Genomic DNA, 57,489 nt, shown 5'->3' with positions numbered 1-57,489 from the left:
TTGCGCGGGTCAAAAGGGTCAGGGGGTCTTGAGGGAAGAGGCGGCGGTATAGGGGAGAGATAAGCAGGATGATGCCCAGCACAGAGGAGAAGGAGAGTTGAAAAGATGGATCCCAGAGGGAGGTGGGGGAGATGAGGAGGATGAGGAAGGCGGCGAAGGCCAGGGTGTTGAGGGGATTCCTATATCTGTCCAGGAGGATGGCCACCAGAAAGCAGCAGGCCACGATCCCCGCCCTGATGGTGGAGATGGGGAAACCTGTGATGAGGATATAGCAGAGCAGAGGGGGGAAGGTGGCCAGGGCGGCGACCTTTCTGGTGTCATACCGAAGGAGGACACGCTCCGATAATTTGAGGAGCCCCTGGGCGGATAAAAAGATCAGGGTAACGATGATGCCCAGGTGCAACCCCGAGATGGCGAGGATGTGGACTGCCCCGGCATCAATGAATGCCTCCCTGACCTCCTTAGGGATCTCCCCCCGCTCCCCGATGAGCAACGCCTTAAGCAATCCCCTGCCCGGAGGGAGGGTGTTTTCGTCCAAGAAGGCCTCTATCTCCTCCCGCCAGCGGTCGAACCGGCGCAAAAGAGGGTTTCCTCCCTTCTTGCTTAAGATCTGAACTTGGTCTCCACCCCGTACATATCCTGTGACCAATACCCCCCGGCGCCGCAGATACCCCTCATAGTCAAAGGACCCGGGGTTACGGAAGTTGCGGGGGTGATAGAGTTTGGCCTTTAAGCGTACCAGATAACCATACCTCAATTTTAAGGCAGGGTCTCTGATGGTGATCCTCACCTTTCCTGTGGATGGGGTACATTTATTCCCTTCGTAGATCCTCTCGACCAGTAGATAGATGACGATCTTTTCCCCCTTCCTCTGCGGGGGCCTGTAGATGGTCCCCGTCAACACCACTTTCTTCCCTTCGGGGATCTTCAAGATGTGATGGGGCACAAGGGTGGGGTACATCCTGAGATGAATTAGGAGGGCCCCCAGGGCGAGCAATGAGGCCAGGGCCAGCAACTTAGCTATCTTTTTGTTCTGGCGGCAGAGGAAAAGGAGCAGGGGGAGGGTTACCCCCAAAGATATAAGGGAGATGGACGTGGGGACCCATTCGCCCACCCAGATGCCAGCGATGAGGGCAAGGCTAATGGGGAGGAAGGGGGAGTTGAAACCTTTCCACCCCGATGGGATCATCACCAGACGCGGAAGTAGAGAGGTTCTTTAAGGTGATGATAATGATCCTCGATCACCCTGGGGACCGCCTCCTCGTCTACCCGCTGAACCAGGAAATGGTCGAATTCCTCAAACTGGGCGAGCCTTATCCCACTGGTAGTGGCCAGATCCAAGAAGCTCTGATCGATGACGAACTCTTCCATGGAGGTCTTTTGAAAGAAATCATCCTCCTTTATCTCAAAGAGGATAAAGGTGAAGGTGATGAGGGCATCTACAGGAAGGGTCCCTCTTTCCCTGTCCATGGGTCCCAAGCGGGTAAAGAATATCGCCTCCCCCAAGGCCGAGGCGACAAACTCCCGCAACCTGTAACACCTGATCTCCCCCTCTACCTTGATCTCTCCCGGTACCTTTTGGAGCTTGCGCACGGTGACCTCACGAAAGGGGATGATCAGCTCGCCCCGATAGGGGGATACCACCGATTGAAAGTTCACCTCATAGAGCTGCATCCCTTAATTGTCCTCCTTCCTGCAGGAGCCCCAGTTCCTCCAGTTTCTCGGCATTGGGGAAACCCGTCTCCGGGTCCCATCCCCTGGTGATAAAATACTTCATCAGGGTTTCCTTTACCTTCTCTTGATCCAAGACCCCCCTTCCTGTATCTTGCTGGTAGAAACGGTCGGGAAAGGTCCATCCTTCTATCTTTTCCCCTTCCCTCAGGTTGAACAGATGCTGCAAGTTCCAGATCCTCTCCCCTGCGCGCAAGACCTCCTCGGGGCTTAACTCGAGACCCAGGGTTGCGCGCAGTCCCTGACTGAACAGCTCAGGGCCAAAGGTCCTGAGCACCGGTGGCCTGATGCAGACCCCGGCGGCATTGATCAGGGTGATGAGCTCCTCGGCGTATTTGGCCATCTTGGGGATATCGACCTTGTGTGGTGGCTGACCGAATATCTCCTCCTTGAGCCCTGAGGGGATATCCATTCCCTCAATGAACTCCTCAGAGACCCCCAACTCCTCCTCCAGGTGGTTTCTGATTCCCCCTGGGAGATATTCGGCAGGGGACCTGGCACGGAGGTGATCCCCTCCCCTGACGTTGGTGAGGTAACCCAGGGACCATACATCCCATTTCGCCCTGGGGTCACGCACCGGTATCTCTCCCCCCTTGATGTGCAGGGCATATCCTTCACTCCCCCTTATCTTGGCCGACGCCCGGCGTACTCCCTCGGCCAGCAAGTCCCCAATACCCTCCCGGTGAGCGATCATCTTGATGAGCCGACGGATTCCTCGGACATCACCCCAGCCTACCTCCCCCCCTATCTCCTCTTTCCCCACCAACCCATTTTGGTAGCACTCGATCAAGAAAGAGATGACTCCGGCAGTTGATACCACATCCACACCGTACTGGCTACAGAGGTCAACACAGAGGACGATCTCGGGGATGGACTTGATCCCCAACTTCGCCCCGAACTCCATGTCATAGGTGATCTCCAAGCCGTGGAACTGATAGCCGAGGTGCTCCCCCTCCTTCACCCGGGACCAGTGGGTGCAGGCGATGGGGCAGGCGAAACAGGCAAGGTCTTTTTCCTTATACCTCTGGCCGAATGCCCGCCTCCCCCTAGTATCCTCCCAACCCTCTATAGAGCCTTGGGTGAAGTTGTAACCGGGCAGCGCCCCCAATTTATTATAGGGATCGGCGGCCACCATTGTGCCATACCTTCTGGTGTAGCCAAAGGAATCGTCCTTGGTGATCCTCCTGGTCGCCTCTTGGGCCATTCTGAGGGTCTCCTGGAGGTCAAAGACCTCCAGGGGGTGCTCTCCGCAGACCACTACCGCCTTCAGCATTTTGCTCCCCATGACCCCACCCAGCCCTGTCCTTCCCCAGGCGTGGTGGAGGTTGTTCTGGATGGAGGCAAAACGCACCATCTTCTCTCCCCCTTCCCCAACAGAGGCCACCTGGACGCCTTCCCCTTCCCTTTGGCGGAGGGCCTCCAACGTCCCCCATGTGCTCTTCCTCCAGAGGTGGGATGCATCCTTTATCTGAACCTCCCCATCCCTTATGAGGAGGTAGACAGGGGAGGGGGATCTGCCGAAGATAGCGATGTGGTCAAAACCAGCGTACCTCATCTGCGCCCCCCAATAGAGACCGGAGCTACTGGTCCCCAGCAGGTTGGTAAGGGGTGACTTGGCGGTGACCTCTGTCCGGCAGGCAGTGGGGATGTTTGTACCCACAAAGGGACCTACCCCGAAGATGAGGACGTTTTCCGCCCCAAATGAATCGGCCCCTCGGGGTATGAGATCGTAAGCAAGTCGAGCGTTGATCCCCACCCCACCGATATAGCCTCGACGCAGGGCCTCGATGTCCTCCCACCAGACCTTTTTAGAGGTGAGGTCAATGTTGAGTAGCCTGGCCATCCTCTCCCTCTTCCTGCAGAGACCCGGTGGGACACATCTTAACACAGGCCAGACACTTCTCGCACCCCTGATCTATGCTGATGGAGAAATGGGCCTCGTGTAGGTCTTCCTTTACGGTGATATATGCCTTGGCAGGCCAGAAGGATTTATAGTGGAGGGCGGAACAGATCAGGCTGCAGAGCATGCAGCCACAGCACAGTTCGGGATAGACCTGGATTTCTTTAGGCAAGGTCCCTGTCCCAGAATTTTCTCAGGAGGTCCCTGGCGATGATCACCCTTTGGATCTGATTGCTCCCCTCAAAGATCTGGGTGACCTTGGCATCCCGCATCATCCTCTCCACGGGGTAATCCTTGAGATATCCATAGCCGCCCAGGATCTGGACGGCATCGGTGGTCGCCCGCATGGCCACATCGGAGGCAAAACACTTGGCCATGGCCGAGAGTTTGTCCACCCCGATGGCGGACATCCGATCCCTCTCGTAGACCTTTTGGTTCAGCAAGGCCGAAGCCTTGTAAACCAAGGCCCTGGCGGCCTCGATTTGCATGGCCATGTCGGCCAGCATAAACTGTACCCCTTGGAAGTCGGCCAACTTTTGTCCGAATTGTACCCTATTGTTGGTATAGTCAATGGCGAAATCCAAGGCCCCTTGGGCGATTCCCACTGCCTGGGCACCGATGGCGGGTCGGGAGAGGTTGAGGGTCATCATGGTGATCTCCCATCCACCTCCCTCCTCTCCCAGGAGGTTCTCTTTGGGGACCACGGCGTTCTCAAAGATGAGGTCGGTGGTATCGGAACCCCTCATACCCAATTTGTCTTCTCTCTTGCCGATGGTGAGACCAAAGGTATCTTTTTCCACCATGAAGACTGAAATCCCCCGGGTCCTTTCCCCTGGTCTGGTGGTGACAAAGACGGCGTATAGATCGGCTGCTCCCCCGTTGGTCACAAAGCACTTCCTCCCGTTCAAGATGTAATAATCCCCTTCCAATACTGCGGTTGTCTTGATGGCAGAGGCATCAGAGCCCGCCTCGGGCTCTGTTAAGGCAAAAGCGGCCAGGGCATGGTCATTCGTCACCCGCTCGTAGAACCTCTTCTTCTGCTCTTCATTGCCGGCCACCATCAAAGGCATCAGGCCGACGGAGTGGGCCAGGATCATTAAGGAGCTGGAGCCACAGGCATAGGCAATCTCCTCTGCAATGATGCAGAAGGCGGTGATATCCCCGTCCATACCCCCGTAGCTCTCCGGAAGCATCACCGAGAGAAACCCCTGCTGGGCGAACAGTTCCGCCATATCCCACGGAAAGACCCCCGCCGCATCTATCTCTGCCGCCCTCCTGGCCACCTTAGTGGAGGCGATCTTCCTCACCGATTCCCTGAGCAGGCGATTGCGCTCCTCCTTCATCTCTAAGCTCACCACGTCCATGGCCCAATTTCCCTCGTTGTTTTGTATCTTATAGAAATAAAGTCTATAACACAAAAAGGGGCCCGTTAGCAAGGAAATTTTCCGCCAGCAAAAACCCCTTGCATTTTTGGTAAATGATCATAATAATAAAATTTGGTTCTCTTTCTACTTAGTTGGTAGAATTGAAAGAATTCAATAAGCTCTCAGCTACGAGCTACTTATGCGCATCTTGGTGGTAGAGGACGAGAAGAAGGTGGCCAGCTTTATCAAAAAGGGGTTGGAGGAGGAGTATTATGCCGTAGACTGCGCCTACGATGGGGAGGAGGCCCTCTACATGGTGGAGGTCAACGATTATGACCTAGTGATCCTGGACATTATGCTCCCCAAAATAGATGGTCTGGAGGTCTTGAAGAGGGTGAGGGATAATGGGTTAAGCCTTCCCATCCTGATGTTGACTGCCAAGGACTCCGTGGAGGATATCGTAAGGGGGCTTGATACTGGCGGTGACGACTACCTGACCAAGCCCTTTGCCTTCGCCGAATTGCTGGCCAGGGTGAGGGCCCTGCTCAGGAGGAAGGAACGGGAGCCCCTGGGTGAGCTGAGGGTGGCCGACCTGACGCTAGATCCCTTGACCCACAAGGTTAGCAGGGGTGGGAAGGAGATCGAGTTCACGGCCAAGGAGTATGCCCTCCTAGAATACCTGATGCGCCATGCCAACCGGGTAGTGACCAGGACTATGATCTCGGAACACGTCTGGGACTATCATTTTGACCCCATGACCAACGTCATTGATGTCTATGTAAATCACCTGCGTAAAAAGATAGATCTGAACTTCCCACACAAACTGATCCACACCATCAGGGGGGTGGGTTATATATTGAAGGGATAGAGGAGTATGTTTTTCAAGACCATAAAATTCAAACTCACCCTTTGGTATGTGGTGATCCTGGGGATCATCCTCTCCTCTTTTGGTCTATTCTTGTATTTTACCCTGGCCGATAGCCTCCACAGGGGATTGGACAACAAGATAAAGACCATGGCGGAGGTCATTGCCTCCTCTGTACGCAGCCCCCTGGGAGGAGGTCCTAACATCGCCGATATCGACCGGATCATGACAGAGCACTTCGGGATAAGGCCTTTGGGGAGGTTTGTCCAGGTATTGGACGAATCAGGGAGGGTCGGGGACAGATCGACCAACCTGAGGAATGTGAAGATCCCCATCAGCGTTCAGACCCTGAAGGAGGCGGCCCGGGGGAGGGTGACCTTTGAGACCATCAAGGTCATGGGAAAGTATCCCTTGCGGGTAGTGACCTTACCCATCATAGAGAACGGGAGGATGGTAGGGATTGTACAGGTGGGTAGTTCCCTGGAGGGGGTGGAGGAGGCCCTTCATCAACTCCTCCTCATCCTGCTGATCGCCTTCCCGGCCGCCTTGCTGGTCACCAGTGTCGGGGGGCTTTTTCTGGCCAATAAGGCCCTAAGACCAGTGGACGAGATCACCCAGATCGCCCGCCGGATCGGCTCCGGTGACCTCAGCCAAAGGATAAGGATAAAGAGGGTAAATGATGAAATAGGGAGGCTGGCCTCGACCTTCAACGAGATGATCGCCAAGTTGGAGGAATCTTTTCGCCAGGTAAAGCGCTTCACCGCCGATGCCTCTCATGAGCTCAAGACCCCTTTGACCATCCTCAGGGGGGAGGTGGAAGTAGGGCTAAAAAAGAAGAGGGACCTGGGGGAATATCGGCGGATATTGGCCAGCAACCTGGAGGAGATAGACCGCATGTCCCGTATTGTAGGGGACCTGCTCACCCTCTCCCGGGCGGACATGGGGGAATTCAAATTGGAGCGGGAGGAGGTGGATCTGTCTTACCTGGCCCGGGAGGTATGGGAAGACCTCCAGCTCCTGGCCCAGGAGAGGGGTGTCTTGCTGCAATGCATGGACGATGGCTTCACACAGGTAGAGGGGGACCCCCTGCTTCTGCGCCAACTCATCTTGAATTTGGTGGAGAACGGGGTAAAATATACCCCTTCCGGGGGCGAGGTAGAGTTGAGGGTGAAGGGGGACCGGGAAAAGGGGGTGGTCAAGATCCAGGTCACCGACACAGGGGTAGGGATCGACCAACAGGATCTAGAACGGGTCTTTGATCGCTTCTTCCGGGTGGATAAGGCGAGGTCACGGGACACTGGTGGGACAGGGTTGGGGTTGAGCATTTGCAAGTGGATTGCCCAATCCCATCAGGGCCAGATTGCGGCGGAGAGCGAGCTGGGAAAGGGGAGCACCTTCACGGTAACCATCCCCTTGAAAGATTAAAAAGATTTAATCTTTCTTTAATCGATTTTTAATCTTCCTTGGTTACAATAGAGGCAAAAAGATAGACCGAGGAAGAAGATGTTTTTCAAGTTTGTGATGGAAGGAGGTCATGTTGGGGCAGGAAAGAGTTACGAGATGGTGAGGTATTTTGAGGGGGATGACATCTTCAGCGTCCTTGCCAATGTACTCCGTATCCCTCGCTTGAAGAAGAGGGAGTTCGCCGGAGGTATCAAGCTTATCAAGGAGGTCTCCTGGAAGGAATATATCAAAGGCAAGAGGAGAGAGGAAAGGGACCCCTACCTAAACCGTCATTAACCTCTTTTCACCCCTTACTTCCTTCATTAATCTATCAAATAAAATTAATATAAAAGGAGCAAGGTTATGAGGTATTCTCCCAGGATAACGCTCATTGTATCTTTGATTGTTTCTCTAATCATCTTCCCCTCTCTTTCCCCTGGTAAGGAAATCACCCAACTGCCCTCTTTGGCCAACTTGGCCAAGGAGCTGAAGCCCACCGTGGTCAACATCAGCACCACCAAGTTGGTGAAAAGTCCTTTAGATGATTTCTTTAGAGGTTTTAGGGACTTCCACGATTTCTTCGGGGATGAGTTCTTTAAGAGGTTCTTCGGAGATAGATATCCGAGGGAGTTCAGACAGAAGAGCCTGGGCTCGGGCTTCATCATCGATAAGGAGGGATATATCCTCACCAACCATCACGTGGTAGAGAAGGCGGAGGAGATTAAGGTCAAACTCTCGGACAAAAAGATATATGACGCCCAGGTAATAGGGAAAGACCCCAAGACGGACCTGGCCCTGATCAAGATCGAGGCCGATGGAGACCTCCCTGTGGCCCGCTTGGGTGATTCGGACAGGCTGGAGGTGGGGGAGTGGGTCATCGCCATCGGGAACCCCTTCGGTCTGGAGCAGACCGTCACTGCCGGGATCATCAGCGCCAAGGGGAGGGTGATCGGGGCCGGCCCTTATGACGACTTTCTCCAGACCGACGCCTCCATCAACCCTGGCAACAGTGGCGGGCCTCTCTTTAATCTCAAGGGGGAGGTGGTGGGGATAAATACCGCCATTGTAGCTGGGGGGCAAGGGATAGGGTTTGCCATACCCATCAATATGGCCACGAGGCTGCTGCCCCAGCTCAAAAAGGGACGGGTGGTCTATGGTTATCTCGGGGTCTATATACAGGACCTGACCCCTGAACTGGCGCACTCCTTCGGTTTAAAGGAACCCAGAGGGGCGTTGATCTCCGAGGTGATCCCGGACACCCCTGCCGAGAAGGGGGGGCTCAAGAAGGCTGATGTCGTCCTGGAGTATGACGGAAAAGAGGTGAAAGATAGATATCAGTTCACCAAGATGGTGGGCAGGACCCCTATAGGCAAGAAGGTAAAGATCGTTGTCTTGCGAAAAGGAAAGCACAAGACCTTGTCGCTCACCATCGGTGAGCTAAAAGAAAAGCAGGTCGCCGCCACCAAGCCTGAGGAGATAGATCGGTGGGGTCTGAAGGTCCAAGATGTCACCCCTGAACTGGCCGCCCATTTGGGGCTTCCCGACGATGAAGGGGTGGTGATCACTGAGGTGGAGCCAGGTTCACCTACCCAGGAGGCCGGGTTAAGAGGTGGGGATGTGATCATCGAGGTGGAACACCACAGGATCAGGGATCTGGGTGAGTACCGAAAGTATATAGGGCGTTACAAAAAGAAGAGGACCCTCTTGCTCACCGTGAGGATGAAGGCGCATAACTATCATACCTTCTTTGTGGTCTTGAAGAAAAAGGGCTAGATGACCTTATTCAGGGGGTACTCTATAATCCCCACCGCCCCCTTTTTGAGCAGTTGTGGAATGAGATCCCGAGCCTCTTTTTCAGACATAACCGTCTCCACCGAGACCCAATCCTGATGATATAGATTTGCCACAGTGGGGGCGGTGATACTGGGCAGGACCGCCATTACTTCTCCAAGTTTCTCCTTGGGGACGTTCATCTTCAGGCCAACCATCCCCTCGGCGTCCAAAGCCCCCTTCAGAAGCCTGGCAATCTGTTCTATCTTCTCCCTTTTCCAGGGGTCCCCCCAGGCCTCTCTATTGGCGATGAGTTGGGGATAAGTAGTCATTAATTCCTCTACAATCCTGAGGCCATTGGCCCTGATGGTGCTTCCGGTCTCCGTCACCTCCACGATGGCGTCGGCCAGCCCTTCCACCACCTTGGCCTCTGTTGCCCCCCAGGAGAACTCCACATCTGCCTTGATACCCTTTTCGGCGAAGTACCTTCGGGTAAAGTTCACCACCTCGGTGAAAACCTTTTTCCCTTTGAGGTCCTCAATCCGCTTGACAGGGGAGGTCTCCGCTACCACCAACACCCATCGCGCGGGCCGCTGGGTGGCCTTGGAATAGACCAGATCCTGCACCACCACCACATCTGATTCGTTCTCCAAGATCCAATCCTTGCCGGTGAGGCCCACATCCAGGGTTCCAATCTCCACAAAACGGGACATCTCCTGGGCCCGCACCAAGGTGCACCGAATCTCAGGGTCGTCAATAGTGGGAAAGTAACTCCTGGAACTCAGTGTGATCTTCCAACCTGAACGGCGAAAGAGCTCGATAGTAGCCTTCTCCAGACTCCCCGTGGGTATCCCTAGCTTCAATAGCTTCACCGGTATACCTCCTCCGGATCGAACACCTTCTCACCCACCTCTTTCAGCTTGCCTCCCTCCAGCTTCCGATAGAAACAGCTCCGGTGGCCCGTATGGCAGGCGGCTCCTCCCCTCTGGATTACCTTTAGAAGGACGGTATCCTCATCACAGTCCACATAGATCTCCTTCACCTCCTGAAAGTTCCCCGAGGTTTCCCCCTTGACCCATAGTTGGTTCCTCGACCTACTCCAATAGGTGGCCTGGCGGGTCCTCAGGGTCTGGTCCCAGGCCTGGCTGTTCATGAAGGCCACCATCAAGACCTCCCCTGAGGTGTAGTCCTGTACTACCACCGGGACCAAACCACCCAACTTCCCGAAATTAAGCTCTAGCATCTCCTGTCTCCTATTTACTTCTTTAACATATTTAGTCAGTTATATCAACCACCCCCGACAGATATTCGATCTGTCCCTCTGGGGGCCCTGTACCCTGAAGTGAGGCCGAAGACAGCGTGGGAGCTGAAACATCCTTGAACGTCTCCTCTTGCCGTGATATTTTCACGGTAAAAGTTGTGCAAAAGGAGAAGGTTAAAAAATATGTCCCAGTTGGCCTTTTGGTAGGCAAGCTATGGAACCTAAAGAGAAGACCATATTCGGCTGGTGTATATATGACTGGGCAAACTCTGCCTTTGCCACGACCATCCTGGCAGCGGTACTTCCCATCTACTTTGTCTCTATTGTCCCTGAGGGGGGAGTGGATATCAACATCCTAGGGTTCAAGTTCCATACCTTCGCCACCCCCTTGTGGAGCTATAGTGTTACCATTGCCACGGCCCTCGTGGCGGTGAGCTCTCCGATCCTGGGGGCCATCGCCGACTACTCCCAGACCAAGAGGAAATTTCTCATCTTCTACTGTTATCTGGGGGCCCTATTCACTGCACTTCTGGTCACGGTGGGTTACGGGAATTACCTACGGGCCTCCATCTTCTTCATTATGGCCAATATCGGCTTTGCCGGTGGGAATGTCTTCTACAATAGTTTTTTACCGGAGATTGCCGCTGAAGGGGAGCGGGAATATGTCTCTGGGAAGGGGTTTGCCTATGGGTATTTGGGGGGAGGACTCCTCCTGGCCCTGAACCTCCTGATGATCCAAAAGCACGATTGGTTCGGTATCCCTGATATGGCCTGGGGTTCCCGGCTCAGCTTCCTCGCCGTGGGTATCTGGTGGGGGATCTTTGCCATCCCCACCTTCCTTTATGTGAAGGACAAGAAGAACAGGGTAGTTGAGAATGTTAGGTATGTCCGCCGAGGGTTCAAGACCCTGACAGGTACCTTTCGGAAGATAAAGAATTTTAGAGAACTCTTGAAATTCCTCATCAGTTTCCTCATCTACAACGACGGCATTCAGACGGTGATTGTCATGGCTGCCATCTTCGGCAGGGAGGAATTGGGCTTTGACACCTTGACTTTGATCGGATGTCTGCTGATGGTTCAGATAATCGGGGTCCCCTCCTCCCTTTTCATGGGGAAATTTGCCCAGTGGGTCGGGGAGAAGAGGACTATTTACATCTGTCTGATCGTCTACTGCGTGGTAGTCATCTATGGGTATTTCATGACCAAACCCTTGGAGTTCTGGATACTGGGGTTTCTAGTGGGGTTGGTTCAGGGAGGAAGTCAGGCCATCAGCCGCTCCCTCTATAGCAGCCTCTTTCCCGTCCGTCATTCGGCTGAGTTTTTTGGCTTCTTTGCTATAGCCAATAAGTTTACCTCCATCTTCGGCCCTCTCATCTTCGGATTGGTGGCCAATATCACGGGGTCTATTCGGAATTCCATATTGGGCCTGATTGTGTTCTTCCTCGTAGGCTTAATGATCTTGATAACAGTAGACGTGGACCGGGGAAAGGAGGCAGCCAGGACAGTAGTTATTGAATAGGACCGCCAGTCAAGGGAGATAGAGCAAATATCGTTGCATATCAAGACCGCCTCCGGAGTGCCTCGTCCCTTTTTTGGCTTTGGCCGCAAAATAATTCTTGTCATTTATTCCAATTTGTTGTATCCCAAGCCCCCATGATGGTTTGTATTTATCCCTACCCCTGTAAAATACAGGTTTCAAGGATTCGAGGGTTCAAGGGGTCAAGGGATTGTCATTCACTAGAACCCAAGACCCCTAGGTTCCTAGAATCCTGCCTTATTAGGGGGTTTCAGGGGGCCTTGCCCCCTGAAGTAAGGCCAAAATATCATTTAAGGCAAGAATACCCTTGAGCTTAACTTCATACCGTGGTACTTTCACGGTGAAGATGAAGGATGTGGTAGGGATTGGTGCCCTGAACCTGGACCTCCTGTACGAGGTCGAGGACCTAAAGGTCCTGCAAGAGGGGGGTCCCTTCTGTGCAGGGGGGGAGACCTCTTTGCCCCCAATGGAGTTCACAAAGTTCTTGGGGAGGGTGTCGCAGGTGGGGACCTTGAGATTTAGGAGCGCAGGGGGGTCAGCGGCCAATACTGTTGTGGCCCTAGCCAGGATGGGATTTAAGACAGGGTTTGTGGGTAGGGTGGGCGCCGATGAAGAGGGGGCGTTCATCCTCCAAGAGATGGAGAGGGCGGACCTGTCGCAGGTGAAAAGGGGAGGTAAAAGCGGCATCTGCCTGGCGGTATTGGATCGCCAGAGGGATCGGGCCCTGTTGGTACAACCCCATGTCAACGACTCGTTACGTTATGAGGATATGGATCTCCCCTACTTATCTTCCACCCGTTATCTTCATCTGAGCTCCTTTGTGGGAGAGGGTCCCCTGGAGGCCAGCAAACAGCTCATGAAGTCCCTCCCAACTGGTGTAAGGGTGAGTATGGATCCAGGGGAGTTTTATGCCCGAAGGGGCCTGAAGGAGGTCCTACCCCTCATTCAGAGGTCATCCATCCTCTTCGCGACTGCCCATGAGATCCTCACCCTCACCGGCAAGGATGATTATAGGGCTGGATGCAAAGAGATCCTCTCCCTGGGGCCTGAGGTGGTGGTCTGTAAGATGGGAGAGGAGGGGGCATACCTGTCCTCCAAAGAAAGGGGGATGGAATTCCATCCCCAGGGGGAGGCAGAGGTGGTCGATAACACCGGGGCAGGGGATGTCTACAATGCCGGTTTCCTGGCCGGTCTGCTTCTGGGGAGACCGCTGAATGATTGTTTGGCCTTTGCCCATCAGGTGGCGGCCAAGAGCCTCGGCGATTATGGGAGGAAGCGGTATCCGGATGCAGGGGATCTGAAGGCCATCCAGAGGTGATAAAGATGCCATTTCGTTTCGCTTGGTTCTCCACGGGAAGGGATGAGCCAGCGAGGCAACTACTACAGGTGGTCTGGGAGAAGATCGGCGAAGGCCTCATCCCGGGGGAGATATCCTATGTCTTCTGCGACCGTGAAAGGGGGGAGGGAGAACAGAGCGATCTCTTTTTAGATCTCACCGAGGAACTGGGTTTGAAGGCGGTCACCTTTTCATCACACCGCTTTCGGCCCGATCTTCGCCAGAGGAATTTGGAAGGATGGCGTACCGAATACCATCAGGAAGTGATGGAGAGGATAGCCCCCTATCCCCATGACCTTATCGTCCTGGCCGGCTACATGCTGATCGTGAGCCCTCAGATGTGCCGCAGCCATTCCATGATTAACCTCCACCCCGCCCTGCCCGGCGGACCCACAGGAACATGGGAGGAGGTGATCGAGGAGTTGATTCGGCAGGGGGCGCAGTCTACAGGGGTGATGATGCATCTGGTCACCGAAGAACTGGACAGGGGACCTGTAGTCACTTATTGCACCTTTCCCATCCAGGGGGGTGCATTTGCCCCCCTCTGGGGGGGAGGTCCTTCGGAAAGGGGGGACCTCTTCTGGCGGATCCGTCAGGAGGGAGTGCGCCGGGAGATCCCGCTGATCGTCCTCACCCTGAAGGCCTTGGCCGAAGGAAAAATAAGGATAAAAGAGGGGAAGATCCTGGACAACAGGGGGGAGAAGGTGAATGGCCTCTCCCTGACGCATGAGGTGGAGGAGTACCTGAGGGTTTGAGATGAGGATCTTTGTCACAGACTGCGAAGGCCCGATCTCCAAGAATGACAATGCCATGGAACTCGCCGCCCATTTTATCCCCCAGGGAGAGGAATTCTTCTCATTGTTGAGCAAGTACGACGACTATTTGGCCTATGTGGAGAAGAGGCCTGGATACAAGGCCGGCGACACCCTGCGTCTCATCCTCCCCTTTCTCAAGGCCTTCGGCGCAACGGACAAAAAGATAGAGGAATATTCCCGGGATCACATCCTCCTGATGCCCGGTGCTGAGGAAACCCTAAAATTTATCAAGGGGAGGATGCCTGTTTTTATCATCAGCACCAGCTACGCGCCTTATATCAGGGCCCTCTGTGAGGTCATCGATTTCCCTCTCCAGGAGGCATATTGTACCAAACTAGAGCTCGACCGCTACCCTCTACCTCCAGAGGAGGAGGGTTATCTGCGAAATGTGGCAGAGGAGATTGTCCAAATGCCGATGATCGAATGGTGGGAGGGGGCTAAGGGACCTGCTGAGCTTCCTCCACAGGGGAGGGATGCCGTTCAGCGGCTCAACCAGATCTTCTGGAATGAGATGGCCGGTATGAGGATTGGGAGGGTCTTGGAGGAGGTGGACCCGATAGGTGGAGAGGGCAAGGCCGCTGCCTTGAAGGATGTTTTGCACAGGACCGGGAGTGACCTATCTGAGGTTTTGTATGTGGGGGATAGCATCACCGACCTCCAAGCCCTAAAGTTGGTAAGGGAAAAGGGGGGATTGGCCGTTTCCTTTAATGGAAACTCCTATGCCATCCAGGGGGCACAGGTGGCCTGCCTGGGGCAGGATACGGGGATTATCTCCATCTTGGCACAACTTTTCGCTGAAAGGGGAACGGGTTCGGTACTGTCCATACTAGCCCGGTGGGGCGAGGAAACATTGCGCTCTGCTGGGGTAGAGGAAAGAATGTTGATCCACTTATTGGGTGCCGAAGTAGGGGAGATTACCCCCGAGAATCAGACCCTCTGGACGGAAAAGAGCCAGCGCATTCGTCACCAGGTGAGGGGGATACGTATAGGGTCCCTTGGATAAGGGGTATCATGAAGAAAGAATCCTTGTTTAACCTGTTATTCCTAGCACTTGTCATCCTTGCCTTTTATCTCTTTTACCGCATACTGTCCCCTTATCTCTCAACCCTAGCTTGGGCCGTTATCCTCACTATCATCTTTTACCCCCTCTTTAAGGTGGTTAACAACGCCTTCCACCATCGGCGGGGATTGGCCGCCATAGCGATGACCATCGTAGTCATCGTCGTCATCATTATCCCCTCGGGTTTCCTGCTTAACCTCATCGCCAATGAACTGATAGACGTATACAATTACTGTGAACAGCTCGTCAAAGAAGGAAGGCATATAGCGTTTCTAGAGGGTTTGAAGAAATTGAGCCTCTTTCAAAGGATTTGGGAGGTGCTGGATCGCAATTTTGATCTCTCCCAAGTAAACCTCAATACGCTCCTGCTGGATAATCTGAAAAAGCTGAGCCTTTATGCAGCCGGCCAGACCTCCAAGTTCATCAAGAGGCTCTCCACCGTTATCTTTCAATTCTTCCTGATGTCCCTAGCGCTCTTCTTTCTCTTCAGGGATGGTGAGAAGGTTATGGAAAAGATAAAGGCCCTTATTCCCTTTTCCTCCAAAGAGAAGGAGAATATCCTGAGGAGGATGGTCGAGATGATCCAGGCTACTATTTATGGAGGGATTGTGGTGGCCCTGGTTCAGGGGGGGTTAGGGGGGTTGGGTTTTTGGATCTTAGGACTCCCTGCCCCTCTCTTTTGGGGGGCGGTGATGACCTTCCTCTCCTTTCTCCCCGTTGTGGGTTCCTTCTTGGTCTGGGTCCCTGCCGCCGTGATCCTCTTCGTCCAGGGGTCCTACATCAAGGCATTGATCCTCTTCGGTTGGGGTGCGATTCTGGTGAGCCTATCGGACAACTTCCTCCGCCCCCTCCTCATCAGCGGAAGGACCCAAGTCCACACCCTTTTGCTCTTTTTCGGCATCTTAGGTGGGCTGAAGGTCTTCGGCTTCTTGGGGTTTGTTGCGGGGCCCCTGGTCATCACCATCTGTCTGGCCATAATAGATATCTACACCTCTGCCACCGATAAAACTGAAGCCTAACGAAAAATCACATGATCAAACGCTATAGAATCTCTGGGCGGGGAGTTCCAGGCAGGTGAGTTTCCCCCCGTAGACAATCCCAGTATCTATGCCGATCTTATTGGGGGCCACCAATACCCTCTGCAGGGGGGTGTGTCCGAAGATCACCAACTTACCAAAGTTGTGGGGGGAGTAGATGAACTCCTCCCTGATCCAAACCAACTCATAGGGGTCCTGTTCTTCCAGCGGAACCCCTGCCCTGAGCCCCGCGTGGACGAAGATGTATCTATCCGTCTCGTAATACAGGCGCAGCGAGGTAAAGAAGTCGAGATGCTCTGGGGGGATATGGAAGTTTCCCCCTTGAGAATAACTCCTGATGGTAGAGCCACCTCCATTATAGAGATAGAGGTCGTAGTTCTTCCCATTGAGGACCCAATCGAGGAACATGTCCTCGTGATTCCCCTTGAGACATACCACCTCGCTGACCTCTTTCTTTATCTGGAGAATGAAGTCTACTACCCCCTTGGAGTCGGGTCCACGGTCGATGTAATCCCCCATAAAGACCAGGGTATCCTCCCGCGGGTTCAGCAAAGGCCTAATCTCCTCCACCAACCTCTCCAGGTGGGAGAGACAACCGTGGATGTCCCCAATGGCGAAGACCTTCTTTACCTCCCTTTCACCCACCAATCCTCATCCTCCTTCTTGAACCACCAAGCGGAGAAATCGGTCTGTAGGATGGCCTCAGCTAACCTTCTGCCCACCTCCGTCTTTAACCTCTTGGCGTTATAACGGAGCCATTCGTCCGCATATCGGCTGCCCAAGTCCTTGTGCTCTTTGAGTTGCAGCAGCAGCTCCAGTTGGTCGGCGTCGTTGGATAGAAGGGCCTCCTGCGTCTGTTGGGCGTTGAACTCCGCGATCAGACCTTTGATCTCCTCGGCAAAGGGAAGTCCTACGGTCAGATCCTCGGCCGCCCTCTCTTCATCCACCTGGACATACTTCTTATAGACGTAGTTCTGGTCCCCTGTCCTGGCCTCAGGGAGGTCGTGGAAGAGGCACATCTTTACCACCTTAAAGGTGTCAACTCCCTCCTCCAACTGGGCCAGCACATATCCGATAAAGGCGGTCCTAAATAAGTGTTCGGCTACTGACTCCTCTCCAGTGCCCAAAAAGTGGTAACCAGTTCGTGGGGTCCTCTTCAGCATCCCCACTTCAAAGAGGAGATCCGCTATCCTCTTCACTTGCCCTCCTTACTCAAACCCTCATGTGGGTTTGCCCTCACTTCAGCCTATGTAAGATACAGGATTCAAGGACTCTAGGATTCGAGGGGTCTAGTAAAAATATATTTTGAATCCCGGAACCCTTGACCCCTAGCCCACTGAAGTAAGTATAAAAATATATCAAGGCCGAAACGGCTTACAGGATCAATTTTACCGTGAATGAGTTTCGCAGTAAGAATTTCCCCTTTTAAGATATACCACCCCTGGATTTTGTCAACTTAGTATTGTTTGAGCCCCAATTTGAGAGGGATTTCAGGTAATTGTCTTTTCCCCTGGGTCGTGGTATAAGGACCTACACTTCGGATCAGGGGAGATAAGCTGTGGGGGAGAGGGTTCTGGTCACCGGGGCCACGGGGTTTATCGGGAGTCATCTCGTGGAGGAGCTCCTATGGAAGGGGTACGAGGTAGCGGCCTTAATACGCACCAGCAGTGATCTGCGCTGGTTGAGGGGTAAAAAGGTAGAATTCATTTACGGAGACATCCTTGAGGGGGGAGATCTCCCCCCTCTCGAGAGATTTTCCTATATCTTTCACCTGGCCGGGATCACCAAGGCCCTGCGCAGGGAAGATTTTTACCGAATGAACCAGGGGGGTACAGAGAAGTTAATGGCTGTGGCAAGGAGGGCTGGAGGGGTAAAACGCTTTGTCTATCTCTCCAGCCAGGCTGCTGCAGGCCCCTCCTCACCGGAGAGGGCGCTCAGGGAAGAGGACCTCCCTTCCCCTGTTTCACCTTATGGGGAGAGCAAATTAAAGGGGGAGGAGGTGGTCCTGAGTTGCCAAGATGAAATCCCGGTAACGGTGCTGCGCCCTTGTTCCATTTATGGCCCCAGGGATGAATATATGTACGAATACTTTAGGATGGTCACCAAGGGTTTTATCCCCTTTATCGGGAGAGGACCGGTATTTTTGAGCCTCTGTTATGTAGACGACCTGATCTCCGCCTTGATCTTGGCCATCACACGGGATCATCCCTCAGGAGAGGTCTTTTTTATCTCAGATGGGGAAAAATATTCTTTGGATTTTTTCTCAGATGTGGTATCTTTTGCCTTAAACATCAGGTCGAGAAAGATCTACGTTCCGGTGTGGGCCGCTTGGCTCTATGCCCTGGGAGCAGAGGGCTTGGGATTTTTTAGGGGCAGGGCAGCTCCCTTTAATCGGAGCAAATATGCTGAAGCCATCCAACGAAATTGGGTCTGTGATATAACCAAGGCGAGGAAAAAGCTGGGGTATCGCCCTCGCTTTCGCCTGGAGGCAGGGGTGAAGGTTACCCTCCAGTGGTATAAAGAGAAAGGGTGGCTATGAGGGGGTACTTGTAATGGACATATTTGCCAAGTGCTACGAGTTCACCAAGGTGGAGGAGGCCAAGGCCGCCGGTTATTACTTCATGTTCCGTCGGATAGAGTCTGCCCAGGATACTGAGGTGATCGTCGATGGCCGAAGGCTCATCATGGCGGGTTCCAACAACTATCTGGGGCTCAGCAACCACCCCAAGGTAAAGGAGGCGGCCATCAAGGCAGTGCAGAAGTACGGGAGCGGCTGCGCGGGTTCTCGGTTCCTCAACGGCAATCTGGACATCCATGAGGAATTGGAGGAGAAACTGGTGGCCTTCTTCCGGAAGGAGGCCGCCGTAGTCTTCGCCACCGGATATCAGACCAATCTCGGCACCATATCTGCCCTGGTGGGGAGAAATGACGTGGCCATCCTGGACAAATTCGACCATGCCAGCATCATCGATGGGTGTCGCCTTTCCTTAGGCGGGGTAAAGAGGTTTCGCCATAACGACATGGAGGACCTGGAGAGGGTGTTGCGGAACACATCCGACAAGGAGGGCAAACTCATTATTGTGGATGGGCTCTTCAGCATGGAAGGGGATATTGCCCCGCTGCCCGAGATTGTACCCCTGGCTAAGAAGTATGGGGCCCGGGTGATGGTGGATGATGCCCACGCCATTGGAGTACTGGGCGAGCAGGGCAGGGGGACCCTGGAACATTTCCACATGGAGGATGAGGTGGATATGGTCATGGGGACCTATAGCAAGACCTTGGCCGCCATCGGAGGGTTCATCGTCGCCTCCAAAGAGGTGGTGAACTACGTCAAACACCTTGGTCGTTCTCTCATCTTCAGCGCCAGCCTCGCACCCGCCTTGGTGGCGGCGGTGAGCGCCGCCCTCGATGTCATCTTAGAGGAGCCCGAGTTAAGGGAGAGACTCTGGTATAATGCCCACAAGATGCTCAAGGGGTTTAAGGAACTCGGCTTCGACACCGGGACCAGTGAGACCCCCGTCATCCCCCTCATTATCGGGGACCAGATGCGGACCTTTGAGATGTGCAGACTCCTGCAGGAGTATGGGGTATTTGTGAACCCAGTCATCTCCCCTGCTGTCCCTCCTGGTAGGGAGCTGCTGCGTACCAGCTATATGGCCACCCATACCGAGGAGCAGTTGGACAGGATTCTGGATGCCTTTGAGCGGGCAGGGAGGCAACTGGGCGTTATCTGAGATGTCCGCAGGGGGGGTTGAGATAAGGCAGGTCAAGACCAAGGGGGAGCGCACGGCCTTTTTCCGTTTCCCTTGGCAGATATATGGGGGAGACCCCCAGTGGGTCCCCCCATTGCTCAAAGAGCAGGCCTTTTTCTTGTCCCCCAAGAACCCATTTCTCCGACACGCCGAGATCATCCCGTATTTGGCAGTAAAGAGGGGTGCCATAGTAGGGCGCATCGCCGCCATCATCGATGAGAACTACATAGATTTCCACCGAGAGAGGGCAGGGTTCTTCGGGTTTTTCGAGTCCATAAAGGACCTCGAGGTTGCCCGTACCCTATTGGATCAGGTAAGGGGTTATTTGCGAGAAAAAGGCTTGGAGACGGTGATGGGGCCGGTGAACCCCTCTACCAATCATGAATGCGGTCTCCTCGTAGAGGGATTTAATTCTCCCCCCTTTTTGATGATGCCTTACAATCCCTCCTATTATCAGGAACTACTGGAGGGCTGCGGCCTGCAGAAGGCCAAAGACCTCTTTGCCAACCTCATTGTCGACGATGGGAGCATCCCCGCGCGCCTTCCGCGGATCAGCGAACGGGTCAAAAAGAGGTCTACAGGGCTTAATATTCGCCCTATCGACCTAAAGAGGGTTGAGAACGAGGTGGAGGGGGTAAAAGAGGTCTACAACGGGGCCTGGAGGGACAACTGGGGGTTTGTCCCGCTGACCGATGAGGAGATGGACCTGATGGTCAGAAAACTGAAACCCTTGGTGGTTCCTGACCTGGCCCTCTTTGCCGAGATAGGGGAAGAGACAGTGGGCTTTGCCCTGGCGCTGCCCAACTACAACCTCATCCTCAAGAGGCTCAACGGGAGGTTGGGCCCCCTGGGCCTTTTGAAGTTCCTCTACTATGCCCGCAAAATTGATGAGATCAGGGTGTTGATCCTGGGGGTCAAACCCGAATACCAGAAGCGGGGGATTGAGGCCCTCCTCTATCTGGAGATCTTCCGGCGGGGACAGGCCAAAGGGTATAAGAGGGGGGAGATGTCTTGGGTCTTGGAGGACAATTACCTCATGCAGAGGGGGATAGAGGCCTTGGGGGGGAGGAGGTACAAGACCTACCGGATCTATCAGTCTCCCCTCTGACCCACCACTTCCAGAGCCTGGGGCCGACCAACAGGGTCCCCCCTGCGAAGACAAATCCTGCCGCTATATCTATTACATAGTGATATCTCAAATAAACGGTGGAAAAGATGAGGGCGATGACGATGGGGAGATAGATACAGAATAGGGGACGTCTGTATTTAAAGGCAAACCAGAGGGAGATCAAGACCATCTGGGTATGTCCGCTGGGGAAACAATCCCTTTTGTTATGTTCCAGGATGTCGAGGATACGGATGACGAATTCCGTCATGGCGCCTCCATTTAAAGGGGTTGTCTGCAAGGAGGCCAAGGTGAACCGAGGGCCTATGGCAGGCATGGAGATATACCCCAAAAAGGAGATATAATATCCCAGCAAGAGGGTGAAGACGGTCACGGAAAATTCTTCCTCCTTTCCCCAGAAGTAGAGGATGATGATCAAGATCACCGGGATGAAGTAATATGAGGCATAGACCAGAGAGAGCAGATCGGTCAGCCAGGAGCTAGAGAACCCCTCCAGCCAGATAGTAGGGTGCACCCCAAAGAGGGCCAGGTCAATCTTGATGAGGAGGTCATCTATATCAGGGCGCAGATAGGGGATGAGGTCTCCCAGCCCCTGGTAGATGGCGATGGCAAAAAAGATGGGGGAGAAGTCGCATATAAAGCGGACTGTCCTCATTTCCTCCCACCTCCTTCTGACCTTTGACAAGGCCAATGCCAGCAGGACAAGGGGAATGAATCTTGCCAGCAGCCTCCACCCTTGGGGAAATCGGGGGTAAAAGAAGATGACTAATAGGAGGACGATCCCTAGGAAAATGGTGGTGAGCCCCTCCAGAGGGGGTAAACGACGCATCCCTTTCTTTCCCTTTCAAGAATCATCATCGTATAACACCAAGGGGTGGAAAAGTCAATGTATAGCCCTCATCTTGGCAATCTCCCTCCTTTTTGCCCCTGCGGCCTTGGCACAGGAGGATGTGGGCCCGAGTTATGGCGACACCATCATTGTTGGGTCTATAGGGGATGCCAGCAACCTCATCCCCATGCTGGCCTCGGACAGCCCCTCTCACACCATCTGTGACCTGATCTATAACGGATTGGTGAAGTACGATAAGGACTTGAACCTTGTGGGGGACTTGGCCGAAGGCTGGGAGGTCTCCCCCGATGGCCAGACCATCACCTTTCACCTGCGACAAGGGGTGAGGTGGCATGATGGTGCAGAGTTCACGGCCGAGGACGTCCTCTTTGGGTTTCGCACCATCACCGACCCTAAGACTCCTACTGCCTATGCAGGTGACTACCTAGAGGTGAAGCAGGCCGAGGCCCTGGGTAGGTACACCTTTCGCGTCACCTACCGGGAGCCCTTTGCCCCAGGGCTGGCGAGCTGGGGGTATCTGGTGGTCCTCCCCAAGCACCTACTGGCGGGGCAAGATATCACCAGCAGCAGGCTCACCCGTCATCCCATAGGGACAGGACCTTATCGGTTTAGGGAATGGGTCACTGGAGAAAAGATCGTCCTAGAATCCAATCATGACTACTTTGAGGGGAGGCCATATATCGATAGCTATATCTACAGGATCATTCCCGATCCTGCCACCATGTTTCTCGAGCTAAAGGCAGGGGGGGTAGACTGGATAGGCCTCACTCCCATCCAATATCGGCGCCAGACCAATTATCCTGCCTTTGAAGGGGAGTTTCACAAGTACAAATACCTCCCCTTCTCCTACACCTACCTGGGATATAATCTATTGTGTCCCAAATTTCAGGACAAGAGGGTGCGCCAGGCAATCAGTTATGCCATCGACAAGGAGGAGATCATCAAGGTGGTCCTCTTGGGTTTGGGCACGGCCGCTACTGGTCCCTATAAGCCGGGGACCTGGTACTACAACCCCCATGTAAAGAGGTATCCCTATAACCCAGAGCGGGCAAGGGAGTTGTTGCGGCAGGCGGGCTGGCAGGACACCGATGGCGATGGCTTTCTCGATAAGGGGGGGATGCCTTTTGAGTTCACCATCCTGCTCAATTGGGGGAATCAGAGTCGTCTTAAGGCGGCGGAGATCATCCAGTGGCGCCTACGGCAGATAGGGATAAGGGTAAAGTTACGGGTCATGGAGTGGGCCTCCTTTATCAATGAATATATCGACAAAAAGAGGTTTGAGGCCGTCATCCTGGGGTGGAGCATGGGGGTAGACCCCGATCAATACGACATCTGGCACTCCAGCAAGACGGATTATAAGGAGCTGAACTTCATCTCCTACAAAAACAAAGAGGTGGACGCCCTCTTGCTAAAGGCCAGAAAGGTCTTCGATAGGGAGGAGAGGAGGAAGTACTATTTCCGCTTCCAGGAGATCTTGGCGGAGGAGCAGCCCTACACCTTCCTCTATGTACCTTATGCGCTGCCCGCGATCCATGCCCGGTTCCGGGGGATAAAGCCCGCCCCTGCAGGGATCACCTACAACTTCATCCGCTGGTATGCCCCCAAGAGGGAACAGAGGTTTTTGCGCTAGGAAATTATCTTAGCAGCCCACAGATAGCCAAACCTCTTGAATTGGATGACAGGGGTTTCCTTTATACCAATTTCTTAAATTCCTTCACAGTCAAACCAGTTTGCCGCATAATTGCTCTCAAAGTACCTTTAGCAATTTCCTTATGATCCGGCACAGTCAATCTCCTATAAGGAGGATTTATATTTCTAAGAATGATATGACTCCCTGTGTGGTGATCAATAAGATACCCTATGTTTTCCAATATCTTACAGAGTTGCCTGCCAGAAACTACGGGTAATTTAGTCATACTGCTACTTCTACAATCTCTTCTTCAATTGATGGTGGCACAGGTTCATTGTGTTTTTTTAGACTTTCTAAATAGCCTTTAATGGCATCTTGAATATTTTTAAGGGCTTCTTTTCGGTTTTTACCTTGAGAAATACATCCTGGCAAAGAAGGGCATTCAACAGCGAACATCCCATTTTCGTCCTGTTCAATCAAAACTCTGTATCTCATCTTTACACCTCCTGTTTAATAAATCATACTGGCCGTTACAGGGGACGAAAAGAGATGACCTTTTCGCCTGCGAGAAATCATTTCTCTTGACCCATGGGCTTTAATATACGTTGGGCGAAGTGGCAAATACAATTTATTGAGCATTGAATGGTGGCAGTTCACCATGGTCCTCCTGATATGCATTTAGTAACTCTCGCTCTATTTCTTCACACTTCTCAGCATTATCGACTTCAATCCAAGAAATTTGAAAAGTGTTAAATCGCAATAGCCAGTCATGAATCTTTTTGTTTGTCCTTTGGTTTTTATACCCCTTGAAATATAAGGAGATCCTATTTTTCAAAGATTGTTTTGGTGCATGCCCAATACAAACTATATCTGAGGTTTTTAAGTATCTGCCAAAGTCACACCTGTCTCGAATTACATAAGCACCATTCTTATCAGGTAAAGTGTTTCCTAACTCGGCTTCGTTTGTAAGCCGAAAATCAACCCAATGTTTAAATCCACGGTGTCTCAGATCGAAGCTATGCATTTGTGTTTACCTCACCAATTCGCCATTTCGCCTAGCGGTTTCGGGGTTACCGAAGTCGCCGCAGGTGATCTGCACGAAGCATAGCGAAGTCGGCAACACCGTGTTAGCCGACCCGAAGGGCAAGCGACCGAAGGGAGCGCATAGTTGACTGCTAGCTTATTCATATCGAATATCATCTATGTAGAATGTCAAACCATTAGGATTTGCATCCCTTGTCGCTACCCAGGCAAATGCCCCTATAACATGGGAAAGGTTTTGCCCCGATAGACTAATCTCGTACCTTGCCCAATCTCTTGGGAGGCTAATACGCCCTCGCGAAACTTCAAAACTGTCTCGATAACGCTTGTTGGGGGCTCTAATTCCTCCCGCCTTAAATTCAACTATTTCGCCACCTATTTCCCCCTTTGCCCAAAAGACAATTCTTGTAGCTCCTACAATCTTCGATCCTGGTTGGTCACCCCAATTACTATCAGGGTACTGCCAAAAGATACCTGCCCAACCCTTCGGGCCTGGCTGACACCTTATCTTGATGCAAGCACTGTCAGTATCGCCAAGACGAGGGCTTTCACGAAAGGTTGTATTGAGTTGGATGTACCTTGTGCCTGATTCCCCATCTCCCATCCATCCTGAGGGATAAAAGTAGGAAGGCATGTCAAAAGGAGCATGGAGGGTTCGTAGTGGCTCCTTTCCAGATACAATTCTGGTAATGACTGTACTCCCGACAGCTCCTATGATTATCCCTACTACTATCCCTACTACTATGGGTGCAACTTTTCTTTTCGTAATCACGGCTGATATTATCCCTCCTATCGCTCCTAATTATTGCTGCCCAAACTGCTGGATGAATGTCCACCATAGTATCCTCCTTTTTAGCATGCCAAAAAGCTGGCAGTCAATTTCGTGAAACGGGGCTCGGATGTGCGAAGTTGGCCCTTTGAGGCAATTTTTGTCGCAGGCCGTACGCCCGAAAGATGGGCGAAGCGGCCCGTCTTTAGCAGTGGGGGCAATCCTGGTAAGAGGTGGCCTGCAAGCTTCGCACAGCCGTGCCCCGATGAGCAAAATGGCCAAAGGGCCTGTTTGGTATTTCTTACCATTTCGGCTTCCCTTGATTATCTTTATCCATTTTAGCATAAAATTTTGAGGATAAATAGCAGGGGGGTCTCCTTGACAGGGAAATGGATTCTCTGGAGAAGATTGGCTGCATATCTGTTAGATAGGTTTTTTTGCCCACCGCCAAGGAAGGAGGTGAAGCCGGACCATTTCGCACATCGGCTTCCAAACAAACGAAGTCACAAAGTGATTTTGGCGAAATGAAGCTGTTTGTTTGGTGTTACACGCTGCTGGGCCATCTGATTTTTGATTCCACATCCCAATTGCTTAAGATCACTCAAGTATTGCTTTCAGTACTTCTTGGGCAATTCCTATAAGTTGAATATTCTTGCTCTCTGAAGGTGCTTTCCCCATAGAAACCTCGTGGACAAAACTATTTACCTCTTTCCTAATTTGGTTAACTTTATGCCAGATTCGCTTTGGATAGATACCTCGATCGCAGGCCAGATCATTCAGTTTCCATAGTTCACCAATATCTATGTCAAGACGTTCTTTCAACATTGACTCTATAATAGTCCTCAATAACGCTACTGAAGATGTGTGAAATCCGTATAAATAGCTAAGATAAGCCTCACGGCATATCTTGGTTACGCTTGGTGGAGGCTGTTTTTTGGTAAATAGCTCTCTAACTTTAGCAGCACGGCGAACTATATCGTTTAGTTTATCAACAAATTGGTATGCATAAAAGTCCTGATAAGCATATGTGATTCCTATATCATCAAAATTGGTGAGATACTCAGCAGCTATCCTATGTACGGCATCTTCAGGAATTATTAAAGCTTCCTTGGCGTCCAAAAAAAGCTCAAGAAAACGGGAGAATAAGAAACCCTCTGCTTGTTCAGTTTCCTCCTGAGATAGAATTCTTTTGTTATGTATATAGGAATCAAGAACCTCTTTTGATACTTGAACATTTCTATTGAATTTTGCACAATCATCAATTTTTTCACGTAAGATATCAGCTAAATCTAAGGATACAGTGACTTCTTGCATGATTGACGCTCCTTTATTTATTAGTTTCGAATTGAAAATGCGTTTTTCAATTTATGGCCCAAGTGGCGTATAACGGTATCGGCACAAACAAAGTTGCGAAGCAATTTTGACAGTAGTCGTTTGTGCCTTGTTTGCCGAAGTTGGTCAAATAAATCTGTTACTTTTCAAACTTAATATCAGTAACTTTCACCCTAACTTTTTTCGCCCATTCAGAAGGAGCGTTATCGGCCTTCACACCAAATTTCCTAATGTAGCCTGGTTTCAAGGGTTGAGCACGATCGCCAAAGGACCATTTCGACACTAGGACAGGGTAATAGGTTTTCTCAAAGATGGGATTTCCATTCTTATCAAGAAAATAGATCGTAATTTCTACCTCTGTTAACGTACGATCTCCAAGATTCTTTACTTCTCCAAATACTCCAAGTCCTCCTAACAGTGCTTTTGCGACTTCCAAATTTCTGATTTTAACGTTATCCACATAGGCTTGTTTTTCCTTGAAACTTTTTATCTTCTCATCAAGCTCCTTTATTTTTTCTGAAGCCTCTACAACTTCACTATCAAGTTCCAAAACTTCCTGATACTTCTCTTTTGCAGCATAGAGTTTTTTCTCTTTTTCAAGTTGCTTTGCCTGACTCATTGCTGCATCAACTTTCTTCTTTGTCTTCCAATCAAAAAAGACTTTCCAACCGTCTACTTCCTTAACCAATTCAAAAAATTGAGTTGTAGTTGTCATAGGGATATCTTTCCCTTTGTACTCTTCTGTTAACATTTTCTCAATCTCTTTTTTATCCTTCTTTTCTCCAAAAGCTGACATAAAAGCTGCCCCTAAAATATCTTTGAATATCACTCCAAAATCTGGAATAGTAACATCGACATTTGCTTTGGCTTGATTCCCATCTATTGTAACCTCTTTGATCTCGTACGAGACCTTGCTGGCAAGGACTTGTGCGAAAGGACTTTCCTCCTTTTGCTGATCTGATAAATATTCATGTAGGCTCTTTATAGCCTTATCTTTAGCAGAAATGTATTGATAGGCTTCCTCATGTCTGCCATGAAGAGAAGCATCAAGATACTTGGATAAAACGGCTTTGGGACTTGACCCAATTTTGCCGCACCCCACCACTAATAGAATCGTTAAGGTGCACAGAACTGGTATAAATTCAATATGCTTTTTCATTTCGTCCTCCTTTCAAATGGCCAGTTTCGGCTAACGCTTTCCGTATTTGCAAAGCCGACATAGGCGGTTTGGGTGAGCCCGATGGGCGAATCGCAAACACGCTATTAGCCGAAGTCAGGTATATATTCTTTCTGCCCATAGCGTTCTAACATATTTTGCAAAATCCCGTCGTTCTCTATCACGACCTTTACATAACTGCATAGCCTTTCATATTCATCTTTCAACTCAGGACAATATTCCCACACTTCACAACTATCAATCATCCTCTGTATTCTACTATCCAAAACACCCACTCCTGCCCATTCTTTGAGGATTCTTGGATTGAATAGTATCCAGGCAAAAAATCCTTCTCTATATTTTCTCTCTGGCGGTGAAAGAGTATCCCATATTCTATCAATGTAATCATGATCTATATACGCCATTTGCTTTTCTGCTTTATTAGGGCCGTTTATGCTTCTTATTTTTGAGATTTGATCTTTCAAGCAAGCTGAAAAAGGTTCATCCAAAGTCCACTTTTTCCCAAAGGCTTGATACCATTCATGTCTTATCTTCCTGTGGTTCCGCCCAAGTTTTTTGTAGGGTTCGTCTTTTTCTTTATGAAGATCGAAATAAGGTCTTCCGTAGGCAATCAAATCTATTGTTGCATGTACCCACGCACTTGGCATTTTATAAATCTCTCCCTTTCCCCTTCGTTAACCTGATTTCAGTTACCCGCCAGCACTATATCCGAAGTTCGGATATATATCCCTCTGGACGAATCCCAAGCTAACCAACCTTTATCTCTTTTCATCTCATTTTTAAGTTTTTCTAATTTTAACCCAGGCAATCTCACTTTTCAACTACATCCTTTTAAAAAATTCTATCTAAGTAAGCTTCTAAACCATTTCGTCCTCTAACATGTTCTTGGTCTTGCTTCAGGGGGCTGCGTCCCCCGCAGGACAGGTCGAAAACCTGGCAGAAGGTACAACACAAACACTTGAACACTTGAACCCTCGAATCCTATATTTTTCATAGGCGGGGTGAGGGCAAACCCTCATAAGGGTTTATCAGAGAAAGATTTCTTTGTCTCACATGGGTGCGGCTGTTGACACTCAGGATGAGTTTTGATACCCTTTTAAAAATCGCTCGGTTATCCTAATAATGAAATCAAAACTGATAAGGATATCCCTCACCGCTTTTTCTCTCCTCTTCTTCACCCTTCCCCTCACCTTTGGTCAGAGAGAGGAGGAGCTCAAGATCAAGCTCCCTCCTGCGGTGATCATTGGGGAGGAGAGGATGAAGATCATAGACGCCCGCGTCCCCCCCTTGCCTACAGTTATCACGCTGGAGGCCAAGGAGGAGCCCATGGTCGATCCCAGGGGGCTAAGCGAAGAGGTGGTGAGGGAAATAGAGAAGACCTCCCCAGTTGCCAAATCCCCTGGCTGTGCCTATTCCACCGACGTAACCGCCTCTTTCGCCAAGCTTTTCAAAGGGGTTGAGGCCTTATACAAGAGGGCCAAGTATCACTATCATAAGGGGGAGTACACTAAGGCCTGGGGGACTTTTGAAGAACTCCTGGAGAAGTATCCCCAAAGTCCCTATGTACCTTCGACCCTATACTGGATGGGGGAGATAAGGTGGCATCAAGGGAGAAAAAGAGAGGCCTTGACCCTTTATCAAAGGGTGATCCAGGAGTTTCCGGAGGGTGAGTTTACCGACTATGCCCTCTACTCGGCAGGCTGGATCTCCCTCAAGTTGGCTGATCCGACAAGTGCCCATGACCTTTTCTCGCGTTTGAGGCAAAGGCATCCCCGCAGTCCTGTTGCCCTCCTGGGGGTCTTCTGGGATGGGTATGCACTCATGAAGATAGGACGATGGGAGGAATCGGTATCCCTCTTTAACCAAATCATCAGCTCCAAGGCTCCTTCCTCTTTGATGGGGGAGGCCCTTTATCTGAAAGGGGTTTGCCTCTTCGTCCTCCAGAGATACGGGGAGGCCCTCTCAGCCACCACCAATTTCATTGATGGATACCCCTCCCATCCCCTGCTGGGAGGGGGGATGTATATAAAGGGGTGGTGCTCGGTCTACCTGCAGCAGTATACGGAGGCCCTTCAATCTTTTGATGCCTATCTTCAACACTTCAAGGGGGGGGAGTGGCAAGACCCGGTCATCTGGGGAAAGGTGAAGGCCTGGCTGGGGTTGGGGGAATTGGACCAGGCCTTGACAGTATACCAGGGTCTTACTGCCCGAGATCCCTGTTCCCTCTGGGGAGACAATGCCCTGAATGAGATTGCCCTCTATCATTTCCGTCACGGCGAGTACGCCAAGGCAACAAAGGCGTATCAGGATCTCTTACAGGAGTATCCTGAGAGCGAGATCAAGGATGTGGTCTATCTCAGGTTGGGAGAATCCTTTTATAGGTGCCAGCAGTACACAAAGGCGGCCCAAGTATGGGAGAGGTTGTTACAGGAATCCCCCTCCCACCCCCGCAGGAGTGAGGTCTCCTATTGGCTGGGAGAGACCTATCTGATGTTAGACGAGTACCCCAAGGGGCAAGAGTACCTGCTGAGGACCCACGGTGATCCCCATATATTCCCCCAGGCACTCTTGGCGTTGGGCTGGTATAATTTCGATAAGGGTAAGTGGGATGAGGCCTTGAAGATCTTTCAAGACCTCTTGAAGATGACCCCTTCTGGTCCTGTTGCCCAGCGGGCGATGCTCTTGATGGGAGAAACCCTCTTCAACCAGAAGAAGTACGGCAAGGCCACCCAGGTGTTCAAGAAATTATCGACTCAAGAGGGGGTCCCTCGACCCCTACGGGGGAGGGTGGTCTTCTACCAAGGGTTGACCCACTATAAGAAGGGGGAGTTCCCTTTGGCCGTCGATCGCTTTCTTTACCTGCTGAATCAATTTCCCCATCACCCCCTCTGCCCTGAGGCCCTCTTCTGGCTGGGCTGGTCCTATTTCCGGCAGAAGGAGTTTACCAGGGCCATAGAGGTCTTCTCTCGCTTGGTGAAAGAAGGACCAAGACATCACCTCGCCCCCAAGGCCCTGATGAAGATAGGTGATAGCTACTATAACCTCGAAAAACCCTTGAAGGCGGTGGTCTCCTATCTAAAAGTGATAAAGGATCACCCCAAGGCCCCAGAGGTCCCGGAGGCCGAGTGGGGGGTCATTTTGTCCTTTTATCGGGGGGGGAAGTATGATAACTTTAAGGAGTGGTCAGAGGCCTTTCTCCAGAGGCACCCTGTCCACCCAGTGGGGGTCAATGTCCTTCTTCTCTTGGGTGATTTTTATCGACATCGGGCAGATCGGGCTCAGGCCGCTAAGACGTACAGGAGGATCATCACCAACTATCCTACCCTCCCTCTGGCTGACGAAGCCAGACTGAGATGGGCTGAATTGCTTCTACAAATGGGTAGATCGATGGAAGCAGCAAAGGTACTGAAGGGGGTCTCAAGCAGGGGGGACAACCCCTATTACCCCCAGGCCATCTTCCAGCTCGGTGAGATCCACTTCCAAAAGGGAGAGTATAGAGAGGCCATCGCCTACTATGAGGAGCTGATGAGGATGGGGGGTGTGGGTGTGGCAGAGAGGGGCTGGCTCAGGGCAGTTATGGCCTACCAGGCCACGGGGCGCCCTGAGAAGGCCCTGCAGGTGTTGAGAGAGTTTGTCACCAGCTATCCCGGGGGGGATCTGGCAGGGGATGCATGGCTCAAGATGGGGGAGATATATTTGGGGGATGGTAAATATCAAGATGCCCTGGTTGCATACAAGAAGGCCTTGGGGTGTGAGAAGAGGCAGGTCAAGGCATTGGCCCAGCTTGGGATCGGAGAGTCCTATCTAAAATTAAAGGACAAGGGGACTGCCCTCACCGAATTGATGAGGGTGCATTATCTCTATCCGGAGCAGAAGGGGACAGCGGTGAGGGCCCTCTTACAGGCTGGAGAGATCTATGTAGAGCGGGAAGAGTGGGATGAGGCAGCCCAGGTATACCGGAAGGTACTGACCTTCTCCCCCCAGGGGGAAGAAGGGAAGAAGGCGCGCGAGATGTTGAAAAGGATAGATGAAAAGGGGAGAAGAAAAAAGAGAGAGGAAAAGGACTAGGAGGATGATATGTACGATCTATTCCTGAAAGGTGGAATCTTGATGTATCCTATTGCCCTTTGCTCCATCGTTGCCGTGGGGATATTTTTGGAGCGGATATGGGTTCTGCGCATAAGCAGGGTCATCCCACGAGATTTCTTGATAGAAGTGGAGGACTTGGTGATGAGGAGAAAACTCCCTGAGGCCGTCACCCTATGCAAGCGGGATAACTCCTCTATTGCCCATGTGATCAGGGTGGGGATAGAAAATTACGGCAAGAGGCGGGAGGTCATCAAGGAGAGGATAGAAGAAGTGGGCAGGAGGGAAGTGGCATCCCTGGAGAGGTACATAAATGTGATCGGCACCATAGCGGGAATTGCCCCCCTTCTGGGGCTGCTGGGGACCGTCTCAGGCATGATCAAGTCCTTTAACGTCATCTCACTACAGGGGGTTGCCAACCCCGCCTCGCTGGCAGGGGGGATATCTGAGGCCCTCGTCACCACCGCGGCAGGGTTGGTGGTGGCCATCCCCGCCTTCGTCATATATCGATACCTAATGAACAAAGCGGATTCCCTGATATTGGAGATGGAAGAAAATTCAATCAGGATGGTGGACCTCCTGAAGAAGGAGGATTAGAAAAAATGCAGTTTAGACAGCCTAGGAAAGATGATGCTCGGATTGAGATCACCCCCTTGGTGGATGTGGTCTTTCTGCTTTTGATCTTTTTTATGCTAGCCAGCACCTTCATAGTGACCCCTGGGATCAAGGTCAACCTTCCCAAGGCCGAAGCGGAGAAGGTGACCCGTGAGAAGAAGGAAGTGAGGGTGGTCATCACCAAGGACAACAGGGTCTTCTTGGAGAGGAGGCTGGTCACCTTACAGGAGTTGGAGCAGAGGTTGAAAGGGGTAGCTCAGAAGAACCCCCAGACCCTGATTATCATCCAGGCCGATGCCAAGGCCCTCCATGGGAAAGTAGTGGAAGTAATGGGTGCCGCCAAGACCTCGGGGTTGAATCGGCTTGCCATCGCCACCCAGCCGAAGGAGAAAAAGGGTGGAAGAAGATAGGACTTGGGGAGTGATGAGGAGGATCTCCCCCTTCATCCTCTTTTCCTTTTTCCTCCATCTGGTGGTGCTGTTGGCGGTGCCCAATCTCTTGAAGCCAACCAAGGTGTCCCTCATCCCGGTGACCATGATCAAGGCCGCAGACCTCTACCTGGAACCCGTGCAAAAGAATGTGGTAAGAGGAGGAGAGGAGATGGGTCTATGGGAGGATACCCCGGTGCAGAGGATCAGGGATGAGCTGGTGCTCAGGAGATTGTCGGAGATGGGTTTAAGCGAAGAGCGTAAACCACCCATTCCTAGAGTCAGCCTCTTTCCCGCCGAAAAATTGGATGAGCAAGAGAAGATGAGGATATTGAAGACCTCCCGCTTTTATCACGAATTGGAGGAGATAATGCAAAAGGAGGAGCGGCGGGGTGAGATCTACAATGCGCCCAGGCCCATGGCCAAAAACGTCAAGGGGGGGGCTCTCCCCCTGCCAGAGGATGTCGAGGCCAAGCGGATCATCGCCAGCCTGAAGGAAGTAGGAAGCAAGAGGGCAAAGAGGCCCCTCCCGCTGCCGGAGACCGTCAAGTTGGGGATAAAGGGGCCAGCGGCCAGCCGAAAGGTCATCTATATCCCTCCTCCTCCTAAGGTGAAGGTCTCGGTGGCGGCCGATGTATTGCTTAAGTTTTGGGTCATCCCTAATGGCACGGTGGGTAAGGTCATCCCCCTTGTCAAGGGGGGTGCCACAGTAGACCTAGCAGCCATAAAATACATCAAGAGGTATAGGTTCAACCCGCTACCTAAGGATGTCCCCCAGGTGGAGATGTGGGGGGTGATCTCTGTGAGGTCAGTGTTGAGATGAACCGTGCCTTCAGGACGCAAAAGAAGGGGCTCCTTATCTTTTTAATAGGACTCATCTTGATGGTGTGGTATTTTGCCCTCTTCGGGGAAAAGGGGGTGGTCAAGATTATCCAGTTACGGCAGGAACGAGACAGGATCCTCAGCGATGTGAGCCAGATGCGAGAGGAGAATAAAAGGTTTAAAGAGGAGATCAGACGCCTGCGGGAGGACCCCCGATACCTGGAGTCGGTAGCCAGGAGGGATCTGGGTCTGATCAAGGAGAACGAGATCCTCTTCATCTTCGAGGACGAAGGGGTTGAAAAGGAGAGGGCGGGGGATTAATTTTTTTGGGATCTTCTCCCATTCAATTGGTGGAATTGAGAGTATTCAAGGGGTCAACCTTCAAACAGGGTTCAAGGATTCCAGGATCCTAGGGTTCTAGTGTATTTCACTCGACCACTGGCCCCCTGGAACCCTGTATCTATTGGCCCCTAGGCCCCTGGAACCCTATGAGACGAGCGAGTATGAAGTACGAAGGGACCATATATCGTCCTCCTAGCGAGGCAGACAGCCTAATCCTCCAGATTACGGTGGGTTGCTCACACAATAAATGCGCCTTTTGTCCTTCTTATAAGGACAAAAAGTTTAGGATAAAGACATCTCAGGAGATCAAGGAAGACATTGACGAGGCCGCCCAGTTCGGCTGGGCCATAGAAAAGGTCTTCCTGGCCGACGGTGACGCCCTTATCGTCCCCCAACCGAGGTTGATGGAGGTTATGGACTACCTCAATCGGAAACTACCACACCTGAGGAGGGTGGGGGTCTATGCCAATGCCAAGGGGGTCCTGAAGAAAACAGAGGAGAACCTCCGGGAATTGAGGGAAGCGGGGCTCGAGATCATCTACATGGGGGTAGAATCAGGGGATCAGGTGGTCCTGGATAGGATGAGGAAGGGAACCACCTATGAAAAGTTGGTGCAGGCGGGAAGGATGGTGAAGGATGCGGGGATAAAGCTCTCTGTGACGGTCTTGTTGGGGATTGGGGGGAGGGAGAGGAGTAAGGAGCATGCCATCGCCACCGGCCGGATCCTTACGGAGATGGACCCTGACTATGTGGGGGCCTTATCCTTGATCATCGTCCCCGGGACCCCCATCTATGAAGAGATAGAGAGGGGGGAGTTCGTCCTCCCGACCCCCTTCGAATTGATCGAAGAGTTAGGGATAATGATCGCCTATACCGAGATGCATGGGCTCTTCTTCTCCAACCATGCCTCCAATTACCTTCCCATCAAGGCCAGGATGCCCAAGGACAAGGATGCCACCCTCAAACTCATCCATGAGGTGTTGGCCAAAAGGGACCCCAACCTCCTGCGTCCTGATTACTTCCGGGCCCTTTAGCGAGAGGAGATGGGTTGAGCTGGCGAGACGGTTACGTAGAGTTCGAGCTGAGGGTCCGCTATGCAGAGACCGATCGCATGGGGGTGGTCTACTACGCCAATTACCTGGTCTGGTTCGAGATGGGCAGATCCGAGTATTGCCGCCAGAGGGGTTTCAATTACCTTGAACTGGAGGAGCTAGGCTACCGCCTAGTGGTGGCCGAGGCCCACTGCAAGTATCGGCAGCCCGCTAGGTACGATGAGTTGATCACGGTGAGGACCTCTTTAGGTGTCCTTCAGAGGCGCTCGGTAGTCTTCAGATATCTGGTGTTGAGAAAGAAGACATGGCAGACCTTGGTGGAGGGGGAGACCAAACACCTCTGCGTAGATACCGAAGGGAGGTCTAGAACCATCCCCGAGCCCTACTTCACCTATCTCTCTCAAGACCTTCCACCTTAAAACCCATATGAGCAGATTCATTCTCATCCTCCCCCTCTTCCTGTTGCTGGCTTGTGGATCGAGGGGGGCTCTGCCTGGAAAGGGGATAAGGGTAGGGCTCGATGGGAGCATATCCACGTTAGACCCCCGTTTTGCGGTAGGGGCGAGGGCCTCGCGTATAGCTCCCCTCCTCTACAGTTCGCTGCTGCAGTTGGATGATAAGGGGCGATTGGTCCCCGACCTGGCCTGTTCGTGGTCCCAACTGGATGAGGTCACCTATCTCCTCCGGCTGCACAAGGGGGTGCAATTTCATGATGGCAGGGAGGTCACGGCCGAGGATGTGCGATCCACCTTTTCTTTCATCATGGATCCACAAAACGGCTCCCCCAAAAGGGGTTCCTATGGATCTGTGAGGCATATCGAGGTCATCGGAAGATATACCTTGAAATTCATCTTAAAGGATACCTACGTCTCCTTCCCCTATGCCCTGACGGTGGGGATCGTCCCCCAGGGGAGCCCCTTTCGGTGCAAATCCCCACCCGTTGGATCGGGTCCCTTTTCCCTTCAGGTCTGGAGACCAGGGGAGGAGATCGTGCTGGTTGCAAAACCCAACTACTTCAGGGGGAGACCGAGGATCGACTGGGTTCAGTTCCGGATCCTGGCCAACACCACCACTCGTTTGATGGAGATGAAAAAGGGAGGGGTGGATCTGTTGCAAAATTGTGTGCCCGCCTATGCGGTAAAATTTATGCGAAGGATCCCGGGCGTACGGGTCATCAAGGAGGGGGGGATTACCTATCAATATCTGGGCTACAACTTGATTGACCCCATCTTGAGGCACAAGGAGGTACGTCAGGCCATCTCCCATGCCATCGACAGAGACGCCATCATCACCCATACCCTCAAGGGCCTGGCAATGAAGGCCGATGGGGTAGTACTGTCCCCCTTACATTGGGCCTACGAGGGGGATGTAAGGAGGTATAACTACGACCCTCAGCAGGCAAAGAAGCTCTTGGATGCGGCTGGCTTTCTTGATCCCGACGGGGACGGCCCCCGGATGCGGTTTTCCCTTTCCTTTAAGACATCCACCGATATGGAGTCCAAGGAGATCGCCCAGATCATAAAGGGGTATCTGAAGAGGGTGGGAGTCGGTCTGGATGTGCGCAGCTTTGAATGGGGGACCTTCTTCGATGATATCAAAAAGGGCAACTTCCAGGTATACTCCCTGCGCTGGATAGGGGTGGTGGACCCGGATATATTCTATTACCTCTTTCACTCCAGTAGCCTCCCCCCCAATGGTGCCAATCGTGGCCAATACTGCAATCCAGAGGTGGATAGGCTGCTGGAAGTCTCGAGGCGCACCGTCGATAAAGGGCGGCGCAAAAGGCTGTACAGCCGCATCCAGAAGATCCTGGCAGAGGATACAGTATATACCAGCCTCTGGTACAGGGACAACCTGGTGGTCATCAGGAAGGGGTTTAGGGGGTTCCAGGTCTATGCTGGTGGGGAATATACCTCCTTAAAAGACCTCTGTATAGAGAGGTGATGAAGTTGCGTCGTTTCTTTGTCTTTCAGGTGATAGTCCTCCTTTCCCTTGCCATCAGCGGCTGCTTCCCGCACGAGGGCAGAGGCATATGGGTGGTGAGGTATCGGCTGACCTCCCCCACAGTGCTAAATGAGATCGTGGAGGACGCCAGACGGGGGAGGTTCAATCTCCTTTTTGTGCAGGTCCACGGCCGAGGGGATGCCTACTATCGCTCCCAGATTGATCCATGGGCCGAGGTCCTGGCAGATACACCCTGCAAATACGATCCCCTGAGCTATATCCTGCAGCGGGGGCATGCCGCAGGGTTGCAGATACACGCCTGGCTCAACTGCTTTTATGTATGGCCTTATCCTCCCCCTTACCCCCTTTCCCTAGAGCACGTGGTTAACCGCCATCCAGAGTGGTTGATCGTGGACGAGGAGGGGCGCAACCTCGCCCAATACGATCCATATGAAAGGGCCAAGGAGCCCAGCGAGGGTATATACCTTGATCCCGCTAACACCCAGGTCCGGGATTATTTCCTGCAGGTATGCAAAGAGGTGGTCAAGGGATATGATGTGGATGGGGTACACCTCGACTTCATCCGCTATCCAGGACCCCACTGGGGTTTTAACAAGGAGGCTGTGGAGGCGTTTGTCCGGCGCTGGGGGGTGGACCCCCGGCTGCTTTCCTCCTGGGTGAAAAACCCCTTGCCCGAGAGGTTTATTCAAGGAAGGCTCCCCCTGCACCTGCGCTGGCACTACTATTATTACTCCCTTTGGGCGGAGACAAGAAGCCACTATATTACCGAGCTCGTGAGGGATATCCACAGGGAGGTGAAGGCCATCAGGCCTCAGGTCATCCTCTCTGCGGCGGTGCTCCCTGACCCCCAGGTGGCCTATTATCTCAAAGGGCAGGACTGGCCCACCTGGCTCGCCCAGGGATATATGGATTTGGTCGTTCCCATGGCCTACCACGGGGATCAAACGCGGGTGGTGGCCCAGATGGCCGAGGCCAAGAGGAGGGAGAAGGCGGGGATGGTATTCGCCGGGCTGGGGGCCTGGATCAAGACCCCTGCCCAGATCCAGCAGGAGGTGGAGGGGCTCAAAGGGATAGGGATCAACGGTTTTTCCTATTTCTCCTATCAAGGGATGAGGGAACAGGATGAGGGGTATATCTGCCAAGTAAGGACCTCCCTGCACCATCGCCACGCCTCCCTCCCCCGTGTAAAGGGGAGGGGATCCAAGGACGCCAACCCGCCCCCTCCACTTTTTGATGCTGATGGTGCCGAGATCTTTTGGCGTTCCCTAAAAAAGCAGTTCTTCTCTTTTGAGGACTATCAGGCCCTGCTGAGACGATTGGGGATGGAGGAGGATGGCTTTTGTGAGAGGCTGAGGGAAGAGGTGGCCCTCTATGAGGTCATGACGCAAGAGCTCTATCATAAGGCCCAACCCTGCCCGGACGAAGAGGTCCTCTTGCCACCCAGCGTTGACCTCCAGGTGATCTTTCGCTATGTCCATCCCAAGGATGGACCCAAGACGCGGGAAGAGGCCTATATGGTCATCCAGGAGGCCTACCGAAGGGTTATGGAAGGGGAGGAATTCTCCCAGGTGGCCAGGGAATGTTCACAAGGGATCACAGCGGGATTGGGGGGGGTCCAGGATAGGGTCTATCTCCAGGATGGTTGGGATCTTGCCGAGATCATCTCTTCCTTCCAGGAGGGGGAGATCACCCCGGTGATAGAGGTACCCCATGGCTATCTCATCTATAAGGTCTTGGGATTTCACCCTCCGGAAAGAAGGGTTTATGGTGAACTCCCTTGGTGTCTCAAGAGGGTGGTCTTTCAGGAGAGGCTCGCCCAGATGTTGGAGGGAGAGGATTGAGGGGGTTTTGCCTGAGGAGGTTGTCCGTCTTAGTCCCCACCGTCATGGGGGCCATTACCCTCGTCTTTTTCTTCCTCCACATGATTCCGGGAGACCCAGTGGAGGTGATGTTGGGTGAGACGGCCCAGCAGGCGGATAAGGAAACCCTCCGGGAGGAGTTGGGGCTAAACCTCCCCTTGCACATCCAATATGGCCGGTTCATCAAGGGGGTCTTGCAGGGCGATCTGGGGGACTCCTATTTTTATCGTCGGCCGGTGACACAGGTGATTGCCGAGAGGGTCCCAGCCACCTTCGAACTGGCCCTAGCCGCCTTCCTAGTAGCGGGCCTGATCGCCATCCCCCTGGGGATCGTCTCCGCCTTGCGGGAAGGCACCGCTTTGGATAACGCCGCCGTTTTCTTTTCCTTGTTGGGGGTCTCTATGCCCAATTTCTGGCTGGGGCCATTGCTCATTATTCTGTTTTCCCTCGAGCTCGGTTGGTTCCCGGTCTCGGGCAGAGGGGGGGTGGGGAGCCTAGTGTTGCCTGCCATTACCCTGGGGACCGCCCTGGCGGCCATCCTCTCCCGCATGACCCGCTCCAGCCTCTTGGAACGATTGGGAGAGGATTATCTCACCGTGGCCAGGGCCAAGGGGTTGCCCGAGTGGAAGGTGATCCTGAAGCATGCCCTGCGCAATGCCCTGATCCCCATCATCACGGTGATGGGGTTGCAGTTCGGGGCCCTCCTTTCAGGGGCCATCATCACCGAGAACGTCTTCTCCTGGCCCGGGATAGGGACGCTGCTGATCAACGCCATTGAGGCAAGGGACTACCCCCTGGTCCAGGGCTGTGTCCTGTTTATCTCCTTCAGCTATGTGCTGGTCAACCTCCTGACCGACCTCATCTATGGATGGGTGGACCCCAGGATCAGACTTGGGGGTTGAAAAGGGCCTTGGTAAGGGATAGATTAAGATATGACAAGGGGTTGCTGTGGGTAAAAAAAAGAGGCGGATAGGGCATATCTCCTTTGACATGGATGGAACCTTGGTCGATCCCGAGTTCACCGATCTGGTCTGGCACCAGGGAATCCCAGAGCTCTACGCCCGGAGAAAAGGGCTGGATCTGTCCCAGGCCCAAGAGCTGGTCCTGCAGGAGTACCGTAAGGTGGGGGATGGGGCCCTGGAGTGGTACGATATCGGATACTGGTTCAAACATCTGGATCTACCAGGGGGATGGGAGGACCTGCTGAAGAGATACTCGCCTCAGGTGCAGGTATATCCAGAGGTCCATGAGGTGTTAACCCGGCTGCAGGAGAAGTACTCCCTGATCGTCCTCTCCAATGCCGCCCGTGAGTTCATCGAGGTGGAGATGAGGGAGGGTGCTCTGGCAGGTTACTTCGATAGGATCATCTCCGCCACCTCCGACTTCGGCCTGGTGAAGAAGAGCCATGAGTTTTACCGCCAGATATGCGGTGCCTTAGGGGTTTGCCCCCAAGAGTTGATCCATGTAGGGGACCATTGGGAGTTCGACTATCAGATCCCCAGGGGGATGGGGATAGTCGCCTTTTATCTCGACCGAAATGGTGAGAGGGGAGGTCCTGGGGTCATCAAAGACCTCAGAATTCTACAGGAGGTCTTGGATGGCAGACGAGGAGGTGGTCATGAAGATCGGGGTGCTGAGCGATAGCCACGGCCATATTTAAAAGATCCCCAGAAGGTGACCCAAAAAGCCATAGGCAGGAGAATTGGGAGAATTGGGGTCAACACTTTACTTTATACTTTTAGCATGCTAGAGTTACTATATGTCACGTCCACTTCGAATTGAATTTGAATGTGCTGTCTATCACGTGACCTCACGGGGGAATGCGCGGCAGATTATCTATGAAGATGATTCAGACCGCCATCGGTTTTTGGAGTTGTTGGGCCATGAGATCCACCAACAACGATGGGTTTGCTATGCCTATTGTTTAATGGACAATCACTACCATTTAGTTATCGAGACACCGGATGCTAATCTGAGCTGTGGAATGGCCCGACTTAATGCGGTGTATGCGCAGTGGTTTAATCGCCGCCACTTACGGGTGGGGCACCTGTTTCAGGGAAGATACAAGGCAATACTGGTAGAGAAAGAATCCTATCTTCTGGAATTATGCCGCTATGTGGTACTTAACCCTGTGCGGGCTGGCTTGGTAGAGCATGTGGATCAGTGGAAGTGGAGTAGCTATCTGGCCACAGCTTATGGAGGTAACCCTCCATCCTGGTTATCTACAGGCTGGATACTCAGCCAATTTGGGACAAATAAAGTCCAAGCTCAGCGTACCTATCGTAAATTTGTTGCTGAAGGTTCCGGTGAGCCATCTCCATGGGAAAAGTTAAGGGGGCAGATATATCTTGGAAAAGAGAAATTTTTAAAAGAGATGTCGCAGCGCATAAAAGGTATTCCGAGGGAGCAGGTCTCTGAGGAGGTTATGCGGCCTGATCGTCCTCGTATGGAACAGATCTGCACTGCGGTTGCCGATGCTGCAGGTGTACCACAAGAGACGGTACTTGACAGGCAGGATCGAAGGGATGTGTTTCAGGTGATGGTTTATCTTCTTCGGCGGGCATGCAATTTACCGATCAAAGAGGTAGCTGCATTGGGTAAGGTATCAGTTCCGCGCATTTCACAAATCCAACAGCGTATTGAAGATTCAGGTGGCTTGGGACATGCTTTTCAATGGGCCGAAAAGTTGGAAAAATATATAAAGTAAAGTGTTGACCCCAATATTACCTCTTGAAAGTTATGGAGCGAGGAACCTTATAGGATAATTTATTTTTAAATGGGAGGTATTGAGATGAGCAAAGTGACATATGTAATTTTAATTGCCGTGATGTGTTGTGTGAGTGTGGGTTTTGCGCAACAGCAATACAAAAAGGTCTATACGCCACAGGCCAAGGAGGTGCAGAGACTTGAACGAGTTATAGATCTTTCACAAAAACAGATGAACGACCTTCGTAAAAAGGTGGCAAATCTTGAGGAAAGAATAAGGAAACTAGAACAGCACATCGCCATTGGATCTGGTGGCAATATTACTATTACAGCTACGAATCTGAATATTCGTGCGTCTGGACGAACAGAGATTAGATCTGGCGCAACGATGGATATTAGATCATCCCTGCTTAAATTAAATGGTGGCGGAACGCCAGTTGCTCGGTTGGGTGATATAACATCAGGAGCAAGCACCGGTGGGTTCTCTGTAAATACCAGAATAATAGGAGTTGGTTCATCTACGGTCCTTGTTCCCTAATGAGACGGTTCTGATTACACCTCTCACTTAGATGAAATCCGCATCAAACGAGTGAAAAGCATCAATCCATTACGAAAAAAAACAGCCATGGGAAGAGGCTTAAGCATAATATGTCTTTCGCTTTTCCTTCTTCTCTTCCCAGCGGTGATTCATGCAGAAATTGTCGTCTTTGACAGTATCACAGCCTTAAAGAGACCAATAATGTTGAAGGCACTTGTCAAAGGGAGATTTTTCCCTGCAGGTGGCAAACTTGTCGATTTTTTTATAGACGGCAAACATATAGGAAAGACATTAAGTGGTTGGGATGGATATGCCTTTTTTAAATATATCCCGAAACGTTCTGGCTTAAAGACCGTGATGGTAAAATCAGGGGGTGAAAGTGCTGAAGGTTTGATACTTGTGACGAGGAAGAATGAAAAGGTTATCCTCCTGGAGATTGAGGGAGGTATCATGGAGTCCCTCTCTTCACGTGAGCCGAAGAAAGGTAGCAGGGAGGGCATAAAAAAGATTATGGTCAAATATAGAATTATTTATCTAACCACAAAGTTTGGGTTAAGTCGATCGAGGAAGTGGCTTGAAGAAGGGAATTTGCCTTTACCAGTTATCTTACAATGGACAGGAGCTGAACTTCTTGATGAATTAAGCAGACTGGGTATAAAAGTCATTGCAATTATTGGCTCTGCCCCTCTCATGGCTGAAGCTTCTGAACATATCAGGAAGCGGTACAGCTTTGATGATACTGAGGATGCAATTGTTGTGAAGGACTGGGAGGAACTATCCAAAAAATTGAGGGTTGAGTAGTACGAGGAGGAGGGAGGGGAAAAAGATCAGGCTGTGCAGTGACTGTTGTCCTGTTCCGCCCTGGGAATGGAGACGTATAAAAAGAAGATGTGTTATGCTTATCTTATAGGTAGGTGAATCAGTTAGATCTTGCAGAGAAGGAACTGCTAATAGCTTGATTTTAAAAACCAATGTCCTCTGATTTTCATAGAGAATTGGGAAGGGTTTATCATAAGTTAGGCAAATTATCACAAGCTATAAATGAATACAAAAATGCATTGAAATTGAAACCAGAAGATACGTACACCCTTCTGCTGCTAGCTAAGGTATACAGAGACAAAAAGGAATATAAAGGTGCATTAAAATGTTTAAAGCGTGCAAATGATTTGACTGGATCTGGTCATCCATCTGCTCTTTTTGAAATGGCTATGATCTACTCTGAGATGCAAGAATTTGGGAATGCATTAAATTTATTTAAAAGAATAGACAAACTATCCATTAATTATGAAGGACCTGATGAGGGTCTCACAATATACAAGAGAATATATGAGCCGAACAAAAAGGACCCTAGCTTTCTCCAAGGCTATGCTTACCTCTATTATTTAAGGCGTGATTATAAAAATACAATAAAATACTTCTTAAATTCTCTCAAAATTGATAAATCAGAATTTAGATGCAACTATGCACTTGGCATGTCTTTTTTTTATACTGGCGAATTCGGCAAGGCTACTGAGTATTTGGAAAAGGCAACAAAAGAAGAGCCCGATAATTATGATGTCTTAATGATGTTGGCAGACTTATATACGTTTTTTAATCCTAAATATCCTAATTATAACAAGGCCATATTAACATATCAGAAGGCAATACAAATAAAACCTGATAACGCAGAACTATATAATAAAATAGGTGAAGCATTTTGTTATAAAAAGGATTATAAAAAGGCAAAAAATTATGCCATGAAGGCAATTTCATTAAACAAGGAATGTGCAGAAGCCTTTAGAACATTAGGTGATATTTACAAAGGTGAAAGGAAATTTGAGGATGCCCTAAAGAGTTTTGAGAAGGCTGTAGGGCTTTATTCTAAACAAGGTGCATATGATCAGAGTATTGGTTGTGTACAGTATAGTATAGGGAAAGTTTATGAAGAACTGAGAAGGTATGACGAGGCACTCGTAAGATATAACAAGGCATATCAGAGGCTCGGTCTCCCTTCTATCGAAAACAAGATTGCAAGGATTTATTTAAATCAAGAAAAGTACCCTGAGGCAATTGCGATCTATGAGAAAATGGTTAAAGAAAACCCAAAGGATTCGGTTTTTCATTTTGGTTTGGCAGATGCTTACTTTAAAGATGGGCAGACGAGGGAGGCGATAAAAGAATACGAAAAAGTACTAGAACTAGAGCCGGGAACCTATCATGTTCATTACAATCTTGGCCTTGCATATATGAAACTCGGTAGTGAAACTGATGTTGAAAAGTCGCTCCTCCACTTCAAGAAATATATTGCACTAACAAAGGTAAAGGAATTCCAGCTAAAATTAAAGGAGCTGAGGAAGCAGGAAGGAAACATCGGGGCGCTGGCCTCGTTATTGTTGATGCGTTTTGATTATAACAAGGGAAGTGATCAATTTACCAAGGGTATTAAAGAGACTAAATATGAACATTATGAATATAAAGCAAGCCCTGATGTATTTGTGGCAGAGGGCACATTAGAAGCGCTTGCAAAGGACATCAAAAAAGTCAAGGCAGATGACTCCAACATACAAGAAGTAATTCATAAGTTGAATAAGGCAGTACTACTCCGTGCATATGGCATAAAAATACATAATCTGCGCTATCACCGTTTGAAAAAGGACTACAGCGGTGCGTCTGAAAGAGGATTTGCAAAGATCAAAGTTGCAGATAGTTACTTTTTAGAAGCACTAAAAAGAATACAACAACTAATGAACAGATATAAAAACTTTTTCTCTGAATATGAGATTGAACTACTATCTAATGATATTAATTACTACGCTACAAAAGAGCAAGAACCCCATGGAAATGATCCTTTAATGCCCCTCAATGGTATCTACACAACTCTCTAACGTCTTCTCCTCCCACTGGGTTATTGCAGTCTTGGACTATAACCAAATTGTAACCGTCAAAACCAAAAATTAGTCAACATAACCCAACGTATTCCAAGGAATATTATGAGGGGGATTAGCCCCTCTTTAGGGCCTCCTTCAGCCTCTCCTTCCAGGAAGAGAGGATAGTGTATTCTTCTGGGTGTTTTTTCTTCCACCTCTCCAGCATCCTCTTGGCCCAGCGGCTTTTTGAAGAAACTATGCCGAGGCCGATGATAAAGAAGGGGAACCCCGGCAGGATAGGGAGGAAAAATCCCGCTACTCCGATGAGGATAAAGACCCATCCCAAAAGGATGATAGTCCATCTCTTGATCTTGCGTCTCACACTGTACTTCCCTTATGCCCCAGGGAGATCTCCCTCTCAAACCGCAGGAGCCATTTCTTGATCTCTATCCCGCTGGAAAATCCCCCCAGCCCCCCGTCCTTTTGTATCACACGGTGACAGGGGATGATCAGAGGAACAGGATTTCTCCTGTTGGCACCCCCCACCGCCCTACACCCCCTGGGATTCCCCACCTGTCGGGCGATCTCCTGATAGGAGCGGGTCTCGCCAAAAGGTATCCTCTTTACCGCCTCCCAGACCTTCATGTCAAAAGGTGTCCCCTGGGGGTGCAGGGGAGAGGAGAAGCGGGTTAACCTACCCTCAAAGTAGGCTACAATCTCCTCGAAAACCCCTGCGTTGAACCTCTGGTCCGGAAGGGGATGTCCTAAACACAACCTGCTTGCCTCCTCCAGAAACTCCTCTTGTCTCAGACCGAACTTCACCAGGCAGACCCCTACCCTGTCAGAGGCCACCCAAATCCTCCCTATCGGGGAGGGAAACATGGAGTAATAGACCTCCTGCACCCTGTATGCCTCTTCAATAGGATTAAGAAATTATATCAGATAGAGGGAGTGGGGAAAAGGATTAAGGTTAAAAGGGATGAGCAAGGGAATCTCCAAAGGAAGATCAATACTACTCTTTTTTCAGGACCTTTGCCAGTTGTCTCTTTAGGTTTTCTAAACCCACGGTGAAGGTGACCTTTTGCAGGGTGTGGGAAAGAAGAAGAGCTTGACATGTCCATTTAGTTGGGCTATGTATTACTTGAGGCCGAGGTAGCTCAGTCGGTAGAGCAGGGGACTGAAAATCCCCGTGTCGGCGGTTCAATTCCGTCCCTCGGCACCACTTTTATGGGAAACCAACAACATAGTGAGGCCCTCGAAAGAAGGCCTTATTTTTCGCTTGGTTTCAACCAAATATTTCCGACAAAACCCGCCAAGAAGAAAAGGCCATCTGACCTGCTTAAAGAAAAAGGCATTCCCTTCTCCTTCTAGAAGGTTCCCTGAAGGCCAATACCTACTGAGAGAAATTAGAAGATATACCCTAAAAATCCTTCTTTGGCTGCTTTATGTTTGGTTCACAGGAGGTGTAGACTTACTTTAAAAGGACGAGGCTCAACCAGGGGAAATAGGTGATGATCGCTAAGCCAAACAAGAGGATGGCAATAAAAGGGAGTGAGGCTAGTATGATTCTCAACACCGGTTTTTCAAAACGTATGCTGGAGATGAAAAGGTTGATCCCTAATGGGGGAGTCGATGCGCCGATCTGCAGATTGGTAAGGAAGATGATTCCGAGGTGAACGGGGTGGACCCCATAGGCAAGGGCAATCGGACCGATGAGGGGTACGACGACGGTCAGCGCAGAGAATATGTCCATGATACAGCCCACGGCCAAGAGAAATAAGTTCAGCACTACCAAGAAAAAGAAGGGGCTGGTGATATGCGCCTTGAAAAAACCCAACATCCTTGTCGGGACTTCCGCATCGATTAGATAATTAGTCAGACCGAGGGCAGCGCCAAGAATGATCAAGATCGCACCCACCAAAACCATACTTTTTCGCATGATTTGTGGCAGTTCCCTCCATTTTATATCTCGGTAAATGACCACTTCGATCAGGAGGACATAGGCCACCGTGATGGCAGCAGCCTCACTGATAGCAAAGTAGCCACTGTAGATACCACCCAATACAATGAAGGGGAGGGGGATCTCCCAAATCGATTCCTTCAGTGCCTTGAAAACCTCTAACAGATTAAACCTAGTTCTGGGGACTTCGGCAAGGATGGCTTTCTGAACACTGAACCCGGAGAGCACAAGCACCAGAAGGACGCCAGGCAGGACACCTGCCAGAAAGAGTTGATCAACTCTCACCTTTGCCACAATGGCGTAGATGATGAGGGGAAGGCTCGGTGGAAAGAGAAGGCCCAATGTCCCTGAAGTGGTCAATAACCCAAGAGAGAACTTTTCTGGATATCTCCCTCGTAACATCGCAGGGAGGAGTATACCTCCCAAGGCGATGATCGTGAGACCTGTGGCGCCGGTTAGGGCAGTAAAGATGGCACAGGTGACCAGGGCGATGACCGAGAGCCCACCCGGCAACCAACCCAGGATCGCATCGGAAAGCCTGATCAACCTTTTGGACGCCCCGCTCTCTGAAAGGAGATATCCGGCAAAGGTAAAAAGGGGGATGGCGACAAGAATGGGAGTAGTGGCCATCCTATACATCTCGATGATCATGGCTGAGGAATCGATCTGACTGGAGAATAATAAAAGGAGGGCTAGAGCAGAGATAACGGCGAAGATGGGTGCTCCGAAGAGCATCAAGAGAAAGATGATGATCAAAAGAACGATCATGTATCTCCCTCAAGATCTGTGCCAATCTTTACGATCGCAGAAAGGTTCTTAAAGGAATGGAGGCCAAATCGGAAGGCCATGAGTCCAAAGGTTATGGGAAGGATGATTTGAGGGATCCAGGCGGGAATCCCTAAAAAGGTGACGCTGCCCATTTGGGCCTCGTTTTTGATGAATTTCAGAGCGGCAAAGGTCAATAGCCCACAGATAAAAAAGGAAAACAATTGATTTATAACCTCGATGAAGCCCTTCCCCCCCAACGGCATCCATTGAGAAACCACATATATGTTGATGTGTTTCCCCTCTCTCGCGGCAATTGCAGCACCGATAAAACCAACCCAGAGGACAAGGTTCCTTACCAGTGGGTCTCCCCAGGAGAGACCGGTGGCAAAAACATTCCGGAGGACGATCTGCAAAAAGGCGATGAAGATCATAAGGCTTAACAGGATGGCGATGAGGGTCTGTTCCACTCGGTCGATGATTTCATCCGCTCGCTTCCATCGATCCATTATTTTACTCCCCTTTGATAGTTTTCTAGGTGAAAGGATACCTCATCCAAGACCTTTTTGGAGAAGGTTTGACTCCCCAGATGGTCCATCGCTTTATCCGACAGCCTCCTGAATTCATCGACTTGGTCCTGTGGGGGTGTAACGATCTTCACCCCGTGTTTCATCATCACCTTTATGGCCTCTCGATTTTCGTTTCTGGTTACGGCCTTCAACTGGCCCAGATAGCGTTGAAAGGTCTCGATGAGGATATTCTGAAAGGGTTGGGGCAACCGTTTAAAAACATCCTTTCTTACAACGATCCCACCTGCTATATACGCCAAAGGGACATCGGTTATATATTTTACTTTGGTGAACCACTGCAGGGAGATGGCTCCTGTCGGTGGTACATAGACTACGTCCACCAGCCCGGTTTGAAGGCCCACCAGGACATCGGGGACAGAGAGAGGGATGGCTGCAACTCCAGCCTCATCGAAGATGGCTTTGGCCATCGGCGATTCCTGCCAGATCCAAACCTTCACCTTTTTAAGGTCGCTTACACTGGAAATAGGGGTGTTAGACATCAGGTAGATAAAACCTGCTTCTGACCACCCCAAGAGGATATATCCATTATCCTCAAAGCCCTTCTTGAAGAAAGAATCCATTTTTGTCAAAACGTAATCGACCTCTCCATAGTTTTGGAAGAGGAAGGGGATTTGAAATACGTCAATCTCCTTAAATAGCACGGAGAGTCCTCCTGTAGTGAGGCCTGCACCTTGAATTTGACCAATCTGCATCTTTCGCAACATGTCCTTCTCATCCCCTAAGACACCGCCAGGATAGATTTTAAACCGGACTTTATTTTCGGTCTTTCTCATCACCTCGGTATTCAATTTATTTAATGTCTTCATCCAAGAGCTCCCCTCTGGGGCCAAGGTGGCAATTTTGATCATAAAACTCTTCTCCGCACCATTGACTGGTTGGATGAAGAAGATGGTAACCAATATGCTGAACCCTATAATCTTGAGGGCGTCACGTCTGTTCATCCTTTTCTCCTATTCAAAATACTCATCCATGCGGTTCAACAGCTCTTTTGCCTTGTTTTTGGCCACGGTATTGAGCAGGGTCAATTCAGGTGAGATATCGGCAGGTGTTTCTAAAACCTTTTCAAGGTTGGATATGAAGAGATCCTTGTCAAAAACCCGCCGGGCGTAATGGTTTGCATAGTAAATGTAGGCCATCAAAAACTTTCCTTGGCCCAGGTTCAGGGCCTTCAAAAAATGGTGTTGGGCCTTCTTTAGATCTCCGCCGGCCATTTTAGGCCTGGAGGTGAACCATATCCCCATGAAGAGGTGAGCGCCGCCGTAGTAGTATCCCTCGTCTAGCTCCAAAACCCTCCGCATCATCAGCTCAACCCTGGGGAGTTCAGCCAAGGCCTCCATTGAGTCCAAATTCAGGCTGATCCAATTTCCCCAGCAGGCAGCAGCCCAGAAGATATAGGGGACATCTTCTTTCCCGAGATCCTTCAGGGCCTCCTTGAAATCATCAAAAGATCTCTGTATAGGCTCTTTGAACCCCCTTTTTTCTAAGGACCTTAAGGCATACTCCTTTGCCCTTCCATAGAGTAGCTTTGCATATTCCTTATCCTGATTCTCTACAAAGGCCGAGGCAAAGGAGGAATAGCTCTGGGCAGCGCTAATTAATAACTGCTCATTATCCGGCCATGCTTCAATCATGCCATCTATCAACATCAGATAGGCAGGCATTCCTTCCCGGATAATTCTCAGGTCAGATTGTTTATAGGAAGATCTTGCTACCTCTTCTAACAACAACCCCACAGAGCAGACCGTCACCTTTTTGCTTGGAAGACAGGCAGATTGAAGGGGAATGAGAAGTGAAAAAAGGACAATCCACATCCAATTCAGGGAGGACCTCATTTTCCCTCCTATGACACCATAAATGAGCTTGTAGTACTTTAACCAAGCTTTATATTTCACTAAACCGAGAGTATGTCAACCCTTTTAAACAACACATTGTCAATGAAAAAGGGAGGATTCCCCCCTTGAGGTATTCAGGAGAGGGGGTAAGGGGAGATTCCCTAGGGGATTCTAGCCTCAATGCGCGACCCCAACTCTTTAACGGGATAGACAATCCCACGCCAATCGGTGAACTGATAACGCCCTGTTTTTGGAAGAGGTTGCAATCTGCCCCCGGGATGTGGTAGTTTTTGTGCTGAAGCCCTTAGGGACCATGGTTGGTTGAGGTGCCCAGATAATGACATCACTTTCGATTCTCTTTAAAGAGACGAGGCCGCAATTCCTGATCCTCACCCCGGTCTGTTACCTCGTGGGGTTTGGGACCGCCTCTCATGCACTTGGCGGCTTTGGAAGGGTCTCTGTTGGCTATGCGATTATTGCCTTCATAGGAGCTTTCTTTTCACATGTAGCTGTAAACGTCCTCAACGACTACTTTGATTACCAAAGCGGCCTCGACCTGAGGACTCGACCCACTCCCTTCAGCGGTGGCAGCGGTATACTCCCCCAAGGCCTCATGAGTCCACGGGGTGTCCTTTCCATGGGAATCGTCTCCCTTTTTATCGTTGCAGCCATAGGCATCTACTTTCTTACGGTGAGAGGGTGGGGTCTCCTGCCCATAGGGCTCCTCGGCGTACTGGTCATTATCCTCTACACCCCCCTTGTGACGAAAACCCCTGCGCTCTGCCTCCTCGCACCCGGGCTCGGTTTTGGTCCCCTCATGGTGATGGGCAGTCACTATGTGCTTACGGGACGATATGACTGGCTCGCCTTCTGGGCTTCACTCGTGCCCTTACTCCTGGTGAGCAACCTGCTGCTGATAAACCAATTTCCCGATGCCGAGGCCGACAGTTCCATAGGAAGACGTCACCTCCCCATTGTTATCGGCAAAAAATCAAGCGCGTATGTCTATGCTGCCCTCTCCCTTTCAGCCTTCTGCTGGGTCGTAGTAACGACACTCATTGGTATCTTACCACCGGGAGCACTTGTCGCCCTGTTGCCCCTCCCTCTGGCACTAATGACTGTTCGAGGCGTAATACGCAGCGCCGAAGATACACCTGCCCTTATTCCACTTTTGGCTAAGAACGTGATCTATACCCTCGCTACTCCCTTGCTTCTTGGGGTAGGATTACTGGTTGCATAACTGAAAATAGATGTTGCTATCTCAGGAAATATAAAAGTAGAAAAGAAACGTACCAGACAGAGTACACACCATGGGGGATATTTTGAGTAAAGGAAAAGTTAGTATCCTCTCCAAGTCATCTTTATCAATCAAGTTAATTGCTTAAAGCCTTTTTTGTTTGCTATTATATGAGTAAAAACTTCCTTCTCAATCGATGAGAAGGCTGCTTTCAGAAACAATGTAAGAGGGGATGGGTTCACCTATGACCAAGGAAGGGATTTATCAAGAGATCTTAGAACATGTTCAAGGAAAAGTTACCCCCCTAAAGGGAAATGAGATTGTCATAGGCATTCCCTTCGTTGGAACCTCTGATCAGATGGAGACTTTGCCAAAGGTAATAGAGGTTGCTAACGAGGGCATAAAGGAATTTTACCCTGGGAAGAAAATAGCCTTTGTCTTGGCAGGTTCTTACGAAGGAAAAAGAATTGTAAAAAAAATAAAGGGAATCCTCAAGGAGCAAAACATAAAAGGCTTCTGTTTTACCTTAGATAAAGAGGCAGATGGAAAAGGTTGGGCATTCAGGGTTTTGATGGAGGTTAGTGAATTTTTAGATTCAGATTTGATTTTATTAGAGTCGGATTTTTTGAGAAAAGGAAAACAGGGCATACAACCCACCTGGATATACTCAATTTACAGACCAATTGAATTAGGCAATGACTTTGTTCTCCCTGTGTTCAATAGGCCTCCAGAGGGGAAACGAGTAACTGACCATTTAGTTGTCCCACTCTTAGTGTCTCTTTACGGTTACAGATTAAAGGAACCTATAGGAGGAGTTTATGGAATAAGCAGGAAGGTCTTTGACAAATTCTTAAAAGATAAGAAACTGTTTGCCCAAACAGATGTAGGAAATTATGGAATAGATATTTTCTTGACCATCACAGCAATAGTAAATGATTTGAAGATTTGCCAGGCAAATTTGGGGACAAGACTTAAGCCACCCTCTCCAGGGGAATTCCCAATAAGATTGAGACAGGTATTAAACATCATGTTTGATCAGATTGAATACAGCTCGAGTTGGTGGTTAAAGGAAGGTAAAGTGTTAAAGACTGAGCCACCCTTTTATGGAGACTTGCCTTCCCTAGAACCTCCCAAAATGAAATTAAACGTTTCTTATGAAATTGAAAGATTTAAAATAGATTTTCAAAGATACAAAGACTATTTATACAAAAAGCTCTGTCATCCTTCCCTTTACCAGAAATTGCTCGGCTTATCAAACAAAGATGAGGAAACATTTTATTTTTCTTCTTCTGTTTGGGCAGAGTGCGTCTATATTTTAATTTTGGCCTATTTTTTTCAGAGAGAGATACCCAAGGTGGACATATTAGATACATTAGTTATCCTTGATAGAGCTAGACTGGCAACATTTTTTAAGGAAGTCCAAAACTTAGAAGGGGATGCAAAGAGGTTAGAATCTGACAGATTAAGAGAAGCCCAGATAAAGGATTTCACAAGGTTAAGAGAATCATTTGAGGAACACTGGAGAGAAAAAAAGTTAATATATGTGGCACCAGTAGAGAGGGTCTTATTGGAGTTTTTACCAGGTGTCCCTTTAAATCTGCCTAAAGAAGTTAAAGATAGTAAAGGAAGAGTTATTAGAGTCTTTGAGGTTTATGAAGACGTGATGCAAGAACTTCAAAGAAAAGGTATTAAATTTCTCCCACAAGAAGAAAAAATTGAATTTATGCAAAGATGTATGGATGAGATCGATGAAAAACTGAGAGAGGTATTACAAGGGACTATATACTCTGTAAATGGAGTAAGAAAGTTAGTTGAATATATATTTAAATATCTTCCTTCCTCTAGGGGAAAATGTTTCTTCTTAAATCAAACGAAAATAATTGAATTTTTGGAAGAGAATATTCCCTATAACCTATTTGGGGTATTTGGCTATAAGGACTTAGACTCTGCGCTCAAGAAGTATGAGCCCAGAGATATCCTTATCTTAGCTTCCTCTCTCGAAGGGAAAGAATTTAATGAGAGATTTTGGGATTGGTTTAAAGATGCCCAACCTGATTGGTTCGGTTTCCAAGAAAAAGGATTTATTGTCCAGGATAACAAGAACTTCGCCCAGTGGGTGCACTCGCGAGGAGAACCATCGGATATTGAAACTCTTTGCGGGAAGATCCTAGTTACGCAGTACCCAAAAGCTGCAGGTTTGGAGTATCCTTATGTTCTTTATCTTTCTCTCATTGTAAAGTTGAATATAGAGATGGAGATGTCTTCTGAAGACTGGCAATTCTATTCTAAGGACAGAGATTTCTCTGAAAAGGTGATGAATTCTCTAAGAAGACATCGGTCAAGAGATGCTCTCTCTGCTCATGAAATTTTTGAAGCTAATGTTGATGAAGTTTCGATGGAAAGGATACGGAAATCAAAGGCCTTGAGTGGAATCTTAGATGGGCTCCTAGAGGTCTACCATGTCATTTACAGGTTAGATGGTGACTTTTTGTCCCTGGGATTTCCTTCTTGGGCAATATATCGCACCTGGGGAAGAAAAGGACTTCCTTCTAAAGGATTTTTAGGTGAAAAAACTAAGGTTGAACAACGTTGGTTTGTAAGAGAACTTATCCTAAAGTTAGCAGAGATTGAAGGATTAGGCGATAAGAACTATGTAGACAGAAAGCTTAGAGAAATGAGAGGTAATGGGATAGAAGATAAAAATATAGCTGTGGAATTGGGGTTACTTCCTCCTTTAAGATTTGACAAGGAGAATTTACCTCTGATTTTTAAAGCGCTGCAAGAATCAGCAGACAGAAATACTTTGATGAAAAAAATGAATCCATTGATAAAATCTTTTTCCAGGAAGCCTACATTAGATGATTTAACAAGAAAAGTTCCCAAAGAATTAAAACCTACAGAAGAGCAAATAGAAGAAGTCTATCGTCTTGCACATGAACTTAAAGGACTAGAGATTACCCATGTTAATTCTGCAAGATATGGTGGAGGAGTAGCAGAAATATTAGATTGGCTTGTGCCTGTGATGAATAGTGTGGGTATCAAAGCAAATTGGGTGGTCATAAGGCCTAAAAATTCCAGCGAGTTTTTCCGGGTTACAAAGACTTTCCATAACGCCTTACAGGGAATGGAAGCTACGCTTACAAAGGAGATGAAAGATATTTATTTAAGGGAATCTGCGTATATGTTTGAGAAGCTGTCAAGAGAGGGAAAAGTAAAGGGAGATATTTTGGTTTGCCATGACCCACAACCTCTCGCTGCCATTACTTATGCTGACAAGAAAAAAGTATGGAGGGCTCATACTGATTTATCATTTCCACAAAGAGCGTTTGTAGATTTTCTCTTACCATTTATTGCACAATGCGACGCATCTATATTCCATTTTGAAGATTTCATCTTAGAGGAGCTGAAAGGCAAAATGCCCACCTATTTAATTCCCGCAGGTATTAACTTCTTGACACCTAAAAATATTGAGTTGCCTCCTGAATTTTGTTCTTATGTTCTCAAAAGCTTCGGCATAAATAAGAATAAGCCTATTATCTTACAGATATCTCGTTTTGACCGCTTTAAGGACCCTAAAGGAGTGGTAGAGGCCTTTGAGAGTGCACGAAGTGAATTGTTAAAGGAAGGCTTGGACATGCAGCTTGTTTATGCAGGGAATATGGCAGTAGACGACCCTGAAGGATTAAAGATTTTGTCAGAACTTATAAATAATCTAGGCGCTAAAAAGAAGACTCTACATAAGAGAAAATTTATCCCTAACTCCGTGGTATGGACAGTGGGAGAAGCTCCTTCTATTTTCATAATAAATTTAGAGGCGACTCCCGTAATAGAGAATGCCTTAGTGGTAAACGCCTTGCAAAGAGGAGCTACTATTATCCTACAGAAATCTCTAAAAGAAGGTTTAGGTCTCACTATCTTGGAAGCAATGTGCAAGAGAAAACCTCTTATTGTAGGGAATATAGGAGGACCAGCCCATTTAATTAAGGAAGATGGCCTTTATGGGTATGGTGTAGGAGATAAAGATGAAAAAGGGAATGTAGTCTACACTTCGGAAGAGACAGCGGGTAAGATTTTAAAATGTTTCGAGGCACCTCAAGAGGCTTTGGAGATGTCAGAGAGGGCACAAAGGAATGCAGGGGTTAATTATTCAGCAATCCGCCATCTTTTAGATTACCTTAGACTTTTTCATGATATTATGAACCCCCCCAATTCTATAAGAGGCTCAAAGGGATTGGGCTGAAAGGAGAAATCAAATCCCTCCAGGGTCTTCAAGACACGGAGTTTGGCCTTCGCTACACAGCGATAAAGAAAAAGGGCCCGACAGGATGCTGATCGCGTTCGCCAGTTACAATGTCGATCCCAGACATATTGTGGATGCCCAAAGGACTGTCCGGGAAAAGGAAATGAAAAAACATGCATACTTAAACGAAATAACCAAGTCTTCCCCCATCTCCGCAATACTCAGCCCCGGATACCCTCTAAAGAAAGCGCGCCTTTTAAGTCAGCCTCTTTTTCTTCTCCAGCCCGCTGACTCGCATCCCTATCAATCGCACCCTTTTCACCAGGGCGATTCTGTTAAGGCATTTAAAGCCAGCTTGCCGGACTGTTCCCAAGGCGTCCGTTGGCTCGGCAAGGGTCATTGTCCGGGTGTGAGTCTTGAAGTCCGCGAAGCGCAACTTTACGGTAATGGTCCTGCACCGATAGCCCAGTGCCTTCATCCGCGTAACAACATCCTGTGTGAGTCTTGCAAGCACCCTGGCGAGGATTTGCCAGTCACCGACATCCTTTTGAAAGGTCGTTTCCCGGCTTATGGATTTAGGCTCCCGGTGGCTAACTACCGGGCTTTCATCAATACCTCTTGACGCCAGATAGAGGTAATTTCCGTGTGCTTGGCCAAATTGGGTAATGAGCGTATCGAGAGAAAGCGACGCAAGATCACCAATTGTTTTAACGCCCAGGCGGGCGAGATACTCTTCGGTTTTTGGCCCTACGCCCCAGATTTTTTTGACAGGCAATGGCCAAATACGACCTTCAATGCCACGTTCGGTAATTATTGTAAGACCATCGGGCTTGTCCAAGTCAGAAGCGATCTTTGCGAGAAGCTTATTCGGGGCGATGCCGATGGAACAGGTCAGACCTGTTTCAGACTTGATATGCTGTTTAATGGCCTTTGCGATTTTGTCGGGTGGTTGACCTATGTGAGACATATCGAGAAAGGCCTCATCCAGGCCCGCGTCCTGGACCATGGGTGAAAACCCCCTTAGAATTGTCTTTATTTTTTTCGATATATTGGCGTACGTCGGATAATCCACAGGGAGAAATATTGCCTCTGGACAGATCTTGTAAGCTGTACGCAAAGGCATACCTGAGTGTATGCCGAATTTACGGGCCTCATAGGAGGCAGTAGAAACCACACCCCTTTTCATGGGATCGCCGGTACCGCCGACGACCACTGCTTTGCCCTTAAGTTCGGGATGCCGCATCAGCTCAACAGCGGCAAAAAATGCGTCCATGTCTACATGAAAAATCCACTTCATCGCTGATCATTGTAGCACAGAAAGCACTGAAATTGGCCTCGCCCTTTGACCTCCAACCCGTTTAATGCTATGAAATCATGATTACCCATGCAGCAAGGATTTATGGCAACGATCCAAAAAGGATTAAAAAGCGAGAAGGAAATGGAACAAGCAGCTCGTGATGCAATAGAGGACCGTTTTTTTGGCGTTGTGGCGTGCGGCGAGGTTGAAAAGATAACAGAGGGTGAACATGAGCGATTTATCGTTTCGATGGACAAATTTCTAGACAAGATCAAAATGAAGCAAGTAAAGTAGGTACCGGGAACCTTAGGGATGAACAAGACACGCAGTAAATACACACGGACAGGTTTCAATCTCTTTCCTGTCTTGACCCTGGCCGCGGGTCATGGAACCGTGGATCTATACGGCTCCTTTCTCGCCCCGCTTCTCCCCCTCTTTGCGGATCGCTTTAGCTTAAGCCTCGCATTGGTGGGCACCCTAGTTTCCATCCTCACCGTGGCAGATGGCATCTCT

At 50.1% G+C, this 57,489-nt stretch carries 56 protein-coding genes and 1 tRNA gene (1 of these 57 only partly in view); 33 read left to right on the top strand and 24 right to left on the bottom strand.

From position 1 onward, the window contains the following. The 5 genes in view from JRI46_00285 to JRI46_00265 are tightly spaced (each overlapping or abutting the next) and all read right to left on the bottom strand, a layout consistent with a single transcriptional unit that may run on beyond the window. Positions 1-1,189 carry the beginning of a DNA internalization-related competence protein ComEC/Rec2 gene (locus tag JRI46_00285; protein MBW2038029.1) on the bottom strand. Its footprint begins 1,262 nt before the window's first position, so 1,189 of the gene's 2,451 nt are visible here — the first part of the coding sequence; it begins with the start codon at positions 1,187-1,189; its stop codon lies off the left edge, out of view. After that, positions 1,189-1,674 (bottom strand): hypothetical protein, encoded by a 486-nt coding sequence (locus JRI46_00280; protein MBW2038028.1) that lies wholly within the window; start codon positions 1,672-1,674, stop codon positions 1,189-1,191. The genes JRI46_00285 and JRI46_00280 overlap by 1 nt, the downstream gene beginning before the upstream one ends. Then, complete coding sequence (locus JRI46_00275) at positions 1,661-3,574, bottom strand: aldehyde ferredoxin oxidoreductase family protein (GenBank protein MBW2038027.1); 1,914 nt, start codon at positions 3,572-3,574, stop codon at positions 1,661-1,663. Before JRI46_00275 ends, JRI46_00280 begins: the two co-directional genes overlap by 14 nt. After that, positions 3,552-3,803: a hypothetical protein gene (locus tag JRI46_00270; GenBank protein MBW2038026.1), complete on the bottom strand. Its 252-nt coding sequence runs from the start codon at positions 3,801-3,803 to the stop codon at positions 3,552-3,554. The genes JRI46_00275 and JRI46_00270 overlap by 23 nt, the downstream gene beginning before the upstream one ends. Continuing rightward, complete coding sequence (locus JRI46_00265; GenBank protein MBW2038025.1) at positions 3,796-4,995, bottom strand: acyl-CoA dehydrogenase family protein; 1,200 nt, start codon at positions 4,993-4,995, stop codon at positions 3,796-3,798. Before JRI46_00265 ends, JRI46_00270 begins: the two co-directional genes overlap by 8 nt. Before the next feature lie 199 nt (positions 4,996-5,194). Between JRI46_00265 and JRI46_00260 the strand changes: the two genes are divergently transcribed. From JRI46_00260 to JRI46_00245, 4 genes are all read left to right on the top strand, one after another. Continuing rightward, complete coding sequence (locus tag JRI46_00260; protein MBW2038024.1) at positions 5,195-5,863, top strand: response regulator transcription factor; 669 nt, start codon at positions 5,195-5,197, stop codon at positions 5,861-5,863. 6 nt (positions 5,864-5,869) lie between these two features. Continuing rightward, on the top strand, positions 5,870-7,285 hold the full coding sequence (locus JRI46_00255; protein MBW2038023.1) for a heavy metal sensor histidine kinase: 1,416 nt from the start codon (positions 5,870-5,872) through the stop codon (positions 7,283-7,285). Between the two features lie 78 nt (positions 7,286-7,363). Continuing rightward, positions 7,364-7,600, top strand: coding sequence for a hypothetical protein (locus tag JRI46_00250; protein ID MBW2038022.1), 237 nt, complete (start codon positions 7,364-7,366; stop codon positions 7,598-7,600). Between the two features lie 66 nt (positions 7,601-7,666). Further along, a complete protein-coding gene (locus JRI46_00245; protein MBW2038021.1) occupies positions 7,667-9,076 on the top strand; it encodes a DegQ family serine endoprotease in 1,410 nt (469 codons plus the stop codon). Here JRI46_00245 and JRI46_00240 read toward each other — a convergent pair. Beyond that, positions 9,073-9,945, bottom strand: a complete 873-nt coding sequence (locus JRI46_00240; protein MBW2038020.1) for an ATP phosphoribosyltransferase — start codon at positions 9,943-9,945, stop codon at positions 9,073-9,075. The two genes, JRI46_00245 and JRI46_00240, sit on opposite strands and share 4 nt — an antisense overlap. Continuing rightward, positions 9,942-10,316 (bottom strand): phosphoribosyl-AMP cyclohydrolase, encoded by a 375-nt coding sequence (gene hisI / locus JRI46_00235; GenBank protein MBW2038019.1) that lies wholly within the window; start codon positions 10,314-10,316, stop codon positions 9,942-9,944. The genes JRI46_00240 and hisI overlap by 4 nt, the downstream gene beginning before the upstream one ends. 232 nt (positions 10,317-10,548) lie before the next feature. On the opposite strand from hisI, the gene JRI46_00230 reads away from it, so the two are divergent. From JRI46_00230 to JRI46_00210, 5 genes are all read left to right on the top strand, one after another. Beyond that, positions 10,549-11,853: an MFS transporter gene (locus JRI46_00230; GenBank protein MBW2038018.1), complete on the top strand. Its 1,305-nt coding sequence runs from the start codon at positions 10,549-10,551 to the stop codon at positions 11,851-11,853. Between the two features lie 364 nt (positions 11,854-12,217). Next, positions 12,218-13,189: a carbohydrate kinase family protein gene (locus tag JRI46_00225; GenBank protein ID MBW2038017.1), complete on the top strand. Its 972-nt coding sequence runs from the start codon at positions 12,218-12,220 to the stop codon at positions 13,187-13,189. A gap of 5 nt (positions 13,190-13,194) precedes the next feature. After that, entirely contained in the window at positions 13,195-13,962 is a 768-nt protein-coding gene (locus tag JRI46_00220; protein MBW2038016.1) for a formyl transferase, read from the top strand. A gap of 1 nt (position 13,963) precedes the next feature. Continuing rightward, the gene (locus JRI46_00215) at positions 13,964-15,025 is read left to right on the top strand and encodes a hypothetical protein (GenBank protein ID MBW2038015.1); all 1,062 of its coding nucleotides are present in this window, start codon (positions 13,964-13,966) and stop codon (positions 15,023-15,025) included. Between the two features lie 8 nt (positions 15,026-15,033). Then, positions 15,034-16,101: an AI-2E family transporter gene (locus JRI46_00210; GenBank protein MBW2038014.1), complete on the top strand. Its 1,068-nt coding sequence runs from the start codon at positions 15,034-15,036 to the stop codon at positions 16,099-16,101. A gap of 15 nt (positions 16,102-16,116) precedes the next feature. Here JRI46_00210 and JRI46_00205 read toward each other — a convergent pair whose 3' ends face one another. Together JRI46_00205 and JRI46_00200 are read right to left on the bottom strand one after the other, a co-directional pair. Then, positions 16,117-16,764: a serine/threonine protein phosphatase gene (locus JRI46_00205; GenBank protein ID MBW2038013.1), complete on the bottom strand. Its 648-nt coding sequence runs from the start codon at positions 16,762-16,764 to the stop codon at positions 16,117-16,119. Further along, entirely contained in the window at positions 16,746-17,318 is a 573-nt protein-coding gene (locus JRI46_00200; protein ID MBW2038012.1) for an HD domain-containing protein, read from the bottom strand. Before JRI46_00200 ends, JRI46_00205 begins: the two co-directional genes overlap by 19 nt. A gap of 359 nt (positions 17,319-17,677) precedes the next feature. On the opposite strand from JRI46_00200, the gene JRI46_00195 reads away from it, so the two are divergent. Genes JRI46_00195 through JRI46_00185 form a run of 3 tightly spaced genes read left to right on the top strand, consistent with a single transcriptional unit; the run spans position 17,678 to position 20,979 of the window. Beyond that, positions 17,678-18,658, top strand: a complete 981-nt coding sequence (locus JRI46_00195; protein ID MBW2038011.1) for an NAD(P)-dependent oxidoreductase — start codon at positions 17,678-17,680, stop codon at positions 18,656-18,658. A gap of 13 nt (positions 18,659-18,671) precedes the next feature. Next, complete coding sequence (locus JRI46_00190) at positions 18,672-19,853, top strand: aminotransferase class I/II-fold pyridoxal phosphate-dependent enzyme (protein ID MBW2038010.1); 1,182 nt, start codon at positions 18,672-18,674, stop codon at positions 19,851-19,853. Continuing rightward, complete coding sequence (locus tag JRI46_00185; protein MBW2038009.1) at positions 19,813-20,979, top strand: N-acetyltransferase; 1,167 nt, start codon at positions 19,813-19,815, stop codon at positions 20,977-20,979. Before JRI46_00190 ends, JRI46_00185 begins: the two co-directional genes overlap by 41 nt. Here the strand turns inward: JRI46_00185 and JRI46_00180 are convergent. After that, entirely contained in the window at positions 20,906-21,826 is a 921-nt protein-coding gene (locus JRI46_00180; protein ID MBW2038008.1) for a phosphatase PAP2 family protein, read from the bottom strand. The two genes, JRI46_00185 and JRI46_00180, sit on opposite strands and share 74 nt — an antisense overlap. Here JRI46_00180 and JRI46_00175 point away from each other — a divergent pair. Next, a complete protein-coding gene (locus tag JRI46_00175; GenBank protein MBW2038007.1) occupies positions 21,789-23,477 on the top strand; it encodes a peptide-binding protein in 1,689 nt (562 codons plus the stop codon). The two genes, JRI46_00180 and JRI46_00175, sit on opposite strands and share 38 nt — an antisense overlap. A 61-nt stretch (positions 23,478-23,538) precedes the next feature. Here the strand turns inward: JRI46_00175 and JRI46_00170 are convergent, their stop codons facing one another. The 7 genes from JRI46_00170 to JRI46_00140 form a co-directional block, all read right to left on the bottom strand. Further along, positions 23,539-23,763 (bottom strand): type II toxin-antitoxin system HicA family toxin, encoded by a 225-nt coding sequence (locus tag JRI46_00170; protein ID MBW2038006.1) that lies wholly within the window; start codon positions 23,761-23,763, stop codon positions 23,539-23,541. Beyond that, entirely contained in the window at positions 23,760-23,972 is a 213-nt protein-coding gene (locus tag JRI46_00165; GenBank protein MBW2038005.1) for a type II toxin-antitoxin system HicB family antitoxin, read from the bottom strand. Before JRI46_00165 ends, JRI46_00170 begins: the two co-directional genes overlap by 4 nt. Before the next feature lie 133 nt (positions 23,973-24,105). Then, positions 24,106-24,501 carry a hypothetical protein gene (locus tag JRI46_00160; protein ID MBW2038004.1) on the bottom strand — a complete coding sequence of 132 codons (396 nt, stop codon included), beginning with the start codon at positions 24,499-24,501 and terminating at the stop codon, positions 24,106-24,108. Between the two features lie 156 nt (positions 24,502-24,657). Continuing rightward, positions 24,658-25,290 (bottom strand): hypothetical protein, encoded by a 633-nt coding sequence (locus JRI46_00155; protein MBW2038003.1) that lies wholly within the window; start codon positions 25,288-25,290, stop codon positions 24,658-24,660. A gap of 594 nt (positions 25,291-25,884) precedes the next feature. Continuing rightward, the gene (locus JRI46_00150; protein ID MBW2038002.1) at positions 25,885-26,601 is read right to left on the bottom strand and encodes a hypothetical protein; all 717 of its coding nucleotides are present in this window, start codon (positions 26,599-26,601) and stop codon (positions 25,885-25,887) included. 157 nt (positions 26,602-26,758) lie between these two features. Continuing rightward, the gene (locus JRI46_00145; protein ID MBW2038001.1) at positions 26,759-27,778 is read right to left on the bottom strand and encodes a hypothetical protein; all 1,020 of its coding nucleotides are present in this window, start codon (positions 27,776-27,778) and stop codon (positions 26,759-26,761) included. Positions 27,779-27,882: 104 nt separating this feature from the next. Then, positions 27,883-28,443, bottom strand: coding sequence for a hypothetical protein (locus JRI46_00140; GenBank protein ID MBW2038000.1), 561 nt, complete (start codon positions 28,441-28,443; stop codon positions 27,883-27,885). A 475-nt stretch (positions 28,444-28,918) separates the two neighbouring features. On the opposite strand from JRI46_00140, the gene JRI46_00135 reads away from it, so the two are divergent. The 15 genes from JRI46_00135 to JRI46_00065 all read left to right on the top strand — a co-directional run bounded on the left by JRI46_00135 (position 28,919) and on the right by JRI46_00065 (position 45,073). Beyond that, positions 28,919-31,864, top strand: a complete 2,946-nt coding sequence (locus JRI46_00135; GenBank protein MBW2037999.1) for a tetratricopeptide repeat protein — start codon at positions 28,919-28,921, stop codon at positions 31,862-31,864. Between the two features lie 9 nt (positions 31,865-31,873). Then, a complete protein-coding gene (locus JRI46_00130) occupies positions 31,874-32,479 on the top strand; it encodes a MotA/TolQ/ExbB proton channel family protein (protein ID MBW2037998.1) in 606 nt (201 codons plus the stop codon). Between the two features lie 5 nt (positions 32,480-32,484). Further along, a complete protein-coding gene (locus JRI46_00125; protein MBW2037997.1) occupies positions 32,485-32,907 on the top strand; it encodes a biopolymer transporter ExbD in 423 nt (140 codons plus the stop codon). After that, positions 32,894-33,748: a hypothetical protein gene (locus JRI46_00120; protein MBW2037996.1), complete on the top strand. Its 855-nt coding sequence runs from the start codon at positions 32,894-32,896 to the stop codon at positions 33,746-33,748. The genes JRI46_00125 and JRI46_00120 overlap by 14 nt, the downstream gene beginning before the upstream one ends. Then, positions 33,712-34,068 (top strand): septum formation initiator family protein, encoded by a 357-nt coding sequence (locus JRI46_00115; GenBank protein MBW2037995.1) that lies wholly within the window; start codon positions 33,712-33,714, stop codon positions 34,066-34,068. Before JRI46_00120 ends, JRI46_00115 begins: the two co-directional genes overlap by 37 nt. A 182-nt stretch (positions 34,069-34,250) precedes the next feature. Then, on the top strand, positions 34,251-35,123 hold the full coding sequence (locus JRI46_00110) for a radical SAM protein (protein MBW2037994.1): 873 nt from the start codon (positions 34,251-34,253) through the stop codon (positions 35,121-35,123). A 77-nt stretch (positions 35,124-35,200) separates the two neighbouring features. Further along, positions 35,201-35,560, top strand: coding sequence for an acyl-CoA thioesterase (locus JRI46_00105; protein ID MBW2037993.1), 360 nt, complete (start codon positions 35,201-35,203; stop codon positions 35,558-35,560). A gap of 7 nt (positions 35,561-35,567) precedes the next feature. Beyond that, positions 35,568-37,085 (top strand): ABC transporter substrate-binding protein, encoded by a 1,518-nt coding sequence (locus JRI46_00100; protein ID MBW2037992.1) that lies wholly within the window; start codon positions 35,568-35,570, stop codon positions 37,083-37,085. After that, positions 37,085-38,947, top strand: coding sequence for a family 10 glycosylhydrolase (locus tag JRI46_00095; GenBank protein MBW2037991.1), 1,863 nt, complete (start codon positions 37,085-37,087; stop codon positions 38,945-38,947). Before JRI46_00100 ends, JRI46_00095 begins: the two co-directional genes overlap by 1 nt. Before the next feature lie 44 nt (positions 38,948-38,991). Further along, complete coding sequence (locus tag JRI46_00090) at positions 38,992-39,867, top strand: ABC transporter permease (protein ID MBW2037990.1); 876 nt, start codon at positions 38,992-38,994, stop codon at positions 39,865-39,867. An 88-nt stretch (positions 39,868-39,955) separates the two neighbouring features. After that, positions 39,956-40,609, top strand: a complete 654-nt coding sequence (locus tag JRI46_00085) for an HAD family hydrolase (protein MBW2037989.1) — start codon at positions 39,956-39,958, stop codon at positions 40,607-40,609. A gap of 115 nt (positions 40,610-40,724) precedes the next feature. Then, positions 40,725-41,672: a transposase gene (locus JRI46_00080; GenBank protein ID MBW2037988.1), complete on the top strand. Its 948-nt coding sequence runs from the start codon at positions 40,725-40,727 to the stop codon at positions 41,670-41,672. Positions 41,673-41,756: 84 nt separating this feature from the next. Then, positions 41,757-42,209 (top strand): hypothetical protein, encoded by a 453-nt coding sequence (locus JRI46_00075; protein MBW2037987.1) that lies wholly within the window; start codon positions 41,757-41,759, stop codon positions 42,207-42,209. Positions 42,210-42,296: 87 nt separating this feature from the next. Continuing rightward, positions 42,297-43,010: a hypothetical protein gene (locus JRI46_00070; GenBank protein MBW2037986.1), complete on the top strand. Its 714-nt coding sequence runs from the start codon at positions 42,297-42,299 to the stop codon at positions 43,008-43,010. 194 nt (positions 43,011-43,204) lie between these two features. Next, the gene (locus JRI46_00065; GenBank protein ID MBW2037985.1) at positions 43,205-45,073 is read left to right on the top strand and encodes a tetratricopeptide repeat protein; all 1,869 of its coding nucleotides are present in this window, start codon (positions 43,205-43,207) and stop codon (positions 45,071-45,073) included. Positions 45,074-45,188: 115 nt separating this feature from the next. On the opposite strand, the gene JRI46_00060 is transcribed toward JRI46_00065, so the two are convergent. Beyond that, positions 45,189-45,437 (bottom strand): DUF454 family protein, encoded by a 249-nt coding sequence (locus tag JRI46_00060; protein ID MBW2037984.1) that lies wholly within the window; start codon positions 45,435-45,437, stop codon positions 45,189-45,191. Then, the gene (locus JRI46_00055) at positions 45,434-45,937 is read right to left on the bottom strand and encodes a methylated-DNA--[protein]-cysteine S-methyltransferase (protein ID MBW2037983.1); all 504 of its coding nucleotides are present in this window, start codon (positions 45,935-45,937) and stop codon (positions 45,434-45,436) included. The genes JRI46_00060 and JRI46_00055 overlap by 4 nt, the downstream gene beginning before the upstream one ends. A 264-nt stretch (positions 45,938-46,201) precedes the next feature. Here JRI46_00055 and JRI46_00050 point away from each other — a divergent pair. Continuing rightward, positions 46,202-46,277 (top strand) — tRNA-Phe (locus tag JRI46_00050). A gap of 249 nt (positions 46,278-46,526) precedes the next feature. On the opposite strand, the gene JRI46_00045 is transcribed toward JRI46_00050, so the two are convergent. The 4 genes from JRI46_00045 to JRI46_00030 are packed head-to-tail and all read right to left on the bottom strand — an operon-like array spanning position 46,527 to position 50,202. Next, positions 46,527-47,783 (bottom strand): TRAP transporter large permease, encoded by a 1,257-nt coding sequence (locus tag JRI46_00045; protein ID MBW2037982.1) that lies wholly within the window; start codon positions 47,781-47,783, stop codon positions 46,527-46,529. After that, entirely contained in the window at positions 47,780-48,289 is a 510-nt protein-coding gene (locus tag JRI46_00040) for a TRAP transporter small permease (protein MBW2037981.1), read from the bottom strand. The genes JRI46_00045 and JRI46_00040 overlap by 4 nt, the downstream gene beginning before the upstream one ends. Further along, complete coding sequence (dctP, locus tag JRI46_00035) at positions 48,289-49,311, bottom strand: TRAP transporter substrate-binding protein DctP (protein ID MBW2037980.1); 1,023 nt, start codon at positions 49,309-49,311, stop codon at positions 48,289-48,291. The genes JRI46_00040 and dctP overlap by 1 nt, the downstream gene beginning before the upstream one ends. A gap of 9 nt (positions 49,312-49,320) precedes the next feature. Beyond that, entirely contained in the window at positions 49,321-50,202 is an 882-nt protein-coding gene (locus tag JRI46_00030; GenBank protein ID MBW2037979.1) for a TRAP transporter TatT component family protein, read from the bottom strand. 337 nt (positions 50,203-50,539) lie between these two features. Here JRI46_00030 and JRI46_00025 point away from each other — a divergent pair, with 337 nt between their 5' ends. Continuing rightward, positions 50,540-51,442 (top strand): prenyltransferase, encoded by a 903-nt coding sequence (locus JRI46_00025; protein ID MBW2037978.1) that lies wholly within the window; start codon positions 50,540-50,542, stop codon positions 51,440-51,442. Between the two features lie 241 nt (positions 51,443-51,683). After that, complete coding sequence (locus JRI46_00020) at positions 51,684-55,679, top strand: glycosyltransferase (protein ID MBW2037977.1); 3,996 nt, start codon at positions 51,684-51,686, stop codon at positions 55,677-55,679. Between the two features lie 256 nt (positions 55,680-55,935). Here JRI46_00020 and dinB read toward each other — a convergent pair whose 3' ends face one another. After that, positions 55,936-56,976: a DNA polymerase IV gene (dinB, locus tag JRI46_00015; protein ID MBW2037976.1), complete on the bottom strand. Its 1,041-nt coding sequence runs from the start codon at positions 56,974-56,976 to the stop codon at positions 55,936-55,938. 102 nt (positions 56,977-57,078) lie between these two features. Here dinB and JRI46_00010 point away from each other — a divergent pair, with 102 nt between their 5' ends. After that, on the top strand, positions 57,079-57,270 hold the full coding sequence (locus JRI46_00010) for a hypothetical protein (protein MBW2037975.1): 192 nt from the start codon (positions 57,079-57,081) through the stop codon (positions 57,268-57,270). Between the two features lie 18 nt (positions 57,271-57,288). Beyond that, a partial coding sequence (locus JRI46_00005; GenBank protein MBW2037974.1) for a hypothetical protein occupies positions 57,289-57,489 on the top strand: 201 nt, incomplete at its 3' end.

The organism is Deltaproteobacteria bacterium, from assembly GCA_019308925.1.
Lineage (GTDB): Bacteria > Desulfobacterota > B13-G15 > B13-G15 > RBG-16-54-18 > JAFDHG01.
Note: the sequence above shows the minus strand (reverse complement) of the source record. Positions and strands in the feature narration are given on the sequence as shown.

What these genes read in the sequence shown, in the direction of transcription:
- JRI46_00280 (MBW2038028.1), bottom strand. Translation starts at nt 1,674, where the DNA reads ATGCAGCTCTATGAGGTGAACTTTCAATCGGTGGTATCCCCCTATCGG.
- JRI46_00275 (MBW2038027.1), bottom strand. Translation starts at nt 3,574, where the DNA reads ATGGCCAGGCTACTCAACATTGACCTCACCTCTAAAAAGGTCTGGTGG.
- JRI46_00265 (MBW2038025.1), bottom strand. Translation starts at nt 4,995, where the DNA reads ATGGACGTGGTGAGCTTAGAGATGAAGGAGGAGCGCAATCGCCTGCTC.
- JRI46_00260 (MBW2038024.1), top strand. Translation starts at nt 5,195, where the DNA reads ATGCGCATCTTGGTGGTAGAGGACGAGAAGAAGGTGGCCAGCTTTATC.
- JRI46_00255 (MBW2038023.1), top strand. Translation starts at nt 5,870, where the DNA reads ATGTTTTTCAAGACCATAAAATTCAAACTCACCCTTTGGTATGTGGTG.
- JRI46_00250 (MBW2038022.1), top strand. Translation starts at nt 7,364, where the DNA reads ATGTTTTTCAAGTTTGTGATGGAAGGAGGTCATGTTGGGGCAGGAAAG.
- JRI46_00245 (MBW2038021.1), top strand. Translation starts at nt 7,667, where the DNA reads ATGAGGTATTCTCCCAGGATAACGCTCATTGTATCTTTGATTGTTTCT.
- hisI (MBW2038019.1), bottom strand. Translation starts at nt 10,316, where the DNA reads ATGCTAGAGCTTAATTTCGGGAAGTTGGGTGGTTTGGTCCCGGTGGTA.
- JRI46_00230 (MBW2038018.1), top strand. Translation starts at nt 10,549, where the DNA reads ATGGAACCTAAAGAGAAGACCATATTCGGCTGGTGTATATATGACTGG.
- JRI46_00225 (MBW2038017.1), top strand. Translation starts at nt 12,218, where the DNA reads ATGAAGGATGTGGTAGGGATTGGTGCCCTGAACCTGGACCTCCTGTAC.
- JRI46_00220 (MBW2038016.1), top strand. Translation starts at nt 13,195, where the DNA reads ATGCCATTTCGTTTCGCTTGGTTCTCCACGGGAAGGGATGAGCCAGCG.
- JRI46_00215 (MBW2038015.1), top strand. Translation starts at nt 13,964, where the DNA reads ATGAGGATCTTTGTCACAGACTGCGAAGGCCCGATCTCCAAGAATGAC.
- JRI46_00210 (MBW2038014.1), top strand. Translation starts at nt 15,034, where the DNA reads ATGAAGAAAGAATCCTTGTTTAACCTGTTATTCCTAGCACTTGTCATC.
- JRI46_00190 (MBW2038010.1), top strand. Translation starts at nt 18,672, where the DNA reads ATGGACATATTTGCCAAGTGCTACGAGTTCACCAAGGTGGAGGAGGCC.
- JRI46_00185 (MBW2038009.1), top strand. Translation starts at nt 19,813, where the DNA reads ATGCCTTTGAGCGGGCAGGGAGGCAACTGGGCGTTATCTGAGATGTCC.
- JRI46_00175 (MBW2038007.1), top strand. Translation starts at nt 21,789, where the DNA reads ATGGTGGTGAGCCCCTCCAGAGGGGGTAAACGACGCATCCCTTTCTTT.
- JRI46_00180 (MBW2038008.1), bottom strand. Translation starts at nt 21,826, where the DNA reads ATGCGTCGTTTACCCCCTCTGGAGGGGCTCACCACCATTTTCCTAGGG.
- JRI46_00170 (MBW2038006.1), bottom strand. Translation starts at nt 23,763, where the DNA reads ATGACTAAATTACCCGTAGTTTCTGGCAGGCAACTCTGTAAGATATTG.
- JRI46_00165 (MBW2038005.1), bottom strand. Translation starts at nt 23,972, where the DNA reads ATGAGATACAGAGTTTTGATTGAACAGGACGAAAATGGGATGTTCGCT.
- JRI46_00160 (MBW2038004.1), bottom strand. Translation starts at nt 24,501, where the DNA reads ATGCATAGCTTCGATCTGAGACACCGTGGATTTAAACATTGGGTTGAT.
- JRI46_00150 (MBW2038002.1), bottom strand. Translation starts at nt 26,601, where the DNA reads ATGCAAGAAGTCACTGTATCCTTAGATTTAGCTGATATCTTACGTGAA.
- JRI46_00145 (MBW2038001.1), bottom strand. Translation starts at nt 27,778, where the DNA reads ATGAAAAAGCATATTGAATTTATACCAGTTCTGTGCACCTTAACGATT.
- JRI46_00140 (MBW2038000.1), bottom strand. Translation starts at nt 28,443, where the DNA reads ATGCCAAGTGCGTGGGTACATGCAACAATAGATTTGATTGCCTACGGA.
- JRI46_00135 (MBW2037999.1), top strand. Translation starts at nt 28,919, where the DNA reads ATGAAATCAAAACTGATAAGGATATCCCTCACCGCTTTTTCTCTCCTC.
- JRI46_00130 (MBW2037998.1), top strand. Translation starts at nt 31,874, where the DNA reads ATGTACGATCTATTCCTGAAAGGTGGAATCTTGATGTATCCTATTGCC.
- JRI46_00125 (MBW2037997.1), top strand. Translation starts at nt 32,485, where the DNA reads ATGCAGTTTAGACAGCCTAGGAAAGATGATGCTCGGATTGAGATCACC.
- JRI46_00110 (MBW2037994.1), top strand. Translation starts at nt 34,251, where the DNA reads ATGAAGTACGAAGGGACCATATATCGTCCTCCTAGCGAGGCAGACAGC.
- JRI46_00105 (MBW2037993.1), top strand. Translation starts at nt 35,201, where the DNA reads ATGGGGGTGGTCTACTACGCCAATTACCTGGTCTGGTTCGAGATGGGC.
- JRI46_00100 (MBW2037992.1), top strand. Translation starts at nt 35,568, where the DNA reads ATGAGCAGATTCATTCTCATCCTCCCCCTCTTCCTGTTGCTGGCTTGT.
- JRI46_00095 (MBW2037991.1), top strand. Translation starts at nt 37,085, where the DNA reads ATGAAGTTGCGTCGTTTCTTTGTCTTTCAGGTGATAGTCCTCCTTTCC.
- JRI46_00090 (MBW2037990.1), top strand. Translation starts at nt 38,992, where the DNA reads ATGGGGGCCATTACCCTCGTCTTTTTCTTCCTCCACATGATTCCGGGA.
- JRI46_00085 (MBW2037989.1), top strand. Translation starts at nt 39,956, where the DNA reads ATGGATGGAACCTTGGTCGATCCCGAGTTCACCGATCTGGTCTGGCAC.
- JRI46_00080 (MBW2037988.1), top strand. Translation starts at nt 40,725, where the DNA reads ATGTCACGTCCACTTCGAATTGAATTTGAATGTGCTGTCTATCACGTG.
- JRI46_00075 (MBW2037987.1), top strand. Translation starts at nt 41,757, where the DNA reads ATGAGCAAAGTGACATATGTAATTTTAATTGCCGTGATGTGTTGTGTG.
- JRI46_00070 (MBW2037986.1), top strand. Translation starts at nt 42,297, where the DNA reads ATGGGAAGAGGCTTAAGCATAATATGTCTTTCGCTTTTCCTTCTTCTC.
- JRI46_00055 (MBW2037983.1), bottom strand. Translation starts at nt 45,937, where the DNA reads ATGTTTCCCTCCCCGATAGGGAGGATTTGGGTGGCCTCTGACAGGGTA.
- JRI46_00045 (MBW2037982.1), bottom strand. Translation starts at nt 47,783, where the DNA reads ATGATCGTTCTTTTGATCATCATCTTTCTCTTGATGCTCTTCGGAGCA.
- JRI46_00040 (MBW2037981.1), bottom strand. Translation starts at nt 48,289, where the DNA reads ATGGATCGATGGAAGCGAGCGGATGAAATCATCGACCGAGTGGAACAG.
- dctP (MBW2037980.1), bottom strand. Translation starts at nt 49,311, where the DNA reads ATGAACAGACGTGACGCCCTCAAGATTATAGGGTTCAGCATATTGGTT.
- JRI46_00030 (MBW2037979.1), bottom strand. Translation starts at nt 50,202, where the DNA reads ATGAGGTCCTCCCTGAATTGGATGTGGATTGTCCTTTTTTCACTTCTC.
- JRI46_00025 (MBW2037978.1), top strand. Translation starts at nt 50,540, where the DNA reads ATGACATCACTTTCGATTCTCTTTAAAGAGACGAGGCCGCAATTCCTG.
- JRI46_00020 (MBW2037977.1), top strand. Translation starts at nt 51,684, where the DNA reads ATGACCAAGGAAGGGATTTATCAAGAGATCTTAGAACATGTTCAAGGA.
- dinB (MBW2037976.1), bottom strand. Translation starts at nt 56,976, where the DNA reads ATGAAGTGGATTTTTCATGTAGACATGGACGCATTTTTTGCCGCTGTT.
- JRI46_00010 (MBW2037975.1), top strand. Translation starts at nt 57,079, where the DNA reads ATGGCAACGATCCAAAAAGGATTAAAAAGCGAGAAGGAAATGGAACAA.